Below are 50,729 nucleotides of genomic sequence, written 5' to 3' on the forward strand. Positions count from 1 at the left end.
ACGGCCCTGGCGGATCGCCGCCGGCCTCTGCCTCGGCGCGGCGATGGGCGTCAAGTGGTCCGGGCTGGCGTTCGCGGTCGCCTTCGCCGCCATGTCGCTGCTGTGGGACTTCGGCGCGCGCAGGGCCGTCGGGCTGCGCCACCCCTACCTGGGGGCGCTGTCCAAGGACGTGCCCAACGGGCTCGTCTCCTTCGCCGCCGTGCCGTTCGTCGCCTACATGGCCACCTGGACCGGCTGGTTCGCCACCGCGACCGGCTACGGCCGCAACTGGGACCAGGCCACCTCCTCGGGCCCCTTCTACTTCGTGATCGACTCCGCGCGCTCGTGGGTGCAGTACCAGTGGCAGGTCTTCACCTTCCACAACGGCCTGGAGACCTCGCACCCCTACATGTCCGAGCCGTGGTCCTGGCCGCTGCTGCTGCGCCCCGTCGCCTTCCACTACCAGGGGCGGCAGAACGTCTGCGGCGGAGCCAAGGACTGCTCCGAGGCGGTGCTGGGAGTCGGCACGCCGGTGATCTGGTTCGGCGCGCTGGCCGCTCTGGTGGCCCTGATCGCCTGGTACGTCTCCAGCCGCGACTGGCGGGCCGGCGCGGTGCTGCTCGCCTACGCGATGGGCTGGCTGCCCTGGTTCTACTTCGCCTTCGCCCAGAACCGCACCATGTTCCTGTTCTACGCGATCCCCATGGTGCCGTTCATGGTGCTGGCCATCACGCTGTGCGCCGGATGGCTGATCGGCCCCGCGGGCAAGACCGACGACGGCCGGCTTCCTCTGCGGCGAACCATCGGCGCCGCCGTGGTCGGCGCCTACGCGTTGCTGGCCCTGATCAACTTCTGGTGGCTGCATCCTGTACTGTCGGCCGAACTGATCCCCTACGCCGAGTGGAAGGCCAGGATGCTGTTCGACAAACGCTGGATCTGACCCGGTCACAGTCCGCCAAATAGTGGTTTCGTAGGGTAGTCACTGTGCAAGACCCAATACGCACCGGATTCGGTCATCGTCAGGCCTGGGGTCCATACGGCAAACTTCGAGGCATGAGTGCACCAGACGTCACCGCGCTTCTCGCCGAGTTGGAGCGGTCCCAGCCGGACCTCGCCGACGACGCCAGAACCGCCGTCGAATGGCTGACCGGCGGCGAGCCGCTGGAAACGGTGACCCAGCTCGATGTCTGCGAGTTCCTCTGGTACACGCTGCCGCTCAAGGTGGGCGGTGACCACGAGCGGCTCGCCCGCTCGCTCGGACGCCTGCTGGAGATCGGCGGCCTCCAACGCTACGCCGCTCTCTGCTCGTCGCAGACCACGACGCAGATCCTGCGCACCTACGCCCGTGAGGGCGAGGAGGCAGGCACCGGCGCCTACCAGGAGGCGCTGCAAGCCACGGGCGTGCTCCCCCCTGACGTGCCCGAGCTGCAGTGGAGCATGATCATGGGCCCCGAGGAGCTCGGCGCCCACGTCGCCTGCTCCGCGGCGCTGGAGCTGGCGATCGTCGCCGGCGAGAGCGTCGACCGCGTCGCGCTGACCCGGCGCTGGCTCACCGAGCCCCGCACCGACCTCGGCGGCGACAGCTGGCTGCACCGCGTGCACGGCGAGCGGCTCAACCGCTGGGTGCTCGGCCGCGGCCCGGCCAGGCGCGAGCTCGCCCAGCCTTTCGAGGTGCGGCTGTACGCGCCCGTCACCTCGCAGCCGCTGCCCGCCCTCCACAGGCTGCTCTCCCTGGCCGCCGCCGAAGGCAACCTGCCCCTGCGACTCGCCCCGTCGCCGGAGGCGCTCAGACTGCGCGAGCTGGCCGAGCGGGAGCTCGGCGCGCTCAGCCGGGACGGCGCCCGCCTGGCCATCACCGACCGCGGCAAGGCCCTGCTCGACTCGCCCGACGCCATGTGGGAGGCGGTCACCAGGCTGCTGCTGGCCAGGGGCGAGCACGAGTTCGAGGTGTCGGCACGCGAGGCCGCGCTCATGCTGCTCGCCGACGGCGTCCTGATCTCACCCGCCCAGCTGCGCGAGCGCGTCGCGGAGGTGGTCGGCGGGGAGGGCTGGCATCCGGCGACGGGCCTGGATGACGTGTCCACCCCGATCACGTCGCTGGTCGGCCAGCTCACCGCGCTGGAGCTCGCCTTCGGCGACGAGCTGGCGATCCGCCTGACGCGCGCCGGGCAGTTCGCCGCCCTGGCCGCGCTGCGGGCGCACGCGCTCCGGCCCAGAAAGTACGTCAACTCCACCTGACCCCGGCTACCCGGACTCCGTCGGCGGCGAAGGTCCTCAAGGAGCCTCGCCGGTGCGCAGGAAGCCGGGTGCGGTGTCTCCCCAGGCCGGCGCGTCCAGCTCGTTGAGCGCCGTGACGAGCCGCTTCTCCTCGTAGACGAAGTGCGACTCGAGCAGGGCGGCCAGGCCGTCCAGCTCGGCGCGCACGGCGCGCGCGTCCACCTGCGGCGACAGACCGCTGAGGAGCTCTTCGAGCCGGGTCATGATGTCGGCCACCATCTGGTGGTCGCGCTCCAGCTCGTCGAGCACGGGCCGCAGCTCCGGGAGGCGTTCGGCCAGTGCGGGGAAGGCGGTGCCGTCCTCGCCGGAGTGGTGCCTGCGGACCGCGGAGCAGAACGTCAGGCAGTGGGCTCGCAGCTCGCGCGGCCGCTCGCCGGCGCCGTCGAGGTAGGAGTCGACGTCTTCGCGCAGCCGGGCGAGCTCCTCGCGGAGCCAGATGTGGACTTCGGTCAGTTGGTGGCCGTACGCGGTGTGGCGTCCGTCGATGGTTTCCATGGTCGTCCCATCGTTCCACCCGTGCACCGTCGTGGGAGCGACGAAGGCAGGGGGTGCGCGACGACGTTCGGCCGATCCCCGGAAGGGCGCCGGTTCCTACGGTCGATCCGTGGCAGGAGTCTCCCGCCACGGATTCCAGGAGGACCGACCGTGTCACGTTCACGCCCACCCGGACGTCGAGCTCGTCCGCTAGGGCACCAGCCGGACCAGCGAGTCGCGCAGCCGGGTCCGCTCGCTGCTCATGAACCTGTGCAGGCTCCGCGAGCCGAACGCGACCCGCTGGGCGCTGCGGCGTCGCTCGGCGTCGTAGACGCGCAGGCCGGACGGCACGTCGTGCGCGGCCATCGCGCGCCCGAGCGCCTCGGCGTCGAGGATGGCCGTGCACGCGCCCTGCCCCAGGTTGGGCGTCATGGCGTGTGCCGCGTCACCGACCAGCGCCACCTTCCCGCCGACGAACGACCGCAGGGCGGGGAACAGGTGCCGCATCTCGTAGCGGATCCAGGTGTCGGGGTCGGTCTCGGTGAGGATGCGCGGGATCGGGTCGTGCCAGCCCGCGAAGTGGCCGCTCAGCTCCTCGGCGGTGGTGGCCTCCGGCACGGTGGCGTACCAGTTGGTGTGTCCGGGCTCGACCGGGGTCATCCCGAAGAACCGCCCCTTGCCCCAGGTCTCGCCGTAGACGCCGGTCTCGAACCCGGCGATGCCGATCCAGGCGACGGTCCCGACGTGGGCCGGGCGGCTGCGGTCGCCGAAGCAGGCCGACCGCACGGCGCTGTTGATGCCGTCGGCGCCGACCACCAGGTCGTGGCCGTCCAGCAACGCGCGCACGTCGGTGACCTGCTCGCCGAGCAGCAGCGGCACGTCCCCGAGCGCCGCCAGCAGTGCGTCGAGCAGGTGGGGCCGGGAAATGAGCAGCTCGGGCCGCCCCGCCTTCCGCTCGATCCGCTCCAGCGGCAGGCTCGCCATCACCTTCCCGCCGGGGGTGCGGATCCGCGCGCTCCTGTACGGCACGGCGCGGCGGCGCAGGGCGTCTCCGGCTCCCAGCCGGTCGAGCGCGGCCTGGGCCGTCGGGTGGATCCCGAACGCGGTGCCGTACCTCCCCAGGCCGGCGCGCCGGTCGAGCACGGACACCGTCCAGCCGGCGCGGCGCAGTCCGATGGCCGTCGCCAGCCCGCCGACTCCCGCTCCCACGACCACCGCGGTTCTCGTCATGACATCCTCCTCGATTCACCACAACTGTGGTACCACGATTGTGGTAGCTTTGGCAAAAGGGGAGGTTCAGATGAATCCGGAACGGCGCGACCGGCTGCGTGACGCGGCCATCGAGGTGCTGGCGAGCGCGGGCGGGCGCGGCCTGACGCACCGCGCCGTCGACGCGGCGGCGGAGGTGCCGGCCGGCACCGCGAAGAACTACTTCCCGACCAGGGAGGCACTGCTGGGCGCGGCGGCCGAGCGCTGCCTGGAGCTTTATCAGCGGACCCGGGCGGCCGCGGCGGAGCGGGCACCCACCGACCGCGAGGGCCTGGCGGTGGTGCTCCGCGCCCTGCTGGGCGACGTCGCGGGGGCAGGCCGCTCCCGCCTGCTGGCCTACCTGGAGTTGCAGGCGGAAGCCGCGCGCAGGCCGTGGCTGGCCGCCGTCCTCGACCCCATCGCTGCCGCCGACTTCGCCGGTTTCGAGGCCGCGCAGCGGGCCGCCGGCCTGCCCGTGACGCCGCAGCGGGCGGCCACCGTCACCCTGGCCATGCACGCCGCCATCCCGCACCTGCTGGCAGGAGGACCGGACACCCTGGCCGCGGCCGGCCTGGACGACCTCGACCGGTTCGTCCGGGGGGTCCTGGAGGCGACATATCCGGAGAAGGAGTCCCTAGGCTGAGCGGCATGCCGACGGTCCTCGCCTTCCACGCCCACCCCGACCACGAGGTTTTCATGACGGGCGGCACGCTCGCCCGCGCCGCCGCCGAGGGACACCGGGTGGTGATCGTGGTCGCCTGCGACGGCATGGACGCCGCGGAGGGCGAGACTTACCGCATGAAGGAGCTGCGTGCCAGCGCCACCCAGCTCGGCGCGCACCGCGTCGAGCATCTCGGCTACGCCGACAGCGGCCACGGCGCGGAGCTCTACCCGGACCCGCCCGGCCGGGTGCGGTTCGTCAGGGCGGACACGGACGAGGCCGCCGCGAAGCTCGCCGCGATCCTGCGCGAGGAGCGGGTGGACGTGCTCCTCAGCTACGACGCCAACGGCGGCTACGGCCACCGCGACCACGTCAAGGTGCACCACGTCGGCAGGCGCGCCGCCGAGCTGGCCGGCGTCGGGCGGGTGCTGGAGGCGACGATCCCGCGCGAGCTCGTGGCGCGCCTGACGGTGCCGGCGCGCCTGGTGGGACTCCGCTACGACCTGCGGGCGCTCGCGGCCGCCTACACACCGCGAGCTCGCGCGCACCGGATCAGGACGGGCGGCGATGCTCCACGACCTGGTCCCCGCGACCGGGAAACACCATGACCAGGATGTGCTGCGGAGTCCACGCCTCCCAGTCGGGCTCGCGGTAGTGCACCCGGATGCGGTAGTGGCCCTTGCCACGGAAGGCCAGGTTGGGCAGCCCTTCCCCGGCCATGGGATCCATGAGCACGATCGACCCCGCCGGGCTCTCGTAGCCGACCTCGACCACGCGGTCCCACCCCTTCACCTCGACGGGCGGCCTGCGGCGATAGGTCTCGGCCGTGAGGCAGTTCGCGTAGTCGGAGTGACTGAGCATCATGAAGTGCCCGGGCAGGGTGGCGACCAGCCCATGGTGCTGCGCCTTGTCGAGCAGGCCGTCCTGGAAGGGGTCGGTGTCGTCGTCGGGCGCCGCCTCGAAGGACTCGATCACGCCGTAGTCGGTGTACATCCGATCGCGTACGACGCGCAGCGGCTTGATCCGCGGCCGGTGCCGTGCCTCATCACAGGCCTTCTGCTCGGCCGCCACATCCGCCTGATACGCCGCCTCCTCCGCCTCCCGCTCCTGCCGCACGACGGCCGCTGCCGGGGGACAGATGGCGGCGATGCGGTAGGCCGGGATGTCCGGGTGCGGGAAGGCGGCGCACATCCTGCGGCCGTAGGCGAGGGCCAGGTGGTCGCCGACCATGGTGAACATCCGGTCCCGGCGCATCCCGCAGAGGAAGGCCCGCTCGCCCGTGGCGACCTCCGCCCCTTGCGGGAACTCACACGCCTCGGTGCCGGTGGGGCCGGGCGAGAAGTCACCGGCAGGCAGGAACGACAGCAGCCCCAGCCCCGCCACACTCGCCAGCCCGCGCCGGAACCACCGCGACAGCAGCACCCGCCGCACCCGATACTTCGGAATCCGCACCGCGGCCAGCACGCAGAACGCGGCCACGGTGGGCATGACGTCCGGGCCCAGGAAGAACCGGAGTCCTTCCACGCCGCCCCACTGCTCCAGGCAGCTCCGGTCCAGGGCCAGGTCCACGCCGAACGCCACCAGGTCGAGGCCGTACAGCAGCAGCAGCGCGCCCGCCAGGACCCGCGAGACCACCCGCCCGGCGCGCGGCCGCCCCAGCCGCGCCGACGACCAGTGGGCCGCGAAGGCCAGCACCACCGCGGGCACACCGGCGTACCAGAGCACGGGCAGCCACTCGACCGCCGCCCACAGCCGCTGGGAGACCTCGTCGCTCACCTCGCGGCCCGGACACCACCCGTAGGAGGCGTAGCCGAAGACGAAGGACTCCGGCAGGGACAGCTGATAGCCGACCCCTGCCCCCGAGACCACCAGGGCGGTGATCCACCATAATCGTGATCTTCTATTCACGACCCCATAACGTACTGGGAGACGGCGGCGATCACCCTCGGGAATCCGCCGTCGACCGCAGCCGGGCCAGCCGCAGGCCGGCCCAGAGCAGCAGGGCGGCGACCCCCACCAGGAGATACTCGATCACCGGGATGCGCACGACCTCGTCCAGGCTCCCCCATCCGCGGACCCCGTACACCACCAGGACCGCCCCCACGTAGCAGGCGGCCAGCGACCAGCGCGCCCGTGCGCCCAGTCCCAGGCCGTGCATCTGGGTGAGGACGAACACGCCCAGGAACCCGAACAGGAACATCGGCCAGACTCCGCCGGGCCCGCTGTTCATGACGGCGACGAGGGTGCCGTGCACCGCCACCAGGAGCTCCAGGGTGAGCGTCCACCACCTGTTCGTGTGCGCGCGGGTGAGGAACAGGCTGCCCTGCAGCAGGAGCAGGAACATGTAGAAGAACCCGATCAGGTGCCCGCTGCTGGTCTCCATCGGGTGATACCAGAACGTGTAGACGGCGGCCCAGCTGAACAGATAGCCGTGATACCGCCGGGCGAAGTCCACCACCTCGCCCGGGATGGGGGCCGGCCGGCCGGCGAACAGGCCCCGCCGCCGGTTCTCCATGAGGAGCACCACGATCAGCAGGAGCACGACCGATCCCTGCGAGCTGAAGATCGACACGTCCTGCGCCAGCCCGTCGTAGAACACCTGGGTCTGCGCCTGGTGCAGGAGGATGAACGCGAAGTTCACCGCGAGCGCCACGAGGTTCACCCGGTGCAGCCCGGAGGTGTAGCGGCGGACCCTCGTCTGGGCGTAGTAGATCACGCCCCAGAGCGCGAGCTGGTGGCCCGCGTAGCCCAGCCAGGCTGACAGTCTGGTCCAGACGGTGGGCTCGGGCAGCTTCCAGTAGTACCAGGAGGCGCCCTGATCAGGCAGCAGCGTGATGCCCTGCAGCCGCTGACCTGCCAGCCAGACGAGCCCGGTCAGCACGGCGCTGGCGGCCACGCCCCAGACGAGCGTCGCGTTGGCACTCCACCGATTGTTCAGCATGCTGAACATTATGCGGGGCTACGGCCATCCGGGTCACAATGAGGCGGTGGTGATGGACGACGACATCGGCTCCTGGCCGACGGGGCGCTTGCTGTCGGTGGCGGCCCGGGTGGTGGAGGGGCGCTTCCACGCGTTCCTCGAGACGCGCGGCCTGACGCACGCCGGCCTGATCGCCCTGCACCACCTGGCGGGCGGTCCCCGCTCGCAGCGGGAGATCGCCGTGCTGTGCCGGGTGACGGACCAGACGATCAGCAGGACCGTCGACCATCTGCGCCAGGCGGGATACGTCGAGCGCCGCACCGACGAGCGCGACCGCCGGCGGCTGCTGGTGCGCATCACCGAAGCGGGCGAACGGGTCCTCGCGGACGCCCGCCATGCCGAGCGCGCCTCCGACCGGTTGCTCGGGGCGCTGGACGACTACGACTGGTTCAGGGGCCAGCTCGTCAAGCTGATCACCGCCGCTTCCTGAACGGCGCCGCCGCGAACCTGACCAGCGCCTTGCGCCTGGTGAGCCAGCGCACCTGGGCGCCGTTGCGCGCCCGGGCGAGCGCCTGCCTCGCCAGCCACGGGGTGACGGTCTCGACCCGATCGGCCAGGATCGCGAACACCTTGCCGGCCCTGGCCAGCTCCTCTTCGCCGTAGTCGTGGACCAGCAGGTCGGTGAAGACCATCCCCGGGCTGAGCAGGCCCACGGAGACCCCGGCGGGCACCTCGCGGGCCAGGGCCCTGGTCACGTAGGTGAGCGCCCGCTTGCTCGCCCCGTACATCGCCAGGCCGGGCACGACGCGCCCGTCGCTGCCGAGCCCTTCCATGTTCCACACGTGCCCGCCGCCCTCCTGCCCGGCCATCCCCTCGATGGCGACGGCGCTGCCGTTGACCGCTCCCAGGAGGTTGACCTGCAGCACCCGTGCCGCGTCGGCGGCGGGCAGCTCCCACACCGGCCGGCGCGCGTGCGAGATCCCGGCGTTGTTGATCCAGACGTCCACCCGCCCGAACCGGGCGACGGCCGCGTCCCACAGCCCCCGCATCTGTTCGCGGTCGGCCACGTCCGCCACGACCGCGCAGATCCGCTCGCCGTCGAGCCCGCCGGCGGCCTCGGCCACCGATTCGGCCCGGCTGCCGCAGAAGGCCACCTGGTGCCCCAGCCGCAGGAACTCCCGGACCAGCCCGTGCCCGATCCCCCGCGTGCCCCCCGTCACCACGATGACCATCCGGCACTCCTCAGCTGACGACCTTCGACCGGGGCTGCCACGCCGGCACCCCGCTGCGAGAGGCCAACGTACTCCCAGCGGCCCACAGCGCGATGCCGATGTACAGCACCTGCTCCGGGATCCGCAGCCACAGCGGCGTGGCCGTCTCCCCGTTGAAGGGGGCGGCGGAGACGGCGGCGTAGATGTTGGCGGGAAGCAGCAGCACGAACAGCACGGCCAGGCTGATCCCCGCCGCCCGCCGCGTCCGGGCCAGGACCAGCCCGGCGGCGCCGAGCAGCTCCAGCACGCCGGACGCGTACACCACGAAGCTCGGGAACGGCACGAACGGCGGCACCATGCGCACCATGTCCTCGTGGTTGGGCATGAAGGTGACTCCGGCGGGGACGAAGTGCGCGCTGGCGGTGACCACGAGCATGGCGGCCAGCGCGTGCGCGGCACTGACCCGCCAGGTGGCGAACCGGCGGACGCCGAGCACACCCAGCAACCGGAAAACCAGCAGGGCGACCGCGAGGGTGCCGATGACGACGAACATGACTCTCCTTTGGATAGCGACACTATCTAGTATTTAGATAGTAACCCTATCCAAGGCGATCTGGGGTCACATTCCCGCGAGCCTGACGGTGACCTCGGGTCCGAGCAGGGACCAGCTCCGGCCGTCACCCCAGACCGACGACGAGTCCGTGAACGGCCGCAGCAACGCGACGAGCTCGGCGTCACCCCGGCCGTTGAGCTCGTCCGAAGCTATCTTCCGCGCCACTCCGGCAAGGAAGTCGGCGACCTGCACCCGGGGATCGAACCGCGAGTCCACCAGCTGAAAGCCGGACAGCCGCCCGCGCGGCGGACCGTCGGGAGCCGACGGGGCGAACGTCTCCTTGAGCCGCGCGATCCGCTCCTCCGTCAGCGTGTTGGTCTCGTCGTGCACGATCGAGACCGCCTTCCCGCCCGCTCCCCAGTGGACGACGGCCTGCGCGATCGCGGGGATGAGGGGATCCAGCCCCGGGCCGTCGAAGAGCTGCGCCAGGAAACTCCCGGCGCGCTCCCTGCCCTGCCCGAGCAGCCCCATGATCTCGCCCACCCGCCCGTCGGGAGGAAAGTCCTCCACCAGTTGGAAGAACGAGTCGGCGGACGTCCTGCCCCGCATCAGGTCGTTGAACGCCTCCAGGAACGCCGTCCACCGTTGGGGCCCGTACGTACGTGGACCCTCGCGATGCAGGGTGAGGGCCATCGCCTGCCGTTCGGCGGCGGTCGCCTGAGCAAGCAGGTCGACGGCCTTGACGACGGCGTAGAAGGTCTTGTCGATCAGATATACGCGGGCGTTTCCCAGAATCGGCCCCGACGGCCCGAGCAGCCACTCCAGAACCGCCCGATGCTTGCCCCTGAGCAGATGATTCGCTTTGTATTCGGTCGCGGGAGAGCGAATCCTATTGCGCGTCTCGCGGATGCACTCCGCCGCCGATTCGGCGCTCAACCGCACGCTGGCGTGGGCGAAGACATCGGTATTGCCACCGATGAGCTTCTCCCCCTCCGAACCCGACTCGTCGCAGGCGATCTCGAGGAGTCGACCGGTGGGGGGAAATTCCGCTGGCACGAGGCTATTACCTGTCATCCCCTGGTGAATTTCGGCTCGCGGCCGAGTTTAGCAACCACACCCATATCGGGGATAACGCTTTTCAGGCCGTGAGCCCGAGCGACCTGATCAGGTCGGTCAGCTCGTCACGGTAGAGGGCGGCGGGGTCGTGCGCGAGCGTGCGCAGGTGGCCGTAGATCTCCAGGGCCACCAGCCCGTGCATGCGCCCCCACACACGCAGCGCCAGGGCGACGGCGGCCGGCGGCAGCCCGGGAAACTCCTGCTGGGTCTGGGCGGCCAGGCCGGGATCGAAATCGGACCAGGCGTAACCCCGGCCGTCCGGCTGCAGGCTCCCCGCCCGCGGCCAGGCCGCCGCGACGAGGCCGGTGAGCCCGGCACAGGCGCGGTGCTCGGCCTCCTGCGCGGGGCCGCCCTCCGGGGGCTGATAGCCGGGCACCGGATCGCCGTAGATCAGCCGGAAGCCCTCGGGATTGGCCAGCGCCCACTCGCGCACGGCCTGGGCCCAGGCCAGGATCCGCCCGCCCGGATCGCCGTCCGGCACGGCGTCGCGCGCGGCCTCCGCCGCGTCCACGAGCGAGGTGTAGACGTCCTCGATGAGCGTGGTGATCAGGTCGTCGCGGGTGGCGTAGTAGCTGTAGATCGCGCCCGCGGTCATCCCCATCTCGCGGGCGATGGCACGCAGCGAGATCGCGTCAGGACCGCCGCCGGCCATGAGCGCGAGCGCGATGCTCTTGATCTCCTGCGCGGTCTGCGCCCTCAGCCGCTCCCGCCTGCTCACCGCCACGCTGTTCACGGTTGACATCGTACAGCGTTGGATTACTCTTTGCCGTACATCTTCTACACGGCGTTCAGGAATTGAACGCCAATCAAGACAGGCGGCATGATGGACATCGGGATCTTCGGCGCCTCCGGCACGATCGGCCGGCGCATCGTCACCGAGGCGGCAGAGCGCGGACACCGGGTGACCGCGTTCACCCGCGACGCCTCGCGCGTCCCGGCGGACCCGGGTGACGTGACGTGGGCCGTGGCCGACGTGCTCGACGCCGGCAGCGCAGCGGCGGCCATCGGCGGGCTCGACGTGGTGGTCAACGCCATCAACGCCGGCGACGGCATCGCCGGCGCGATCGCGAACGCCGACGTCCTGCCGGCCGCAGCGCGAGCCCTGCTCACCGCCCTCGAACAGCACCCCGCCACCCGGCTCATCGTGGTCGGCGGAGCGGGCAGCCTGGAGGTGCGGCCAGGATTGCAGGTGGTCGACTCGGAAGGGTTCGCCGAGGGGTTGCCGGAGTCGCTCGGCGTCCCGGCGGAGTATGTGAAGGTCGTGCTCGCACACAGGGAGGCGCTGCACCTCTACCGGCTGTCCAACCGCAACTGGACCTATCTCAGCCCCTCGTCCGGCCTGGTCCCCCCGGGAGAACGCACCGGCCGCTTCCGGATCGGCGGCGACCGGCTGCTCGACGCCGCCGGCGACATCTCCGCCGAGGACCTGGCCGTGGCGATCATCGACGAGGCCGAGCTCCCGCGCCACCTCCAGCGCCGCTTCACCGTCGGCTACTGACCCTGAAGCGGCCCTTGTACGATGTCGTGCGGAGGAAAAGTGGCCACCCAGCGCGAATCCAGGACCGAGCCCCGCATCCCGCTGAGCCGGGAGCGAGTGCTCCGGGCCGCGGTCAAAATCGCCGACGAGCACGGCGTCGGGTCGCTCACGATGCGCCGCATCGCCGAGGAGCTCGGAGCCGAGGCGATGTCGCTCTACTACCACGTGGGCAACAAGGAAGAGGTCCTGGACGGCATCGTCGACGTCATCGCCGGCGAGATCAACGACGTCGTCGACCGGATCGACCTGCCCTCCAAGGGCGCCGACTGGAAGAAGGCCGTGCGTCACCGGATCCTGTCCGCTCGCGAGGTCCTGCTTCGTCACCCCTGGGCGCCCGGCCTCTTCGAGACCCGCGTCACCACGAGCCCGGAGGTGGTGCGCTACTTCAACGCCCTGCTCGGGCTGATGCGGGACGGCGGCTTCTCCTACGACCTGGGCCACCACGCGCTGCACGCCCTGGGGAGCCGGGCCATCGGTTTCACCCAGGAACTGTTCGATCCGGGCGAGGGAGCCGGCGACGCGTCGCCGGACCTGCTCGAGAGCATGGCGGAGCAACTCCCCCACCTCGTCGGCATGATGCTGGAAGTCGCCCACGACGACCCCGACTCCACGCTGGGGTGGTGCGACGACCAGACCGAGTTCGAGTTCGGGCTCGACATCATCCTCGACGGTCTCGACAGGATGCGCGACCCCGCCTGACCAGGCATTGATAAACCCCCTCTTGACTCTCTTACGGCGTAAGACTACCTTACGCCGTAAGAGAGTCTTACGCCGTAAGACTGAGGGGAGCCTGTGATGAAGGCGTTCGTCCTACGTTCGTACGGATCATCCGACCGCTTGACGCTCACGGAGATCGAGCGGCCCGTGCCCGCCGACGACGAGGTGCTCGTCCGAGTGCGCGCCACCTCCGTCCAGCCCTACGACTGGCACCACATGCGCGGCCAGCCCTACGTCGCCCGGCTGATGCCCGGCGGCCCGGGGTTACGCCGGCCGAAGTTCGCCATTCTGGGCGCCGACCTGGCGGGACAGGTCGAGGCGGTCGGCAAGGACGTGACCGGGTTCGGCCCCGGCGACGAAGTGTTCGCGATGTCCAAGCAGGGCGGCTTCGCCGAGTACGGCTGCGTCCGGGCGGCCGAGCTGGCGCCGAAGCCGAAGAACCTGACGTTCGAGCAGGCGGCGGCCGTGCCGCTGGCCGCCAACACCGCCCTGATCGCCCTGCGCGACCAGGGCCGGATCCGGCCGGGAAAGAAGGTCCTCGTCAACGGCGCCTCCGGAGGGGTCGGCACGTTCGCCGTGCAGCTCGCCAAGGCGTTCGGCGCCGAGGTCACCGGCGTCTGCAGCACCCGGAATGTGGACCTGGTCCGATCGATCGGCGCGGACGAGGTCATCGACTACACCAAAGAGGATTTCCTGCTCACCGGACAGCGCTACGACATCCTCCTGGACATCGCGGGCAGCCGGTCGGGATCGGCCTGCCGCCGCGCGCTGACCCCCAAAGGCGCCTACGTCGTCGTCGGCGGACAGGCAGGCCGATGGTTCGAACCCGTCGGTCACACGTTCGCGGCGCTCGCCCTGTCACCGTTCGTGTCCCAGACGATGTCCCTGGCGGACGTGGTCGGCTGCAAGCAGAACAGACAGAATCTGCTCACGCTGACGGAGTTCATCGAGGACGGCAAGATCACCCCGGTCATCGACCGGACCTACCCCTTCGACGAGATCCCGGAGGCCGTCGCCTACCAGGAGGCGGGTCACGCCCCGGGCAAGGTCGTCGTCACGGTCTCGTCCGGCACGCACCAGTAGCCCGCCGCCCCCGCGCCGGCTACGGCGAGCCGGTGACCGGCGGGCGATGAGTTCCGGCGCCTGCCGGAGTCCTACCCTTGTCGCCGCGCGGCATCTCCGCGAGCCCGCTCGCCGACCCCGAGCAGGACTCCACCCCCGAACTGCGGGCCGACGACGTCGCCCTCCGCGGACTGCTGCTGTTCGCGCGGGCACGCGGCGTCACCTGCGTGAAAGGCGACACAGACCACGACAACATCGCGTCCCAGCACGTCATGATCGCAGCGGGCATGCGGCCGGCCGGACAAGACGAACGCGTCAGGTACTTCGAGATCGCCTGGACCGACACGACGGCGAACACTGACGCACGCTCCTAGAGCCTGTACGGAGTTGAGATCAGAGGGATCGCTTGCGGCATGGCCAGCGGTCCTGATAGGCCATCGAACATGGCACGGGGAGACCTCACCGACGAGGAATGGTCCTTGATCGAGCCTCACTTACCGCTGGGTGAACGGGGCCCGATCCCGGATCTGCGAAGGCTGTTCAACGCGATGATGTGGCGGTTTCGTACCGGCAGCCCGTGGCGGGACCTGCCGACCGAGTACGGGCCCTGGTCCACCGCCTACGACCGGTTCCGCTCCTGGGCACTGAACGGTGTGTTAGAGCAGCTGATGCAGGCGATGATCGCCGAGGCCGCAGCCCGGGGGCAGGCCGACCTCGACCTGGTCAGCGTCGACTCCACCACCGCCCGCGCCCACCATCATGCCGCCGGGATGGTCTTGGACGATGAGTTGAGCGCAGCGCTGGAAGAAGCCGTCGGCCGGGAAAGGGGGCTGGGTCAAAGGGGCAAACGCCCGCGAGGGCGATCCCGGCGACGCAGGGGCCGGGGACAGCGACGACTGCGACGACAGGGACGAAGAGGGGAACGAACGGAGGCGGCTACGACGCCGGCACCGGTTCAGGCTGAAGGCCGCCGGCCTGGGGCGCTCGCGGGGCGGGTTGACTAGCAAGGTGCATCTGTCGGCCGACCGTCGATGTCGTCCGCTGTCCTTCGTTCTCACCCCTGGTCAGGCCGGTGACAGCCCGCAGTTCCGCGCCGTGCTGGAGCGCATCAAGATCCGCCTGCCGATCGGTCGTCCGCGCACCCGGCCGGGCGCGGTGGCCGCCGACAGGGCATACTCCTCCCGCGGCAACCGCGCCTACCTGCGCCGACGCCGGATTAAGGCGGTCATCCCGGAGAAGGCCGACCAGGCGGCCAACCGCAAGAAGCGCGCCTCTGGCGGGGGCCGGCCGGTCACGCATGATGCCGATCTCTACAAGCAGCGCAACACGGCAGAACGCTGCATCAACCGGATGAAGGAGTGGCGTGGGCTGGCCTTCCGGTACGACAAGACCCCCGACAGTTATCTGCCGGCCTGCACCTACGCGGAGCCGTCTTATGGATCCGAAGCCTCCGGCCGGCCTAGAGATCTTCCGTATAGGCTCTAGAAGGGATTCGAGACATCTTCTGACAGAGAGGAAGCGGCATTCACTTGACGCGTCCAGCCAGCCAGAAGAGCGCGAGGGCGACCAGTTCGACGCCGGCCGACACGGCGGGCAGCCAGCCGCTCCCGTGCCCGTCGAGTACGAGTCCGCCGGCCGCGCCGCCGGCCGACACCCCGACGTAGACCGCGCTGCTGTTGAGCGCGAGCGCCTGCGGCCCCGCCGGGCCGGCCAGGGCGAGCAGCCGGGTCTGCGCAGGCGGCGGGATCCACCAGGACACGGCCGCCCAGAACACCAGCAGCGGCAGCAGCGCCAGCAACGGGACCGGACGCAGGAACCAACAGGCGCTGAAGACGGCCATCGCCGCCGCGAACCCCACGACCCCGATGATCAACGCTCGGTCGGATCCCCACCGGTCGGCGGCCCGCCCGCCGAACTGGCCGCCCGCGAACCCGGCGAGGCCGGCCAGCACGAACACCCATCCGAGCTCGACGGACCCCACCCCGGCCAGGTCGCGCAGGAGCGGCGCCAGGTAGGTCAGCACCATCATGCTGCCCAGCACGATCGCCACGATCCCCAGCAGCCCCAGCAGCACCCGAGGGCCGGCCAGCGGGGCCAGCCGGTCCCGGATGGGCATGGCGGGCGCGGGCGGCGTCTCCGGCAGCGTCCTCCTGATCGCCACCAGCGCGACCAGCCCCAGCGCCCCGCCGAGCCCGAACGTGGCCTGCCAGCCGAACGCGCCGCCCACCCAGGTGCCGATGGGCACGCCGAGTGCGAGCGATCCGGTCAGCCCGCCCATCACCAGCGTCAGGTAGCGCCCCTGCCGCCCTTCGGGGGCCAGGGTGGTCGCGATGGCGTACGCGGCGGGCACGACGGCCGCCGCCGCCACGGCTGCCAGCACCCGCAGGCCCATGAGCAGCGCGTACGAGGACGTGAACGCCGCAACCCAGTTCGCAACGACGAACAGCGCCAGCGCCCCGGTGAGCAGCCCGCGCCGGGGCCAGGTGGCGGTCACCACGGAGGCCACGGGCGCCGCCAGTGCGAACGCGATCGAGAAGACGGTGACGAACTGCCCGCCTGCGGCCTCGCTGACGCCGAGGTCCGCTGAAATCGCGGGCAGCACTCCAGCGATTATGTAGTCGTCCGTGGCGAAGGCGAACGTGGTGAACGCCAGGGCGAGCAGCCACGTGGGCAGCCGCTGCCGTACGGCGACAGGCATGGGTATCCCCTTGATTAAGGTAACGAGTGTTTCCCAGATAGGGTAACAGTCGTCACCTCAATGGCGTCAAAGGAAATTGCGATGGCCAAGACCGCCGACCCGCAACGCCGCGCGGAGTTGCTCGACCAGATCGTCGACTACCTGGCCGGGCACGGCCTCTCGACGTTGTCGATGCGCCCGCTGGCCCAGCACCTGGGCAAGTCCACGCGAGTGCTGACCCATCACTTCGCCGACAAGGAGGCCCTGCTCTCGGCGACCATGGAACGCCTGGACGAGCGGCACCGGGCCTGGCTTCATTCGCTGCCGGGCTGGTCGGGCTCCGACAGCGTCGGGACGATCATCCGGCGGACCTGGGACTGGCAGACGCGGGAGGAGAACCTGCCGGTCGCCCGCCTGATCCACGAGATCGAAGGCCTGGCCGCGGCGGGCAAGCTGGCCGGTCACGTGCCCCGACTGCTGGCGGACCGGTCAGACTTCGTGGCGGGGCTTTTGCGCGAGCGGGGCATGCCCGAGGCCGACGCGTTGCGGGTCTCCACGCTGGCCAACTCGGCGTACACGGGACTGCAGATCGACTTCCTCACGACGGGCGACCGTGAGCGTGTGGAGGCCGCCCTGGAACAGCTCTGCGCCCTGGTGGACGACTGGGTCGATTCCGCGTGAACCACAGAACGACGCCCCACCGAGATCGCCCTTGAGGGTAAGTCGCCAGAGTCTGCATGGGCCTAGAGATCCGAACTCCGTACAGGCTCTAGCCGCGGGCGCGGATGCCTGCGGCTGCCACGGCGACGTGACCGCGTACTGGCCGGTCAGTCGAAGAAGGCCGTCGCGTCGAGGTCGTGCAGGCGGTCGGGGTCGGACAGCACGTCGATGGCGACGATCTTCCCATCCGTGACGGTGAAGGCCATGACGGACAGCGGCCGGCCGTGTGCGGCGACGACCACTCCGGCGGCGCCGTTGATCAGCACGGGCCGTGCGTACGGCGAGAGCCGCCCGAAGGTGACCGCCTGCTCGGCCACGGTCCGGGCGCCGTTGATCACGACCGTGTGGCGGGCCCGCGCGACGCCGCCGTCGGAGCGCAGCACCACGTCTGGGTGGAGCACGGCGACGAGCGCGTCGAAGTCGCCGTCGCGAGCGGCGGCGAAGAACGCGTCGACGACCCTGCGCTGGCGTGAGAGATCGGGGTCGGGTGCGGGGGCCTGCCCCCGCACCCGACGGCGGGCGCGACTCGCGAGCTGCCTCGCCGCCGCCGGCGACCGCTCGATCATCGGGGCGATCTCTTCGAACGGCACGGCGAACATGTCGTGCAGGACGAACGCGAGCCGCTCGGCCGGCGTCAGCGTCTCGAGCACCACCAGCAGCGCCAGCCCGACCGAGTCGGCCAGCAGTGCCTCGTGCTCCGGGTCTCCGTCCTCGGGGCTGATGATCGGGTCGGGCACGCGCACGTCGAAGGGGTCCTCGCGCCGGTGTTCACGCGAGCGCAGCACGTTCAGGCACACGCGTGCCACCACCGTGGTCAGCCACGCTCCGAGGTTGTCCACACCGCTGGTGTCGGCGCGGTTGAGGCGCAGCCAGGCGTCCTGCACGGCGTCGTCGGCCTCGCTCACCGAGCCGAGCATCCGGTAGGCAACGGCTCGCAGGCGCGTCCGATGTTCCTCGAAACGGTCTGTCAGCCATTCGCGCTCGTCCACCGGGTCGTGTTCCTTCCTCGCGGGGCGCTCTGTACGAGTAGACCCGCGGAACCCGCCTGGTGTGACATGCGGCATCGTCGACGACCCTCGGGCAGCCGTCACCGGGCGCCGAGCTGGGACTTCGCCACTTCTCCGATCAGAGAACCTCCCAGTCGAGCTCACCGCCGACCTCTCTGGGCTTCCAGTAGCCGATGGAGCCGCCGCTTTCCATGGCGTCGGCGGTGGCCTTCAACAGGGCGTGGTACGAGCGGATCCGCTCGTCCCCGGGCGTGAAGCTCATACTGCCCTCGTGATCGGTGCCGCCGACGTCACGCCTCACCGAGTCGATCACGAGGTGGTTGCCGCTTCCGTCGGAGCCGAAGGGCACCATTCGCCCGTCCCACCATTCCGTTCGCGGATCGGGGGGCGCCTGGTCGTCACCGTCGATGCCGCACAGCTTCCGCCACGTGTCACGGATCTCCCTGACGCTCAGGTTGGCGTTGCCCAGAAAACCGAAACCCCAGGCGTCCTGCGCCATGACGGCCCCGTCGTGCCGCAGCAGTGACGCCCGCAGGTCGTCGGGGAACCGCAGCCCCATCTGCGCCTCCGCCACCGCGATGGTCGCGGCGCTTCCGGGCTTGCCGAGCGTGCGATGGCTCCTGGGCGCGTTGGTCTTCAGCCACGCCTCGATCCGCCGCCACTGCCGGTCCACCGCCCGGGTCACCTTCGCGTCGAGCTTGCGCACCCGCGGCTCGGCCCGGCCGGGCCGGCAGTCGGCGTCGGGACGCGACTCTCCGGCCGGGACCGGCTCCTGCGGCTCCCCGTCTCCGGTGGGCTCGGGGAAGTGCACGGCGTCCGGAACGGTGACCTGCTCGGTCTCGCCGACCAGGCAGGAGACACCGTCCTGCGTGCACGGGCCGTCCTGGAACGCGTACGGATGCCAGGCCATCTCCCAGTGGTGTTCCTCCACTGCCGTTTCCTTGGAGAAGACAGCGGACTCCAAGACCTGGGTGCCGCCCGCCAGCAGGACGAGCGCGAGCCCGGCCATGCCCCAGCGGGCCAGGCGGCGGCGGGTGGCCGCATCCAGCGGCTCCCTCGGCTCGCCGCGTTCGAAGAACCTGGTGAACGCGGGCCGGTCGAAGAAGGGGGGCTCGGTGGCGTAGCGCTGGAGATCCTCAGCGGTGGGGGTGCCGAGGATCGGAGCCGGAGGCCACTGCGGCACGGGGACGGCCTTGGGTGACGCCGCGTCGGAAGCCGCCTCGCCCCGCTGAACCGGAGGCCCGGCCGGGCGCCGGCGCGAACGCACGATCACGACGATCGTCACTGCAGCGATGGCAGCCGAAAGCGCGAGCCATACCCCACGAGAAGTGATCAATCGCCGCACGTCCGGCAGAGTACCCGGAATTGGTCTGCCCGGAGATCGAAAGCCCTCGAAGAGCCAAGGCCCGCCCGATCGGCCGGACGGGCCTTGTGGTCTCTGATGGGTCGATCACGGATGAGGCCAGGTCAGGTGCCGTCGATCAGGCGGATGGCGATCGCCGGGCTGAACGGGCCGGCGGGCGTGCTCGGGGCGATGCCGCAGGGGCCGTCGGAGTCGCCGGGGATCTTCACCCACAGCAGCATCTCGGTGCCGTTGTCACCGCCGAGCTGGGCGGTCGTGCCGAGCTTGCGGCCGGCCGGGTTGCACCACTCGCCGTTGGAGCCGTTGCCGTTGCGGCTGGTGTCGATCACCCACTTCGCGCCACCGCCGAGCGAGGCGTTGACCGAGGAGGCGTAGGTGGCCGACTGGCCGGTCGGATAGTAGTTGGAGACGTTCACCGCGAAGCCGCGGATGTTGCCGACTCCCGCGTTCCGCAGCCGCGTCGCCATCGTGCCGGCGGCGACCCAGCCGGCGTTCCCGGCGTCGTCCATGCAGGCGAAGTCGCCGAGGGAGTCGGGCTCGATGACGACGACCGCCGGGCGGTCGCCGATGCCGGAGGCGAGCTCGGAGATCCACGTCCTGTACTCCGCCTCGCTCCCGGCCCCGCCGCCGGAGTGCCCGCCGCAGGCGTCACGGCCGGGGATGTTGTACGCCACCAGGACGGGGAGTTTGTCGGCGGAGTCCGCGGCGGCGACGTACCAGGAAGCGGCCGCGCCGACGTCGCCGCCCCGAGGCGTCGCACGAGAGCGTGTACGACCTGCCTTATCACAGAGATAGCCAGATTTCGTGACAACTTACGGAAAACTCCTCATGCGGCGCGTGCCCGCAGCAGCAGCCCGCCGCCCAGGAGTGCCGCGGTGGCCCATGCGGCCAGCACGCCCAGGCCGGCCCATGGGCTGAGGGGCAGGCCGGACAGCTGGGTGGTCGCCTGGATGGCGAGCCCGGCGTTCATCGGAGAGATCTGCCACAGGAACCTGGCGAGGTCCGCGTCGGGAGTCATGAGGATGACGGCCGGGAAGAGATAGAGCAGACCGAGCACGACCCCGACGGCGGTCGCGGAGTCCCGCACGGCGGCGGCGATGCCCAGGCTGAGCAGGGCGATCAGCGCGAGGTAGAGCACCGAGCCGGCGGCGGCGCGCAGCATCGGCCCGCCGGTGAGGGCCAGCGTCTCGGGGGTGAAGCCGTTGTCCAGCAGGATGCGCCGCCCGGCCAGCGCGGAGCCGAGCACGGCGACGCCCCCCGCGGCCAGCGTCAGCCCGGTGAGGACGACGGCCTTGGCGGCCAGAACGGTGATCCGTCCGGGCATCGCCGTCAGGGTGGTGCGGATCATGCCGGTGCCGAACTCACCGCTGATCGCCAGCACGGCCAGGACGGCGACGACGGCCTGGCCCGCCTGGACGCCGAAGAGGCTGATCCTGGCGGGGTCGTAGCCGCAGCCGGCCGATGCGCACGACACGAGGGCGGCTGCCGCGACGCTCACCGCGACGGTCAGCGCGACGAGGGCGAGCAAGAGCCCGCCCGTGCCCGGCAGCGTGCGCAGCTTCGTCCATTCCGCGTGCAGATACGGTTTCACGCGTCCCTCCGGCGCAACTGGAGAACGGCCAGGCCCAGGGCGAGCGCGGCGTATCCGGCCAGCACGGCGAAGCCCGCCCACGGCGCCAGCGGGTGGTAACCGGCGACCGGCGCGTAGTGGCCGAGCACGTGGGCGTACTCGGGAATGCTCTGCTGGATCGCGAATCCGGCGGCCGGGGTGACGCGCAGCAGCCATTGCGCCGCGGTCTCGGGCAGGACGGAGGTCGTCGCGAGGACGTACGGGACCACGATCATCGCGACGGCGGTGATGACCGCCCAGACGCCGCGCCGGAACAGGGCTCCGAGGGCGACGGCGAGCACCGCGGCGAGGGCGAGCAGCGCCGCCGTGCCGGCGATGACACGCACCTCGGTGAGCCAGGACACCGGAAGGACGTGATTGCCGTTGGCGCGCAGGATCCGGACACCGAACGTGACCGTGGGCACGCTGGCGGCGAGTCCGGCGACGAAGGTGACCGCGGCGATCGTGAGGGCCTTGGCCGTCAGCATCCACCCGCGGCTCGGTGAGGCGATCAGAGTGGTGCGGATGAGCCCACGCCGGTATTCAGCGGTGACGAACATGACCGCCACCACGATCAGCACGACCAATCCGACCAACACACCCGTGAGAGTGCGCTCGATGCTCTGACCGTCGGTGGACGGCGCGATGTCGCCGACCCCGGTGACGCTGAACGTGCCGCCGGACTCGTTGGCGCGCCCCGGGTGGTGGAAGGTCCCGTCGGGCCCTTTCGTCACACCTATGTCGTCGTTGCGCCAGGGGCCGCCGGACGTCTCGCCTTCCAGGCCGACGCGGTCGAAGACGGCTGTGGCCTCGGTGAAGCGCACGGCCGCGATGGACCCGCCGAGATCTGCCCGCGTCACCGTCAGATCTCCCGGCGAAGCGGCGAACAGCCCGATCTCCACCGTCGCCGGCAGCCCGGAAAGGTGAGCGGTGCCGACCTTGGCCCAGTTCGTGCCGTCGGCGGACTCGTACCCGGTGAGGGTGTCACCGGAGCGGGTCAGCCGCAGCCAGCGCGGGAAGTCCTTCGACACGCCGCCCGGCCGACCGGCCGCATCGTGGGTGAAGTCGTGCTGCATCCGCACGCCGTGCGCGCCGGTGACCATCACCGCCGCGTAGGCCGACCCCTGCTTCGTGCTCTGCTTGACCATGACGCCGGCCTTCGCCCACGGCACGAGCCCCGCGACGACGTTCCGGACCCCGGGGGTGACGTCGGGCTTGCGGATCTGGCCGGTCATGGAGGTGATCCGGGCGGTGATGGCCCCGTTCCCGGCCAGCGACCGGTGCACGAAGTAGAGCCTGTCCTCCACGGCTTCGCCGCCCGGCCCCACGGGAATCGCGGGACAGGCGGTCTCGACGGGACCGGCACTGCACGAGGTATGGCTGCCTGAGGCGGACGACAGGCCGAGCAGCACGATGACCAGCGCTCCCGCCACCATGGCGATCACCCAGCCGCGTACCGTCCTGAACTTGGTCCACTCGGCACGCAGCAGCCGGGCCCGGCTCATCGCGCCGCCCCGCGGAATTCGACCGCGTCCCTGGTGATGTCGAGGTACGCCTCCTCCAGCGTCGCGCGGTGGGCCGCCACTTCGGAGAACGGCACCGCGGCGGCGCTGAGCAGGGCCACGACGCGCTCGGCCGGCAGCCCCGAGACGATGAGCGTGTCGCGCTCGGTGACGGTGACGGCGGCGCCGGCGGGGGTCAGCACCGACGTCGCGCGCTCCCGTGCCGTCGTGTGCAGCGTCACCCGGTCGCCCGAGGCGGCGGCGAGCATGGCCGCCACGCTGGTGTCGGCGATCACCCTGCCGCGGCCGACCACCACGAGATGGTCGGCGACGTCCTGCAGCTCGCTCATGAGATGGCTGGAGACCAGCACGGCGCGTCCTTCGGCGGCCAGCGAGCGCAGGAAGCCGCGGATCCACACGATGCCCTCCGGGTCGAGCCCGTTGACCGGCTCGTCCAGCATGAGCACCGCGGGGTCGCCGAGCAGCGCCGCGGCGATCCCCAGCCGCTGACGCATGCCGAGCGAGAAGCCGCCCGCCTTCCGGCGGGCCACCGACGACAGCCCGACCTGCTCGATCACCTCGTCCACCCGCCCGGCGCCCAGGCCCTGGGAGTGGGCCAGCCACAGCAGATGGTTGCGCGCGCTGCGGCTCGGCTGCAGCGCGGCCGCGTCCAGCAGCGCGCCGACGTGGCACAGAGGGGTGCGCAGACTGGTGTACGACCGCCCGCCGACGAGCGCATGACCCTCGTCGGCCGCGTCCAGGCCGAGGATCACCCGCATGGTGGTGGACTTCCCCGAGCCGTTGGGCCCGACGAACCCGGTGACCCGTCCCGGCTCGACGGTGAAGGACATGCCGTCCAGCGCCAGGGTCCGGCCGAACCGCTTGCGCAGTCCGGACACTTCGATGGTTGCTTGCATGCGTCCGGTTGTACGGACACGGCTCTAACACGGGCCGAACGGAGGCTGTCACATCGCTGTTAGGTCCGGCACGGCATCCTGGAGGCCAGTAGGGACCGGGGAGAGGAACCATGAGGATGCCGCGACGCCGTGCGCCATCGATCCGCACCGTACGGTGGCGCTTCACCGTCCTGTACGGCGGCATGCTCCTCGCGTCCGCGGTCGGGCTGCTGATCATCACCAACCTCATCGGCATGAGCGGGACACGGGTCACCGAGAGCGTGCCTCTGGGGAACCCGCCGAACCCGCCGATGCGGCCGCAGGTCGCTCAGGAGCTCATCGCCGGGCTCCGTGCCCAGCTGGTGGAGGCGCAGGCGGCCCAGTCACGCCAGTTCCTCATCGGCTCCGCGGTCGCGCTCGCCATCGTGGCCGTGCTCTCCCCCCTCCTGGGCCGCGTCATGGCGGGACGGGTGCTGCGCCCGCTGCGGACGATCACCGTGGCGACCCGCCGGATCTCCGCCGACAACCTGCACGAGCGACTGGCCGTGCCGGGCCCCGCCGACGAGGTGAAGGACCTCGCCGACACCATCGACGACCTGCTGGAACGCCTGGCGGGCTCCTTCGCCGCGCAGCGCCGGTTCATCGCCGACGCCTCCCACGAGCTGCGCACCCCGCTGGCGACCATGCGCGCCTCCCTGGACGTGGCCATCGCCAAACCGGACCCCGTGCCGGCGCAGACCGTCGCCCTGGCCGACCGGCTCCGCACCGAGCTCGACCAGATCGACCGGCTCCTGGAGGGCTTCCTTGCGCTCGCCCGTGCCCAGCACGGCGCCCTGGTCGACCGGCGGACGGTCTCGCTCGGCCGGCTGGCGTCGGCCGCCCTGGACGCCAGAGCCGCCGACATCGCCGGCAAGCACCTCACCGTCCACGACGGCGACCTCCGCGACGACGCCCGGACGCGGGGAAGCGGGACATTGCTCTCCCGGATGGTCGACAACGTGATCGACAACGCGATCGTCCACAACCACGACCGCGGCTGGATCCGGATCACCGCCACGGCCGACGCCGAGACGGCGCTGCTCGTCGTGGAGACCGGCGGGGGTGTTCTCGACCAGGCGAAGGTCGCGCGGCTGGGCCGGCCGTTCCAACGGCTCGGCGCGGACCGGACCGGCTCCGACACCGGCTCCGGGCTGGGACTGTCGATCGTCGCCGCCATCGCCACCGCCCACGGCGGCAGCCTGGACCTGGATGCCCGGCCGGAGGGCGGCCTCCGGGTCGCCGTCTCGCTTCCCCTGGCGGCCTCTCAGGAGAGGATGCCGGTGTGAGGGTGCTGGTGGTGGAGGACGCGCGCTCCCTGGCCGCCGTCCTGGCCGAAGGCCTGCGCGACCAGGGCATGGCCGTGGACGTGGCGCACGACGGCCTGGAGGCCGCGGCCAAGCTCGACCTCAATCCGTACGACGTGGTCGTGCTCGACCGAGACGTGCCGGGAATCCACGGCGACACCCTCTGCCGGATGATCACCGAACGCGACCACCGGGTGATGGTCCTGATGCTGACCGCGGCCGGCACGCCCGGCGACCGGGTCAGCGGCCTGGCCCTGGGCGCCGACGACTACCTCGCCAAGCCCTTCCACTTCCCCGAGCTCATCCTGCGCATCCACGCCCTGGCCCGCAGGCAGCCCGCCGCCCGCCCGCGCACCCTGCGCGCGGCAGGCATCGAACTCGACCCCGTACGCCGCGTCGCCACCCGCGACAACCGTCACCTCAACCTGTCGGTCAAGGAATTCGCCCTCCTCGAAGCCCTCCTGCGTGCCACCCCCGCCTTCCTCAGCACGGAGGACCTCCTCGAACAGGTCTGGGACGAGTACGCCGACCCTCTCACCAACACGGTCACCGTCACCATCAGCCGGCTACGCCGCAAGCTCGGCGCCCCCGACATCATCACCACCACCCCCGGCATCGGCTACCGCATCACCGGCTAGCCTCAGCCGAGAGCGTCGAGCAGCTCACGCTCGCGCCGGGCGCTGAGGCCCGCGCGTCTTGCCCGGTCCAGCCCCTGCTCGCGCTCCCAGAGCAGCGTGTCGGTCAGCAGCTCCGCCCGGGGCCGGTGACGGAGCCCCGCGCCGCGCGCCGCACCCCCGTTGCGGGCCGACCAGCCCTCCCAGCCCGGCTCGACCAGCCACATCGGCAGCGACTCGGCCCCCATGTACTCGGCCACGCCGTTGGCGAGCAGCCATGCCGAGTCGGCGGTGACCACCGGACCGGTGTGCCCGCCGACGGCGCGGGACAGCTCGATCCACTCCCCGAGCGGCACGGCCGGACCGACAGCGTCGTAGGTGCCGACGCCCCCGGTCTCCGCGGTGTCGAGCAGCCAGGCGCTGAGGTCCCGCACGTCGACTGCCTGGGTCGACCTGGCCGGCGCATCGGGAACCAGCATCGGCCCCTGCGGATCACGTGCGGCACGGGCCACCCAGTAGCCGGAACGTCCACTGTCATCGCCCGGACCGCCGATGAGACCGGCGCGCGCGATGAGGAGGCGGTCCCCCACGACAGCCGTCGAAGCCTGCTCGCAGGCGACCTTCGCCTCGCCGTACAGCTCGTGGTCGACCTCGCTCCTGTCGGTCGGAGCGAGCAGGGCCGCGGACTCGTCCGCGTCCGGGGTGGCATGGGAGGCGTAGGCGTTGACGGAGGAGACATAGGTCCAGTGCCCGGCCCTGCCGCCCAGCGCGTCGAGCGCCTCACGAACGAAGCCCGGCTGCCACGACACCTCGACGACCGCGTCCCAGTCGCGGTCGAGCAGTGGTGCGTACGCCGAAGGATCGCGCCGGTCGGCGGCCACCAGCGTCGCTCCGTCCGCGACCTCTCCACTCTCGCCGCGAGCGAGGCACGTCACCCGGTGACCGCGCTCAAGCGCCTGCCGCGACACCTCCCGGCCCACCCATGCCGTCCCGCCCAGAACCAAGATCTCCATGCCGACACCCAAGCACCCGCGTACCACGGGCGCCCAGACGGATTCACTCACAGCGGAGCCCATTCGCTGACAGCGGACCCGATGCCTACGCCGTCCGCCGACGGGCCCGTAGTCCCGCGATCAGCAGCACCACGGCGCTCCCGTAACCGAACACCGGCAGCAGCCGCCACAGCAGCCACGGAAGCCTTCCCTCCCAGCCCGCGCAGCCGACAACCATGACGTACGAGAGCGCGATGAACACCCAGTCAAGCGCGACCGCCATCGCAGATAGCGCCGGCTCACACGGGACCCCCCGCATCAGGGCGACGCCCAGCCGCGTGCCGAGGCGACGGATTCGCCTGTGACCGATGCGCCCGCTGCGGAGAGTATGAGGCCCGATCTGCGACTTGAGCAAGATCTTGACCGTCTGTGGATCACATGAGATATTCCGATCGATCTTGGTGTGCCTGGCGACCGCGTCCGGCACCTACGCCTCTCCCTCGCAGCGCAAAGCCCGCGCCCGGGCTCCACTCGGCATGCCCTTCTCCCCCCTCGCGGAAGGCAACGAAATGCAAGTGCGTGCACCCAACGGACAGAGTCTCACCGTCGACACCCCACAGCCCTTCATCGGCGGCTGGGCCTATCTCATCTGGGCGCACGGCCCCACCGGCGGCATCCGCTTCCAGGTCACCCCGGCCGGGTCCGCCGAGCTCGTCGCCAAGCAGCTGGGCGACTGGCCCCGCTACACCGTGCGTGAGGCGCAGTGGAACGGCGGCCGGATGCTGTCGCTCGAGGACCCGGAGAACGGCGGGACCAACATGGTGTGGGTGGGACCGCACAACGAGGTCGCCACCTTCTTCAACGGCACGGGTGTCCCGTTCGAAAACTTCATGGACATCTTGGCCAAGTTCGACATTCGGGACACGCCGGAGGGGCTGACCATGTTGCCCCGGGCGGGATCGAACCTGACGCTCGGCAACCTGCTTGCGGTCAACACCATCGACCAGGTCTGCAACGTCCAGGTCAAGCCGATCGCGGACGCCTCGGAGGCGATCCCGCGCTCCACCGGCAAGCGCGTGCGCGGCGGCTCGATGTGGCGCGTCGACGAGCGGAACGAGGCCGGCGCCGTGCAGACCCGCTCGGCCTTCATGGTCAACGACACCGCCGCGACCACCGTCGTCGCCGCCCGCCCGGACGACGCGCGCTTCATCAGCGTCGTGGAGTCCATCTCATGCAGGCTGAGCTAGCGCGATGAGGGCGTTCCTTGACTCGCTGGCGGTTCTGTCCTTCCTGGGGACGGTGCTGCTGCTCTTCGCCTTCGCTTCACTGCTGAACATGGTCCGCGAGCTGCAGGGCAAGCTGCTCACCGCGCAGGCGGCCGCACCGGCGGCACCGGCCGTCAGGACGGTGGCCAGGTTCGGTTCCGACGACGGCCTGCCCACCTTCGTCCTGGTCGTGTCCGAGCACTGCCCCAACTGCCGGGAGCGTGCCCAGCACCTCTCCGCCGTGGCCGAAGCCGGTCTGCCCTGGCACGCCGTGCTGCTGGCCTCCGCCGACCGTTGCGCCGAATGGGCGGCGGACAGCCACGTCCTGCCCGTCATCGACGCCGCCCTGGTCGGCACCCTCGCCGTCGGCGCGACCCCGTCGCTGATCAGGTACTCCGCCGACGGTACGGAGGAATGGCGCCGGGTCGTCGGTTCCGACGACGACCTCGACGCCTACCTCGCCGTCAGCCCCTCAGAGAGGTCAAACGCATGACAGTCGATGTGGACCGCTACTGGGCCGAGGTGCCCTCCGTGGAAGACGAGCCGGACAGCGGCGAGCGCCGCCGCCCGACGTGGACGGCTCCCTCCCGCCGAACCGTCTTCAAGACCATGGGCGTGCTGGGTGGCGCCCTGGCCCTGAACGTGCTGTCCGCCCTGCCCGGCAGGAACAACAGCGCCCACGCGGTCGTGGGCAACGAATACACCAACTGCGCCGGCTATGACAGCTCCACCGGTTACAACAACAACACCAAGATCTGCATCGGCGCCCCTTACTCCAGGAGCTACTGCGGCGGCGACGGCTGGTTCCTGCGTTCCTCCGGCACCTGCTACAACAGCTACGCGATCAAGGCGTGCGGCGCCGGCAGCCTGACCGACCGGAACGCCTGGCGCTGGACGCACAGCGGCACCCGTTACCGCTGCGCCGACGGACACGTCGCCACCTGCGGCGGTACCACCTTCTACATCTGCTCCTGGTCCAACCCCTGATCACCCGATGAGCGACTCTTTCGCCGCCACCCGGGTCGCGCTCGGCATCATGCTGAGCACGGCCCTGGTGGTGGCCGCCCACCATCTGTGGACCCCGTCGTTCACCCTGCTGGCCTGGACGCTGATGGGGGTGACCGCCGGGTTCTCGCTGTCCGGCTCCGTTTGAAGCCTCAACTCAGCGGACCTGCTGACCTCGTCGGTCTGGCGAGGCAAGTTGCCGGTGTTCAGCATCGGACTCATGCTCGGCGCGCTCCTGGCCGGGCTCATCACGGGGGCGCTCGGCGGACTGGCCTCGATCATCCCTGAAGTGGCGCGTCTGTGGACGCTCGCCTCGATCACCGCCGTCATCATGGTCTTCGAACTGGCTGGGCGGCCGCTGTCGCTGCCACAGAACCGCCGGCTCGTGCCGCAGGACGTCATCCCTCGCGCCGGCTTCTCCGGGCCGCTGCAGTTCGGCTTCGAGATGGGCACGGGTGTACGGACCTTCACCCCGACCGCGCTGCCGCAGCTGCTCGTCCTGGTCATCGTGCTGGCCGGAGGACTCGGCCCCGGCCTGCTGGCTGGGCTGGGCTTCGGCGTGGGCCGGACGCTCATGCCTCTCTCCCGCGCGCTCAGTGGCGCCCCGCGCCAGTGGGACACGAAGTTGCTGGCCTCGACGGCATGGGTGGGACGCCTGTGCGCCACCGGGTTCCTGCTGTCGCTTGCGCTCCTTTGGACATAGATGACCGTCTTCGACATGCTGCCCGCCAGCTTCGCCCTCGCGGGCGCCGTGCTGCTGGTGGTCGCCGCGGTGCGCCGCGGCGACCTGACCTCGGTGATCAGGGCACACGATCTGCTTCCCGCCTACCTGGTACGGCTCGCGCCGCTGGCCGCCCCCGCCGAGGGTTTGGCAGGCGCCGCCGTGCTGGCCGGTTGGCTGGCCGGAGAAGCCCGGCTGCTGCGGTTCGCCGCCGCGGCCGTGGCGCTCTGGTATCTGGCGCTGGCCGCCTATCTGGCTGTGCTGCTGCGGCGCAGGGGCGGGGTGCCGTGCGGATGCCTGGACGAGACCAGTCCGGCCTCGGCCGCGAAGGTCGGCCGTGCCGTACTGCTGGCTCTGGCGACGGCACCGCTCGTCGCAGGCTGGCCGCCCGTACCTGCCGAGCCGGGCGCCCGGCTGCTCGCCTGCGGGCTGGGCGCCTTCGTGGCGGGGGTCCTGATCACCGCCGGGAAGGTGGCCGATCTTCGGGGAACCTCCGCGGCCGGCGGGCGGTAATCAGGATGACGGGCGCCCCGGAGGACCAGACATGAACCGCACGATCGTGACGCTCATGGCGCTGCTCTACGCCGCCTGTGGCACAGCGGCGCCGGAGCGGGCCGGCCCCGCCTCGCTCCTCCTGGAGCCGGGCCAGCTGAACGACGGCCGCACGTGGACGGTCGCGGCCACCGGGCACGGAACCTGGCGCGACCTGGACGCGGGCCTGGTGCCCTGCGGAAAGCGGGTCATCGCGCCGATGGAGGCCGCGACCCGGTGGCGCTCCTTCACGGCGACAGATGGGACCACGACGACGCAGGTCGTGGTGAGCGGGGTGGACGCCATGGAGGCGTTCAAGTTCTTCTATGCGGAATGCGGCGCCATCGGCAGCGTCGACTCGGTGCCCGGGCCCAAGAACGTCGCACGCCACGACGGCGAGGTGGAGGTGGCCACGATGTCGAAGGACAGGTTCGTCGTGCTCGGCGGCACCGCCTCCCACACGCAGCTCCAACTGTTCGCGGAGACCGCCCGCACCCACCTGGACGCAATCGGTCGCCCGCATCACTGAGACGGTGGCGACGGTGGCGACGGTGGTGCGCTGGGGGCGCACACGGTCGCGACGAAGCTCTCCAGGATGCGCGCGGACACCGGGTGCGCGACGTTCTGAAGGGCGCCCAGGGCCGCCCGATGGGCGTCACGGCAGGCGGTCACGGCCAGGTCCAGGGCCGCCGATCGGGCGCCGGGGGCACCGGCGAGGAGGTCGCCGGTGATCTCCGGCAGCATGTCGGGGATGGCCGAGAGCCGCCCGGTGAGCATGGCGGGCAGTGTGACGTCCAGCCGGGTCCGCTCGCCGCGCACCGCCAGGACCTCTTCGGCGTGCAGGAAGGCATGTCCGCTGTGGTTGCCGAAGTCCCGCAGCGCGCGGACGGTCTCGGGTGATGCTCCGCCGAGCTGCGCCCCGATGCGGGAGGGGAACTCCATCAACGCGGCGAACACCTCCCCGGCCCGCGACCGCCCGGCCGGGTCGATCCTGGTGGCCCGGAGCGCGGCGAGCTCGCCCAGCCAGTCCGCGAAAGACCACGACACCTCCGGAGCCGAGGCCGCCACCAGCCGTGATGCCTGCGCGAGGAGGAAGTCACCGGCCAGCACGGTGCTGGCGACGGCCCAGTCCACCCTCCTGCCCGGCGCCGCACGCGGGGGCATCGGGCCGAGGAAGGCCAGCGCCCCGAGAGTGGCGAGCTCGATCGCGGCGGCGAGGGTGGCGAAGGCGGGGTCGGGCGGCCTTCCGCCGGCCAGCAGGGCGGCGAAGAACGGCGCGGCGGGGCGCAGCCGCTGGTGCGGGGAGTGCTCTCCGGCGATCAGCAGGCGAGCGATGAACGGCCACTCCCTGCGGACGGTGTTGACGGCGACCTCGTCGCAGGCGAGCAGGAACGGTCCGAGGAGCGCCACGTCAGGGGCGGGCAGCGGCATCAGGTCGGCGGCCGTCAGCCCGGAGAACCCGTCCGGCGTCAGCACGGCCCGCCGGACCTTGGCCGAGACGGGCCGCTCGTCGTCGGCCGTGGCCACGAGGACCCGCCAGGCCAGATGGTAGCGGCGGGCGGCGTGCGTCACCGTCTCGAAGTATCCGACGAACGTCGCGGACAACCGGCGCGTGTACGCTCGGCCGGCCGCGTCCGGGTCGTCCGGATGGGCGGCGATGGCGCGGGCGGCCAGCAAGGCGCTCTGCACGGCGTAGCTGAGCCCTTCGCCGGTGAAGGGGTTGACCAGTCCGGCCGCGTCGCCGACCAGGAGCCGCCCGTCGAGGACGCTGTGCTCGGGGGCGAAACCGCTGTTGAGGACTCCGGTGACCGGCGGACCGGCGGGGGCGGCCCCGGCGAAGCGCTCATCCCCCTCGGCGAGGACGGCCCGGGCGGTTTCGAGGAGTTCGTCGGGGTCGGCGGCGCCGAGCCTGGAGGCGCCGATCGTGCAGGTGCCCTCCCGGGCTCCCGGCACCGCCCACACGCACGTCGGCCGCTCGGCCGGGTCGATGGTGCGCGGCGCGGGCAGGGCCAGCACGATCGACGCGGTCAGGTTCACCCCGCTGTACGGTTGCGCGCACAGCAGGCCGGCGGCGTGTGGCGTTCCGTCTGAAGGAGCCCCGGTCGCGACCACGAGGTGGCGTGCCGAAACGGTGGTGTCGCCGGTGGAGGCTTGCCAGGCGCCTTCCCGCCGTTCCGGATCCGTTACCGTGCCCGGCAGCCAGGTCGCTCCGGCCGCGATGGCGATCCGGCGGAGTCCGTCGACCAGGCGGCGCCGGTCGCACGCGGCGTTCACGGCCTCGGGCAGCACATGTCCGCCGCCCTGCCCCAACCGCAGCTCGACGGTGTCGACGACGCGGGCGGCGACCTCCTCCAGCGCGCCGAGGGATGCCAGGCCGCGCATGGCCGCGCCGCTGAGCACGACTTCGTAGTCCACCTCCCCGGCCTCCTCTCCGGCGAGCACGACGCGCAGGCCGTGCCGGGCCAGCTCGGCGGCGGTGATCGCGCCGGCCGGTCCCGCGCCGACGATCAGCACGTCGGCTGCGAGCGCAGTCACGAGCGGGCCGGAAGAAGCGAGGCGGCGAGCGCGGCCAAGTGGTCGCGGGGCCCGCCGGCGGGCAGCTCGTCCAGGGCGGCGAGCGCCTGGTCGTGCCAGTCGGCGGCCAGCCGCGCCGCGGCCTCCAGCCCGCCACGGGCCTCGACGAGGGAGTAGACCTCAGGCATGTCGCGGGTGCCGAACGACGGCGACAGCAGCAGCGTGGCGAGTTCTCCGCCGCTGTCGGCTCGCAGCGCGTACAGGGTGGGGGCGCCGAACAGGCCCAGCGCGTGATCGGTGCCGACCGGCTTGCCCGAGTGGTTCGGGCGCAGGTCCAGGCAGTCGTCGAGGATCTGGAACGTGACGCCGAGCGCCGCGCCGAACCGGACGAGCGCGTCCGCCACCCCCGGGTCGGACCGGACCTCCGCGGCGCCGAGCAGGCAGCAGAGCCGGAACAGCTCGGCGGTCTTGCTCTGCACGAGCTCCAGATAGGCGGGCATGGGGAAGGCGGTGTCGAAGGCACGCTCGACGTCGAGCAGCTCTCCGTAGGCGAGCCTGGCGACGGCCGTGCTCACGGCCCCGGCGACGCCCTCTCCGAGGTCGGCGGCCTCCGTGCCCACCAGCGCGAAGCAGGCCAGCCCGGCGAGCATGGCCTGTTCGGTGCCGACGGCCGTGTGCGCGGCCGGCGCTCCCCGGCGGGTCTCCGCCTCGTCGATGACGTCGTCATGCAGGAGCGAGGCCAGGTGGATCAGCTCCACCAGGGCGCCCAGGCGTACCAGCCGGCCGGGGTCGGCCGTACCGAAGCCCGCGCCGGCGGCCAGCAGCCGCGGCCGGACGAACTTGCCCGGCCCGGCGACGAGCGTGCGCACCGGAGCCCGGACCGGCTCCGGCAGGCCATCGGCCAGCCGGAGGAGCCGGTCGGTCACCTGGGAGGTGAGATCGGGCACCGCACCGGGTGGTACGGGATCACTGACAGTGGTCGTCATCGCGGTAGTTCGATGGGGCCGTTCGTCTCGATGGTGGGCACCTTGGCGATCTCGTCGTAGACGAGCCGGTACAGGTCGTGGCCGTTCATGTAGTCCAGGACCTGTCGGCGGTTCATGCCCAGGGTGGGCAGCAGCGCGTTCTGAAGGAGGGTGTAGGCGAGCTGGGCCTCCGGCGGCGTCAGCACCGACTGGGCCAGGCCGTAGATGACGAAGGCCGCGTCGTCGAGGTTCTCCTGCGTGACGACGGCGGTCGAGTTCGGGTCGGCCAGGACCGTGGCCATGAAGTCGTGGTACTTCTCGTAGTACTGCGAGGCGTAGGAGAGCTCCGACCCCGAGGCATGCTTTCCCTCCAGGCGGTCGATCACCGACTGCTGGTTGATGTAGGGGATGCGGATCAGGAGCCTGCCGAGCAGGCTCTGGGCGAGGAAGTTGTCCCGGAGGTCGTCCGCGAGGTCGTTGTCCCCGGTCAGCGGCAGGCCGTAATAACTCCCGACGCTCCCGAGGAGCGGACACGAACTCTGATTCTCGGGCTCGACCAGCGTGTCGCCGTCGCCGCCGTGGAACACCGCCGACCCCGAGTCGCCGGCGAGGCCGAAGCGATCGGTGAGGGCGAGATCGGAGTAGAGGACCATCCCGAGGGGGGTCAAGATGACCGACTCGACGCCGATGGCGGTGATCATGCTGGAGGTGTAGCCCGAGGTCCTGCCCACCTTCTCGATGTTCATGAACGGCTCGGGGGTCTTCACCGCCTCAGGAGGAGCGGCCACCACCCTGCCGTCCGGGGCGGAAACGGCGGGCACCACGTTGAGAGCGGTGAGCGCGAGGTCCATCCTGGTGATCACGCCGGTCCCGTGGTCGTCACCGCCGGTGAAGATGCCGACGGCCGGGTGCTTGACCCCCAGCGGTGGCATGCGGTCGAGAGCGGGCTGCAGGGACAGGTTCATCTGGTCGACGAGCTGGGCGATGGCGGCGTCGATCTTCGTCCCGGCCGTGGTGATGGGAACCCAGCGCTTCAGCGTGGCGATGGTGTCCTTCGCCACCGTCCCGCCGTCGGCGATCCCCGGCTGGATGATCTTCTCGCCTTTGACGCCCTTCCCCATGCGGGCCATCACGTGGTTGTTGGACAGCAGACACACCGTGCCGTCCGTCTTGTCGAGGACGAACAGCCCGAGCGTCCCCGCGGCATCGCCGTCCAGGGGGTTGGAGATGCTGCAGCCCGGCCGGGGCGGCCGCATGCGTCCCTTGACCCCTTCCACGACCGCCGACGTCACCTCCCGCGCGGGATCGGTGACGCGGTCCATGCGGAACGGGCCGGCCTCGATCACGTCGATCTCGCAGAGGCTCCCGTCCACCTCGACGGTTCTCGGCAGCAGGCGGCGGTTGGACACGAGCGCCTCTGGGCGCTTCTTGGCGACCAGGACCACGACCACGGGCTCATCGGTCCACTGCCCGTCGCGGCGGCGGAAGCCGATGCCGGCCCCGGTGACGTTGGGATCGGCGCCGAAACTGTCGAGGATCTTCCGCTTGCCCCGGTGCAGCCGGACCTCGGTGTCCTGGTTGAACTTCATCGTGTCTCCAAGGGCCGCAGGGCGCTGGGCTGCATGCCGCGGTCGTGCAGGTGAGCCAGTCCGCCGATCCACACGGTCGCGGGGCTGTCGGAGGCGGGGTCGAGGTGGCGGGAGACGGTGGCCGCGCCCAGGGCGGCCACCGCGATCAGGGCCTGCCGCTCAGCGGGCGCCGCGGTGGCGGCGGCCCGGCCGATGCCCGCGAGCAGCGCCGGACGTGGCACGGCCAGGAGTCCCTGGGAGATCAGCAGGTCCGCCCCGGTGCGAACCGTCGCCAGCCGGGCCGGTTGCAGCCTGACCTCGGCGTTCCGCAGCCGGGAGGCGGTGACACGGCTGCCCGCCGTGCCGCGCTCGCCGAAGCTCGGGACCTCGATCGGGTAACTCGCTCCGGCCTTGGCCACCTGCAGCACCATCTCCCGCTGCTGGGGCGACAGCGCCTCGGCGGCGGCGGCGGACGCGGGCAGGGCCATGCCGATGATCAGGGTGGAGCCTGCCGCGCCCGACGCGCGGAGCATGGCCCGCCGTGTCACAGGGGCCGGTCGAGGGGGTTGGTCGCGCATCAGCCGCTGTCTCTTTCCTGGCGGTACGTGGAACGAAGGCGTCGTGCCTTGATCATCGGGAAGGTATCGTGATCGCAATTTTTGATCAAGAGATATCAACAACCGACTTGTGCCGAATTTTCACGACAGTGTCACGTAACGACGAGGTGGACATACGTGGTCGCGAACTCAGCCGAATGCGGCACGTCGCAGGGGACGACGGTCACCATGAACGTCTGGGGCAGCGGCTCCAGGCAGTCGCCCGGCCGTAACTCGGTGGCGTGGAGCCGTTGCGCGCCAGGAGGGTCGCTCTGCTGAGGCGGCGCCTGCGAGGCAGCCGCGGGTGCCGGCTCGGCGGGCGCGGACGACACCGGCGGGACAGGCTCACCCGCGCAGCCGGCGAGCGGGACGAGCAAGCAGAACACCACCAGGGATGTACGGAGCATGACACCCGAGGGTGGCACCTCTGGATCACCTCGGGGTCGCGGACCGGTCTCCAAGGGTGATGATCAGAACACGCGGTTTCCGCGCGCCCGCTCGGTCACAGGCGAGCCGGTCGGCGTCATGGGCGTGGGTGGTCGATCGCCGGGTCCGCGAACCGTACGTGGACATCGGGGAACGAGCCGTCGCCGAACAGGACGCGCGCCGCCAGAGCACGACCGGCACGACCGCGCAGCATGGTCACCGCCGCCTCCGCCGCGGCGGGAGATCGGATGCCGGCGAAAACGCGGCGCAGCAGCAGCCGGCCCCGGAACCGGGTCCGCAGCGCGCCCCCGTCGTACCGGCTCAAGATGCGCTGGTCGCCGGTACGCAGGTACCCGGCGGCGACCGCCGCGGCCAGTTCGGACATGCGTAGGCAGGGGTCCAACCCGCCGGCCGTCAGCGGCGACACCGCGCCTGCCGCGTCTCCGACGAGCAGTCCGGCGGGGCACGCCAACCGTCGCAGCACGCCGCCGACCGGGATCGGACCACCCCGACGCTCGACCGGACCGGCCGGCGCCGCGCGGCCGGGCGCGTCCGCGGCGAACGCGTCCAGCAGGTGGCGGATGCCGGTGCGCATCGCCTCCGGATATCCCGCGACGCCGACATGCGCATGCCGGCCGTCGTCGATGACCCACCCCAGGTACCCCGGAGCGATCCGGGGGTCCAGCACGCAGTGGAACGCCGGAGTGACTGCGCCCCACGCGACCGGGTGGACGAGCTCGGCACCGACCAGGAAGCGCCGGTTGACGTCGAGGCCGAGATCCCGGGCCACCCGGGAGCGGGCGCCGTCCGCGCCGACGATGAACCGGGCCGTCACCGGCTCCGCCCCGGCGAACCGCACCAGCCCCCTCGACGCGTCGACGTACCGTACGCCCAAGAGAACCCGTGCCCCTGACGACTCCGCCGCGCGGCGCGCGTGCTCATAGACGGCCGCCATGTCGGCCACGCGGTACTCGTCACGGTCACTGGTGAGCCGGATCGGCGCCCGCCGCGACGGCGGATACAGCAGCACGTCCCGGACGCCGGGCCCGAGCAGGTGGTCCGGCAGGTCGAAGTCGTCGAGGGTACGCCGTACGAAGATCCCCGTCGTACGGATGCCCGTCGACAGCGACCTGCGGCGGTCGACCACCAACACCTTCAGTCCCTGGCGCGCGAGCAGGTCGGCTGTACGCAGGCCGGCCAGGCCCGCACCCACGACCAGTACATCCACGGTCCGCATACCCTGCGACGGTAGGTGCGGTACCGCACCCATGCGAGCGTTTGCACGCTACCCGCCCAGTATCTCCACACCGTCGCCACACTCGGCCTTCCGCTGGGGAAGACCGTCACGGCGGCTGCATCCGTCCGGCGCGGCTAGGCGTGCGGCGGAGCGTCGTTCCTGGCCCGCGAACTGAAGGGTACCGGGATCACCTCCAACACCGTCGCCCCCGGCGCCATCCTGGTCGACGCCGTCCAGCGACTCGTCACCGACCTCGCGCCCGCCCGCGGCTGGGGCGAGACATGGGACGAGATCGAACGCAACGCGATCGAGGACCTGGCGCCCAACGACGTCGGCCGGTTCGGCCGGGCCGAGGAGATCGCCGCCGTCAGTGCACCTGGCCGGCTGCGGCTATGCGGCAAGCAGGCCGAGGAGATGGGCGGTGGCGGTGAGCAGGGCGGCCAGGGCGGTGATGACGGCCGCGATCGTCTTCGGGGCGACATCGGAGAGTCGCCGGATCGCGTAATAGGTGAGCCAGAGAACGGCGAGGATGGCGGCGGCGGCGCTCAGAAGGGGCAGCTGGGATGGCATGTGGTCCCCCTTTCGTATGAGGGGAGGAGTCCCCTTTGGCTGCTTCGAAAAGCTATATCGACCCTGCTCGCAGTCGTGTCGTATGGTGATTGCTCGACTACCGAGTGTCGATGTTGGCACTCTACTGCCCGAATGCGGAGACAGCCCTTCATCACGCCACGCAACATGCGAGAAATTCTCTAGAGTCGCCTTCGATTACTTAAGCGAGCGGTGGGTCCGCACCGGGCCGTGCACGCCCACCTTGAAATGACGGGCCGCTTCGCGGTGGGAGGCTCGGAAAACGTCAACGAGAAGGGACATGGCGATGGGCGACAGACACCCTGCCCTCGTACGGCTGGACGTGCTCGTGGGTCGCTGGACGGTGCGACCGAAGGTTCCCGGCGTCGGCAGCGCGTGGACGGAGTTCGCCTGGCAGGACGACGGCGCGTTCCTTCGGCAGGTCTCCGATATCGATGCGATGCCGGCCACTGCGCCGCAGGGGTGGCAGGAGAACGCGCCGTTCCCCACCGTGGCTCTGATCGGGCTGGACGACGCCGCCGAGGAGTTCACGGTGCTGTACGCCGACGCCCGCGGAGTGCATCGGGCATACCGCATGACCTTCGCGGATGGCGAGTGGAGGATGTGGCGGGACGCACCCGGGTTCAACCAGCGCTTCACCGGCACGCTGAGCCCGGACGGCGACACCGTGGAAAGTCGATGGGAGATGTCGGGGGACGGCGTGACCTGGAACCTCGACTTCGAGCTCACATACTCCCGCGTCCAGGACTCCTAGCGGGGCGAGCAGGTCACGTCACGCGCCACGATCGCCGGGCCGGGAGCCGTCCTCCAGCGCCTCGACCGCGTCGCGCAGACCCCGCAGGCCGATCTCCTCGCGCTCGACGTCCGTCGGATCGAACAGCCACTCGGTGACCGGAAGTTCGGCGACCTCTTCCGGGTGACTCGCCTCGGCCACGGTCAGTTCGACCTCGACCTCGGTCCTGAGCTCGTACAGGAATTCGTTCTCAACGTTGGGAGAGCTCATCTTTCCTCCATGCGTTACTCGGTGAATGTCCGGCACTCCGGCTGACCGCGTGGATCAGCCGCACAGCGATCTGGCCGGAGGCGAACAGGCGGGTGAAGCACTCACCCCGGTGAGCGGCCGGCCAGGCCGGAGCGGGATGTCGTCGCGGTTGTTGCCGTCCTGGACGACCCGCTCCGGCTCGCCTTCACCTTTCGTGCCCTGAGAGCGATGGAGCCCGGGACGGGGAGCCGCTACTTTCCGGCGGCGTCCTGGCTCTGCCAGTCGCGGTAGCGGATCTTGCCGAGGGTCGCGCCGTTCTCCGGCACCAGCGACCGCTCGAGCACCTCGGCTCCGAAGTAGGTCGCGTGCGGGTCGGTGACCACCTCTCGCGGGTCGCCCCAGGAGGCCAGCGCGTCGCGGAAGAACTCGTCCATCCTGGACTGCTCGGGCCCTGCCACCTCGACTCTGCCGTTCAACGGCGTCCCTACCGCGACCCGGCCGACCGCCTGTGCGACGTCGTCGCCGGCCATGGGCTGGAAGAGCACGGGCGCCATCCGCACCTTGTCGCCGTCCGTGGCGTCGTCGGCGATTCTCCGGACGAACTCGAAGAACTGGGTGGCGTGCACGAGCGAGAACGGGATCGACGATTCCTCGATCAGCTTCTCCTGGGCGATCTTCGCCCGGAAGTAGGCGTTCCCGGGCGGCCGCTCCGTTCCCACCACCGACAGCGCGACGTGGTGGCCGACGCCGGCCGCAGCCTCCGCGGCGAGCAGGTTGCGGGTGGAGGTCTCGAAGAACTCCATCACGGCGGCCTCCTCGAAGGAGGGGGAGTTCGACACGTCGATCACCACTTGCGCGCCTTCCATCACCTCGGCCAGCCCCTCGCCGGTGAGGGTGTTGACGCCGGTGTTCGGCGACGCCGCCACCGCCTCGTGACCGTGCTCACCGAGCTTCGTCACGAGCTTCGAGCCGATCAGGCCAGTTCCGCCGATTACTACGATCTTCATGACAAACCCTTTCCGTCCGCCGTGGCACCCATGTGCCAACGGGTCGCCAGCTAAGACCGGGCAGCCCCCGGGCTTGTGACAGCTGCCGCGAAATTTCTTTTCAGGCCGCGGACGAAGCCGTCGACAACGATCACGATTCCTTCTCTGAACGTACCCACTGGCCTGTGGCAATAATGAATCGCCTGCAGGCAGTCGACTTCACCGGCGCGCAGATCCGCGGCGCGCTGTTCGACCGGAGCCGCCTGAGCGGCGTCGAGCTGGTCGACGTCGAGATCAGCGGCGAGCTGCGGAACGTCGTCGTGAACGGCGTCGACATCGCACCGCTCGTCGAGGCCGAACTGAACCGTCGCATGCCCGAGCGGGCCAGGATGCGCCCCGCGACGCCGACGGGTTCCGTGAGGCGTGGGCGATCCTGGAGCGTCTGTGGGAGGGCACCATCGCGCGTGCGAGGACATTCCCCGAAACGGCACTCCACCGCAACGTCGACGACGAGTGGTCCTTCATCCAGACCCTGCGGCACCTCAACTTCGCCTGCGCCGCCTGGGTGGGCCGGATGATCCTCGGGAACAGCTCGCCGTGGCACCCGACGGACCTGCCGTGGGCTGATGGTCCGCGACGTCATGGACTCACTCACCGACGAGCAACTCGCCTCCGAGGTGACGCAGACCGAACCCGGCTGGCCCCAGCTGGAGAGCTTCCCCTTCAGGGAATGTCTCCGCATCGTCCTCAACGAGGAATGGGAGCACCGGCTCTATGCCGAACGCGACCTGACCTCACTGGAAAAGGAGCCGCACCGGCATGAGACTCGCGAGCGAGTGGCAGCCGGGAACGCATCGGCCTTGCTGCCGGCCTGTCATCTTTCCGGATGGGACAGGGCGGCCAGCTCGGTCCGCGAGGTGACGCCCAACTTGGGGAAGGCCTTGTAGAGGTGCTGGCCCACGGTCCGCGGGCTGAGGAAGAGCCGCGCGGCGATCTGCCTGTTGGTCAGCCCCTGCGCGGCCAACTGCACGATCTGGCCCTCCTGCGGGGTGAGGGCGGCCAGCGGGTTGCGCTCGCCGGAGCGCGGGGTGGCCCATCCGGCGGCGTCGAGTTCGGCTCTGGCCCGCGCCGACCACGGGTGGGCACCGAGGCGGTCGAAGGTCTGCCACGCCGAGGTGAGTGGCGGGCGGGCGTCGACGCGGCGGCGGGCGCGGCGCAGCCATTCGCCATAGAGCAGCTGGGTGCGCGCCTGCTCGAAGGGGCTCGTGTGCAGTGCGAGCGCGGCGGTGAAGTGTCTGTCGGCCGGCTCGATGAGGGCGCGGCAGCGGTGGGCGAGCGCGTGGGCCCACAGCTGGTCCAGGATGGCGGCCCATTCGATGAACCTGGCCAGCGGCTCGGTGGCCCGGCTCGGCGTGCCGCAGCGCACGGCCGCCTCCACCAGGTCGGGGACGACGCGCATGGCGGAGATCTGGTTGCGGGCCCTGCCGTACAGGAGGTCTTCGAAGGCGAGCACCGCCGACTCGGCGCGGCCGAGCCCGAGATCCAGCAGCGCCCGCGCGTCGCCGAAGCCCTGGCAGGCGCCCTCGTCGCCCTCGATCGCGCCCAGGTGGGCCAGGAGCGCGCCGGCCTGCGTCGCCCACTGGGGCTGGGCGGTGTCGCGCGCGATCCGCACCGCCTCTCCGGCGTGGGCGCGGACATCGGCGTGCCAGCCGAGCGCGAGCTGAATGCTCGCGAGATACGTCAGCGCCTGTGGCAGCAGGCCCACCCGGCTCTCCACGCGGACCGCGGCGGCGGCCCTGGTGGCCAGGTCGTGGGTGTGGCGGTCGGGCTCGGCCAGGCCCAGCGCGCCGACCAGGAGGAGGCCGCGCCGGTCGAGCCCGGCCAGCTCGCGGGCGGCGGCCACGACCTCGGGCAGCGGCGGCAGCCCTTCGGGGGGCCGTCGTAACGCGAGCGCGGCGAACCACCGGCACAGCAGATAGACGGGTGTCGCCGGGTCGCCTTCCCGCAGCCGCAGGCCGGCGAGCTGCCGCGCGGTCCGCGCGGCCATGTCCCGGTCGCCGTCGAGCCAGATGAGCGAGGAGGCGTCGAGCAGCAGCCAGGCCGCAGCCTGCGGATCCTCCTCCGCGATGTGGTCCACTCCCATGGACAGCAGCGCGTGGGCGCTCGGCAGCAGCCCCATCCCGTAGTCCGAGCAGGCCCGCACGCGGATGAGCCGGGAAGTCAGCGTCGGGTCGGTGTTCGGGCCGCCGGCGTGCTCGGCGATGGCACGCGCGTGATCGAAGCACCCGCCGTACTCGGCCGCCTCGGCGGCCAGCGTGAGCCGCCTGGCGCGGTCCTCCGGCTCGACGCTGAGTTCGGCGGCCCGCTGGTAGGCGACCGCGGCGGCCGCTCCGCCGCCGCGCTCGGCCGCGCGCCGCGCCGAGCTCTCCAGCTCGTCGGCGAGCTTCTCGTCGGGTGCGGTCGCGGCGGCCGCCTGGTGCCAGGCCCGCCGGTCAGCGTCACGCGGATCGTGCAGGGCCCTGGCCAGGGCGGCGTGTACGGCCAGCCGTACCTCTTTCCCGGCGGCTCCTTGAACGGCTGCCCGCACGAGCGGATGGCGGAAGTCGAGGCGTTGACCCTCGACGGCGACCAGCCCGCTCTCCCTGATCGTCTCCAGGTCGTCGGCCGAGGCGCCCAGCTCGCGCCCGGCGGCCAGCACGGTGTCGAGCTCACCGGTGCCGTCGATCGCGGCGACGGTCAGCAGCGTCCTGGCGGAGGTGGGCAGCGCGTTGGCCCGATGCTCGAAGGCCTCCTGCAGCCGCCCGGTCAGCGGGTGCAGGCCGAGGGACTTGGGCAGCTCGATGAGGGCCAGCGGGTTGCCGTCGGCTTCGGCGAGCACACGGTGGCGCAGCCCGACCGGCAGCTCGCCCGCGGTGGCGTCGAGCAGCTTGGCGGCGTCGGCGGGCAGCAGGCCGCCGAGCCGGTACTCGGGCAGTCCCGGCGCGGGGAAGCCCGGGTCGCGGGCGGCGAAGAGGAGGGCGACACCGTCAGCGTCCAGCCGCCTGGCGGCGATGAGCAGCGCGTCGGCGGAGGCGTGGTCGAGCCAGTGGGCGTCGTCGACCAGGCAGAGCAGGCAGCCCTCCTCGGCCAGCTCCGACAGCAGGGACAGCACGCCGAGGCCGACGAGGAAGCGGTCTCCCGCGGCAGGCCCGAGACCGAAGGCACCGCGCAGCGCGTCCGCCTGCGGCTGCGGCAGGTGCGACAGCCGGTCGAGGACGGGGTGCAGCAGCAGGTGCAGGCCGGCAAAGGGCAGCTCCGCCTCCGACTCCACCCCGGCGCCGCGCAGCACGCGCATCCCGTCCGCGGCCGAAGCGGCGTAGTCGAGGAGCGAGGACTTGCCGATGCCGGGATCGCCGCGCAGCACCAGCACGCTACTGGCGCCCTCGCGGGCCTCGGCCAGCAGCTGGTGCACGGTGGCCTGCTCGCCGTCGCGCCCCCACAGCACAGGTCGCAGGCTATTACCTATGAGATGACTCATGCGCCCTCTCCCAACAACGCCCTAGTTTCGCACGCATGACACCTTTCCAGATAGAGATCCCACAGGAAGCCCTGGATGACCTGCGCGAACGCCTGCTCCGCACCCGCTGGTCGACCGAGCTGCCCGGCGCCGGATGGGAGCGCGGCGTGCCGGTCGACTACCTCAGGGGGCTGGCCGACTACTGGGCCAACGACTTTGACTGGCGCAAGGCGGAGGCCGAGCTCAACCAGTGGCCGCAGTACAGGACCGAGATCGACGGCCAGACCCTGCACTTCCGGCACATCCGCGCCGAACGTGAGGACGCGCTGCCGCTGCTGCTCATGCACGACAACCCGGGCGGCGTCATCGGCCTGCTGGACGTGCTCACGCCCCTGTCCCGCCACTTCCACGTCGTGGCCCCGACCATGCCCGGCTTCGGCTTCTCCACGCCGCTGGCCAGTGTCGGCTGGACCGTCCCACGCACCGCCGCGCTGTTCGACGGGCTGATGTCCCGCCTCGGATACGAGCGGTACGGCGCGCACGGTGGCGGCGGCGGCGCCAACCTGTCCATGGAGCTCGGCCGCCAGGTTCCCCAGCGCCTCGCCGGCATCCACGTCAACGCCTACGTCACGATCCCATCCGGTGAGCTGCCCGAGCTGGACAAGGACGAGCAGCGGCGGCTGGGCCTCATGCAGAGGTTCATGCAGGACGGAATGGGCTTCAACATCATCATGACCACCCGCCCCCAGACCATCTCGCACGGCCTGCACGACTCCCCCGTAGGCCAGGCCGCCTGGATTGTGGAGAAGTTCAAGGAATGGACGGACGGCGACGCCGAGCTGCCCGAGGACGCCTTCTCCCTCGACCGCATCCTGACCGAGGTCAGCGCCCAGTGGTTCACCGGCACCCAGGGCTCGATCTCGCAGAGCTACCGCGACGTCTCCGAGGACCCGAAGGCGTGGGGGCCGAAGCCCAAGGTCACGGTCCCGGCCGCCTTCGCGGTGGCGGCCGGTGACGTGACGGTGCGCAGCTTGGCCGAGCAGGAGGCGAACGTCGCCCGCTGGACGGAGTTCGACCGTGGCGGGGCCTACCTGGCGCTGGAACAGCCCGAACTACTCATCTCCGACGTGCGCGAGTTCTTCGGCGGCCTTCGCTGAACAAGGACCTGCGCTGGACCGAGTTCGGCCGCGGCGGCGCCTCCCTCGCCCTCGGACTGCTTGACCTCCTCGTCGAAGACGTCCGCGCGTTCTTCCGCTGATCCGCACCATTTCTGGGAGAACTCTCCATGGCCGTGCCCCCCGGCTCATCCTCGGCCCCGCCCGGCACCGGTCAGACTCCTGTCCCCCGGAAGTGGCTCGGATTGGCCGCTGTGCTGGCCGCCATGATCATGAACTTGCTCGACTCGACCGTGATCAGCGTGGCCGCACCCGCGATCCGCGCCGACCTGGCCGGCACGTACGCCGAGCTGCAGTGGAGCGCCGCCGCCTACACCTTGGCCATGGCGGTCGGCCTGCTGACCGGAGGGCGGCTGGGCGACATGTTCGGTCGCCGACGCATGGCGCTGATCGGGGTGGCGGGATTCGCCGCCGCCTCGCTCGCCTGCGCGCTGGCGTGGTCGCCGCAAGTCCTGATCGCCGCCCGCATCGTGCAGGGACTGTTCGCCGCGGTGATGATCCCGCAGAGCTTCGGGCTGATCCGCGACCTGTTCCCACCCCAGCAGGCCGGCCAGGCGTTCGCCGCACTCGGCCCGGTGATCGGGTTGTCCACGATCCTCGGGCCGGTCGTCGCCGGCCTGCTCATCGACGCAGACCTGTTCGGGACGGGTTGGCGCATGATTTTCGGCATCAACCTGCCCTTGGCCGCCTTCGCCCTGATCGCGGGTGGGCGGGCGCTGCCGACCCGCCCGGCCACGGCCCGCCGGTCACGTCTGGACCTGCCCGGCGTGGTGCTTGGTGGCGCCGCGATGTTCATGCTCGTCTTCCCGCTGATGCAGGGCCGCGAACTGGGCTGGCCGACCTGGTCCGTGGCCATGCTGGCGGGCGCGACACCAGTGCTCGCGATCTTCGCCTGGTACCAGATCCGACGTACGCACGCCGGCCACACCCCGCTGGTCGATCTGGCGGTGTTCGCCAAGCGGTCCTACACCTCCGGCGTCGTCTTCGTCATCGTGTTCTTCGGCGCGATCGCCGGCATCACCCTGGCCATCGGTCTGTTCCTGCAACTCGGCCTGGGCTTCACCCCGCTCGGCGCCAGCCTGGCCATGTCCTCGTGGGCCATCGGGTCCTTCGCCGGCTCCCTTGTGGGCAGCACCCTCACGCCCAGGCTCGGCCGCCGGATCCTGCACGTGGGGCTCGTCGTGATGGCCGCCGGCCTGGCCGGGGTTCTCGTGGCGCTCTCGCTCGCCGGGATCGGCTTGGGTGGCTGGGATCTGGCCGTGCCGCTGCTGGCCTTCGGCGCCGGCATGGGCATGATCTTCGCCCTGCTGTTCGAGATCATCCTGGGCGACATCGACGACCATCAGGTGGGATCCGCCTCCGGAATCCTGGAGTCCCTTCAGCAACTCGGCGCTTCCCTCGGTGTCGCGATCATCGCCACGACCTTCTTCGGCGTGATCGGCGCGGCGGCCCTGCACAACTTCGACACCGCCGCCGCACCGCGCCTCCGCGCCGAACTGACGACCGCAGGCGTCCCCGCCACCACACGGGAGCAGATCGTCACCAGTCTGCGCACCTGCGTGCACGACACCGAGAACGCCACAACTCCCGACGCCGTCCCCGCGAGTTGCCGCACCGCCGACCGCCCAGCCACCCCCGCGATCACCAAGGCGATCGCAGCGGCCGCGGTCGACACCCACAAACGCGACTCCCTGGCCGCCGCCCGCACCGCCACCCAGCTCGCTCTCGCCCTCACCGCCCTGGCCTTCGCGATCGGCTTCTTCCTCCCGGCAAGGCCTCGCCGGCATTCCGTACCCACGACGACGACAGGAGCGAGTCATGGGAAATAACCTCTGGCGCGTCCCTTCCGGATCGAGATCCCGCAGGCGGGCCCCGCCATGAGCTGCACGATCGGCCGGCTCAGCCGAAACTCAGTGAGATGCGCTGAGTATGGCGTGGGCCGCGCGGACCAACTCGGCGTTGGTCGTTGCCGGCGTTCCGTCGGGCAGCTCCAGCACGTCCTCCAGTCCGATGCGCGCGTCGAGCCCGAGCTCGGCCGCCAAGCCGAATACGGGCCACGCCGCTCCATCCTCGGCGTGCAGCAGGATCGGCGCCCGCAGCGCGTCACCGAGTTCACCCAGCAGCAGACGCGCGGCAGCCAATGCCGTGCGCGGAGCGGTGTCGGTCACCTCCGCGAGCACCCGCAGCACGCAGTCCACGAGCGGCGAGGCCAGGAACCTGCTCGCCGCCCGCGTCCCCGAGAAGATGCCGGCCTCGATTCCCACACCACGCTCCAGCAAAGCCTCGGCCACAGCCTCCGCCCCCTCCTCGTGCCAGTTGACCGAGGCGTGGTCGGGCAGTACGGGCCAGGAACGAATGAGCTTGACGCGCCGGCGGGGATCCGGCATCGCCCACGCGCCCGTGGTGACCCCGACCGGTACGCCGGGAACGGCCTCGCGTACTGCGGTGACCGCGGCGGCCACACAGTCCGGATCCAGGGTGTCGGCACCCTCGGGGGTCTTCGGGTGGAGGTGGACGTCTGTCGCACCCGCCGCGACGGCCTCCCTGACCGCCGCGGCCAGTTCGGCTGGCGAGATCGGCACGCTTGGACACGCACTCTGGTCGCGGGCGCCGTTGGGACAAACTTGCAACATGGAGGCATGATGCCAGGCGGGTCGCCTTTATCGCTGCTGGCGAGGCCGGCGCCGCTGAACTGGTGAAGGGGACGGCGGACGAGCAAGGCCCGCCAAATCGTTCGCATCAGCCACCGGACCACAGATAGCTTGTCCGCTGTGCGGGACGAGGTCTACCACTACAACGAGAAACGCTGGGAAGCCCTTGTGGGGGCGGACGCGTTGTTCACCCGTCCCATGCTCGACCTGGACGCCGAGAAGGCTCGGGCTTATCTGGGCCTCGACAGGCTGGGCATCCCCGGCGACCTGGCGGGCCGAAAGGTGCTCTGCCTGGCGGGAGGAGGCGGGCAGCAGTCCGCGGCCTTCGCTCTGCTCGGAGCCGACGTGACGGTTCTCGACATCTCCTCCGGGCAGCTGGAGCGGGACCGCTTGGCCGCTGAGCACTACGGCGTCGGCGTCCGCACCATCCAAGGAGACATGCGGGACCTGTCGGCCCTCGACGACTCCTCGTTCGATCTGGTCTGGCATCCATACTCGCTGACCTTCGTCCCGGACTCCCGGATCGTTTTCCGCGAGGTCGCGCGAGTCGTCGAACGAGGCGGCTACTACTACCTGATGTGCGCCAACCCGTTCTTCTCCGGGCTCACCCACGACTCGTGGAACGGGGAGGGCTACACGCTGAAGCAGCCCTACACCGACGAGGCCGCGACCAGCTATCCCGACCAGGACTGGGTCTACGACCGGGAGTCGGCCGGCCACCGCATCCGCGAACCCAGGGAATACAGGCAGACACTCAGCCGGATCGTCAACAGCCTGATTCAGGAAGGCTTCCTGCTGAAGCTCCTATCTGAAGTCCGAAGCGACTACCCCGGTGCGGAACCGGGCAGTTGGGGACACTTCACGGCGGTGGCCCCGCCGTGGCTGGAATTCGTCTGGCAGTACCACCCGTCATCCTCGGAAAGGTGAGGGCGCCCAGGGGCACGGGTGACCGCGCACCACTCGACCGGAGATCAAGCGACCACCGCCGCAACGCTGCGATCAGGACCCGGGCGCAGGCACCTGATCCGCTCGACGTCCAGCGCCGACAGATCCAAAGGCCCTTAGCATCCGAGCTCGTAAGCCTTGATCGCCACTCACAGCAATATGCCAAGCGAACTAGCCTTGTTCTGCCGGGAGCGCAATATACGCCGAGACAAAGACAACGATCCAGCGTTACCGCCCACAGGTGAATCCCATCTGGCACTCTCACAAGGACGAGGAAACGTCGTCCTGAGAACAATGCGAAGCCGCGGCACTGATGGTGGCGGTAGCAGTTAGTCCGAGCACTGTCTTTATTCCTGCCTCACTCAGGGCCAAGCCAGGCCGCAGATCATCTCCAACACACCCGGGTCGGGCCAGCCGACGAGGTCGAGTACGCCGATGACGGTGAAACCGCCGTACCCCAGCACCCCCGCGCCCCGCGTGTACTGCCGGTCGCCTCCCAGCACCCGCATGAACAGCAGCACGACCACCCACATCACCGCAGAGTCGATCACCGTCGCAGTTGCCCAGGTCAACGACGCGGTGACGTGGAGCAGCCACGTCGTAGCCGTCGCGACGTAGAGCGCCAAGCGCAACCGCCGCGTGCTCCGGTCCTGCTGGGGCGGCGGCCCCGCCGGCGGCCCGCGCAGGATCTGCCAGATCCCCCATGTCCAGGACAGCCCGGCCAGGACCAGGAGGAGCAGATTCTGCCCTGTCGCCGCAACGCCTTCGGTCACGGTCGCGAACAGCGTCAGCCACCACAACGGGCCGAGGTCGCCAGAGATCAGGGCGACGAGGGCGGCGACCGTCAGCGCGGCGCCGTACAGACCGGTCACGAGCAGGGCGGGAAGGACTGAACGGTGACGACGTAACACGGGACGCTTCCTGGGGTTCGGAGGGGACGGGAGCGAACGCCTCACCCTACAATCGATCATGAGGAGTGACGCCAGGCGGAGGGCGCGCGTCCGCGGGCGCGTCCGATACTGGCGTAGTGCTTCCGGTCCGCGTGGCGATCAGGTCATCATGGCCTTCCGTTAAGTTCATGAACATGAGCACTCCCACACCTGGCTTGGCGGCCTGCCTGACTCAAGGGGGCCGACCGGCCTTTGTCGTGAACGTTGAGGTCTTCTTGGAGCGGGATGGCCGCTGGCTGCTCATCCAGCGCGGTAGCGGGGAAACTCATGCTGCTGGTGTGCTCGCCGGCGTCGGCGGAAAGGTCGAGACCGACGGTGCTGGAGTCGACGTCCTGGAGGAGACTGCGCGCCGGGAGGTGGCAGAGGAGATCGGCGTCGACATGACCGGAGTCGAACTCGCCTACGTGGAGAGCGGGTTCTTCGTGACCGACGATGGCGACCCGGTGATCAATGTGGTGTTCCGGGGGCGGATGCCTGCTCACGCCGAGCCCGTGGCCGCCTTGCCGCACGAGGTGGCCGGGTTCGCCTGGTTCACGGCCGCTGAGGCCGAGACAGACGCTAACTGTCCGCCCTGGATCGCACGCAGTCTGCGGCGTGCGGCGCACTGAAAGTTTCCCCAGCCTGTCGAGCCCGCAGGTCGCTGCCCCTTCAGCGTTCGCGGCTCGCTGGCAGGTCCTGCTTCGTACCCGGTACCTGGCGACAGGCCGGGCCGCCCGGGAAGGCGCAGGATGCCCCGCTAGCCTGGGCCTGGGGGCATGTGTGGGAGAAGCCATGCTTTGGCGAGGAACTTCGGCGGGGTTGCGGTCGTCATGTCCAACATGAGGGATGAGGCGCAGAACGATCGGTTCCGGCATCTGCCGGAGCGGCCAGACCCGGCAACGTGGCGGTCCGGTGTGGATGAGGGGCCGTTGCCGCAGGTAATTGCCGAGCCAGCGGAGGTGGGGGACACCGGCCTGCGCTGGGTGGCGCCCGAGCTCGAAGCGGCACGGCAGATCAGCGACGCGATTGTACGGCGTCGCGGTTCTCGGGACTGAACGGAACATGTGGACAGCTCCCCCGCAGAGTCCAACCCTGCTCGTCGGCAGCCTCGATGGGTGTAGCTCGTCCTCAGTGAGTGTCTGAACTGGTCTTTTGTGGTCGTGACTGTTTGTCGGGGGACCGCATTCTACCCAATCCAGGTTGAGTGGCTGGTCGTCGCGTGCGGTTCCCGTGATAATCGGGCATACCACAGGTCGATCAAGAGGGCTCGCGATGGCGCCGGGTTTGCGATGGGTCGTCGCATCCACCACGGTGGCGGTACTGATGATCACACAGGCGCGACCGACGCTGGGCGCTGCAGACACGGCCACCACGAAGAAAGTCTTCGCCCGCTACGTGGTGGATAGCTCCCCGATAGGAACGCACCCCGATGAAGGCCCCGTCGGCCCCTGGCGGCTGCGACTGCGAGGCGGCCAGCTGATTCGCCTGACAGACGCGATGTTCTCCGCCCCACCCTCTTGGCCCATCCTCACGCCGCATGGAAGCCAGGTGGCCTACTACCGTAAGCCCGAGCCGTCCGAACTCCACGCCTACGTGGTGATCAGCCTCACCCCAGGCGTCCGAACCGAGGAGGCTCGGGCGCTGCGCTGGGATCACGTTGTGACGTGGGTT

54 protein-coding genes and 2 pseudogenes are annotated in these 50,729 nt (G+C 70.8%); 27 read left to right on the forward strand and 29 right to left on the reverse strand.

The genetic code is table 11. The annotated features are described in order from the left end of the window. On the forward strand, window positions 1–919 hold a 919-nt coding region (locus V5E28_RS44835; RefSeq protein ID WP_442945980.1), incomplete at its 5' end, for a dolichyl-phosphate-mannose--protein mannosyltransferase. Window positions 920–1,032: 113 nt separating this feature from the next. Next, the gene (locus V5E28_RS44840) at window positions 1,033–2,217 is read left to right on the forward strand and encodes a hypothetical protein (protein WP_336216307.1); all 1,185 of its coding nucleotides are present in this window, start codon (window positions 1,033–1,035) and stop codon (window positions 2,215–2,217) included. Window positions 2,218–2,253: 36 nt separating this feature from the next. Here the strand turns inward: V5E28_RS44840 and V5E28_RS44845 are convergent, their stop codons facing one another. Further along, the gene (locus V5E28_RS44845; protein WP_336216308.1) at window positions 2,254–2,751 is read right to left on the reverse strand and encodes a hemerythrin domain-containing protein; all 498 of its coding nucleotides are present in this window, start codon (window positions 2,749–2,751) and stop codon (window positions 2,254–2,256) included. 189 nt (window positions 2,752–2,940) lie between these two features. Beyond that, window positions 2,941–3,960: an FAD-dependent oxidoreductase gene (locus tag V5E28_RS44850; RefSeq protein WP_336216310.1), complete on the reverse strand. Its 1,020-nt coding sequence runs from the start codon at window positions 3,958–3,960 to the stop codon at window positions 2,941–2,943. 70 nt (window positions 3,961–4,030) lie between these two features. Here V5E28_RS44850 and V5E28_RS44855 point away from each other — a divergent pair, with 70 nt between their 5' ends. Continuing rightward, window positions 4,031–4,621, forward strand: coding sequence for a TetR/AcrR family transcriptional regulator (locus V5E28_RS44855; RefSeq protein WP_336216311.1), 591 nt, complete (start codon window positions 4,031–4,033; stop codon window positions 4,619–4,621). A gap of 5 nt (window positions 4,622–4,626) precedes the next feature. After that, window positions 4,627–5,247: a PIG-L deacetylase family protein gene (locus V5E28_RS44860; protein WP_336216312.1), complete on the forward strand. Its 621-nt coding sequence runs from the start codon at window positions 4,627–4,629 to the stop codon at window positions 5,245–5,247. Here V5E28_RS44860 and V5E28_RS44865 read toward each other — a convergent pair. Together V5E28_RS44865 and V5E28_RS44870 are read right to left on the reverse strand one after the other, a co-directional pair. Further along, a complete protein-coding gene (locus V5E28_RS44865; RefSeq protein ID WP_336216314.1) occupies window positions 5,192–6,547 on the reverse strand; it encodes a hypothetical protein in 1,356 nt (451 codons plus the stop codon). The two genes, V5E28_RS44860 and V5E28_RS44865, sit on opposite strands and share 56 nt — an antisense overlap. A gap of 31 nt (window positions 6,548–6,578) precedes the next feature. After that, the gene (locus V5E28_RS44870; protein ID WP_336216315.1) at window positions 6,579–7,580 is read right to left on the reverse strand and encodes a hypothetical protein; all 1,002 of its coding nucleotides are present in this window, start codon (window positions 7,578–7,580) and stop codon (window positions 6,579–6,581) included. Here V5E28_RS44870 and V5E28_RS44875 point away from each other — a divergent pair. Further along, on the forward strand, window positions 7,579–8,049 hold the full coding sequence (locus V5E28_RS44875; protein WP_336216316.1) for a MarR family winged helix-turn-helix transcriptional regulator: 471 nt from the start codon (window positions 7,579–7,581) through the stop codon (window positions 8,047–8,049). The two genes, V5E28_RS44870 and V5E28_RS44875, sit on opposite strands and share 2 nt — an antisense overlap. On the opposite strand, the gene V5E28_RS44880 is transcribed toward V5E28_RS44875, so the two are convergent. The 4 genes from V5E28_RS44880 to V5E28_RS44895 all read right to left on the reverse strand — a co-directional run bounded on the left by V5E28_RS44880 (window position 8,033) and on the right by V5E28_RS44895 (window position 11,172). Next, window positions 8,033–8,791 carry an SDR family NAD(P)-dependent oxidoreductase gene (locus V5E28_RS44880; protein WP_336216317.1) on the reverse strand — a complete coding sequence of 253 codons (759 nt, stop codon included), beginning with the start codon at window positions 8,789–8,791 and terminating at the stop codon, window positions 8,033–8,035. The two genes, V5E28_RS44875 and V5E28_RS44880, sit on opposite strands and share 17 nt — an antisense overlap. A 10-nt stretch (window positions 8,792–8,801) precedes the next feature. After that, on the reverse strand, window positions 8,802–9,323 hold the full coding sequence (locus tag V5E28_RS44885; protein WP_336216318.1) for a DoxX family protein: 522 nt from the start codon (window positions 9,321–9,323) through the stop codon (window positions 8,802–8,804). Between the two features lie 66 nt (window positions 9,324–9,389). Continuing rightward, window positions 9,390–10,379, reverse strand: coding sequence for a DUF3800 domain-containing protein (locus tag V5E28_RS44890; RefSeq protein ID WP_336216319.1), 990 nt, complete (start codon window positions 10,377–10,379; stop codon window positions 9,390–9,392). An 82-nt stretch (window positions 10,380–10,461) separates the two neighbouring features. Continuing rightward, window positions 10,462–11,172 (reverse strand): TetR/AcrR family transcriptional regulator, encoded by a 711-nt coding sequence (locus tag V5E28_RS44895; RefSeq protein ID WP_336216320.1) that lies wholly within the window; start codon window positions 11,170–11,172, stop codon window positions 10,462–10,464. An 87-nt stretch (window positions 11,173–11,259) separates the two neighbouring features. Between V5E28_RS44895 and V5E28_RS44900 the strand changes: the two genes are divergently transcribed. From V5E28_RS44900 to V5E28_RS44920, 5 genes and pseudogenes are all read left to right on the forward strand, one after another. Next, a complete protein-coding gene (locus V5E28_RS44900) occupies window positions 11,260–11,937 on the forward strand; it encodes an NAD(P)-dependent oxidoreductase (protein WP_336216321.1) in 678 nt (225 codons plus the stop codon). A 39-nt stretch (window positions 11,938–11,976) separates the two neighbouring features. Then, window positions 11,977–12,675, forward strand: coding sequence for a TetR/AcrR family transcriptional regulator (locus tag V5E28_RS44905; RefSeq protein WP_336216322.1), 699 nt, complete (start codon window positions 11,977–11,979; stop codon window positions 12,673–12,675). 138 nt (window positions 12,676–12,813) lie between these two features. Continuing rightward, window positions 12,814–13,776, forward strand: coding sequence for an NAD(P)-dependent alcohol dehydrogenase (locus V5E28_RS44910; RefSeq protein ID WP_336216323.1), 963 nt, complete (start codon window positions 12,814–12,816; stop codon window positions 13,774–13,776). Between the two features lie 77 nt (window positions 13,777–13,853). Beyond that, complete coding sequence (locus V5E28_RS44915; RefSeq protein WP_336216324.1) at window positions 13,854–14,129, forward strand: GNAT family protein; 276 nt, start codon at window positions 13,854–13,856, stop codon at window positions 14,127–14,129. A 69-nt stretch (window positions 14,130–14,198) separates the two neighbouring features. Then, window positions 14,199–15,218 (forward strand): annotated as a pseudogene (locus tag V5E28_RS44920) (IS5 family transposase). Window positions 15,219–15,280: 62 nt separating this feature from the next. On the opposite strand, the gene V5E28_RS44925 reads toward V5E28_RS44920, so the two are convergent. Next, a complete protein-coding gene (locus tag V5E28_RS44925; RefSeq protein WP_336216325.1) occupies window positions 15,281–16,453 on the reverse strand; it encodes an MFS transporter in 1,173 nt (390 codons plus the stop codon). An 81-nt stretch (window positions 16,454–16,534) separates the two neighbouring features. Here V5E28_RS44925 and V5E28_RS44930 point away from each other — a divergent pair, with 81 nt between their 5' ends. Further along, on the forward strand, window positions 16,535–17,113 hold the full coding sequence (locus tag V5E28_RS44930; RefSeq protein WP_336216326.1) for a TetR/AcrR family transcriptional regulator: 579 nt from the start codon (window positions 16,535–16,537) through the stop codon (window positions 17,111–17,113). Between the two features lie 146 nt (window positions 17,114–17,259). On the opposite strand, the gene sigJ is transcribed toward V5E28_RS44930, so the two are convergent. The 6 genes and pseudogenes from sigJ to V5E28_RS44960 all read right to left on the reverse strand — a co-directional run bounded on the left by sigJ (window position 17,260) and on the right by V5E28_RS44960 (window position 23,550). Beyond that, entirely contained in the window at window positions 17,260–18,141 is an 882-nt protein-coding gene (gene sigJ / locus V5E28_RS44935) for an RNA polymerase sigma factor SigJ (RefSeq protein ID WP_336216327.1), read from the reverse strand. A 136-nt stretch (window positions 18,142–18,277) separates the two neighbouring features. Then, entirely contained in the window at window positions 18,278–19,444 is a 1,167-nt protein-coding gene (locus V5E28_RS44940) for an SMI1/KNR4 family protein (RefSeq protein WP_336216328.1), read from the reverse strand. Window positions 19,445–19,626: 182 nt separating this feature from the next. Beyond that, a pseudogene (locus V5E28_RS44945) lies at window positions 19,627–20,226 on the reverse strand (glycoside hydrolase family 6 protein); the annotation flags it as partial. Window positions 20,227–20,348: 122 nt separating this feature from the next. After that, window positions 20,349–21,113: an ABC transporter permease gene (locus tag V5E28_RS44950; protein ID WP_336216330.1), complete on the reverse strand. Its 765-nt coding sequence runs from the start codon at window positions 21,111–21,113 to the stop codon at window positions 20,349–20,351. Further along, window positions 21,110–22,636: an ABC transporter permease subunit gene (locus tag V5E28_RS44955; protein WP_336216331.1), complete on the reverse strand. Its 1,527-nt coding sequence runs from the start codon at window positions 22,634–22,636 to the stop codon at window positions 21,110–21,112. Before V5E28_RS44955 ends, V5E28_RS44950 begins: the two co-directional genes overlap by 4 nt. Continuing rightward, window positions 22,633–23,550 (reverse strand): ATP-binding cassette domain-containing protein, encoded by a 918-nt coding sequence (locus tag V5E28_RS44960; RefSeq protein WP_336216332.1) that lies wholly within the window; start codon window positions 23,548–23,550, stop codon window positions 22,633–22,635. Before V5E28_RS44960 ends, V5E28_RS44955 begins: the two co-directional genes overlap by 4 nt. A 110-nt stretch (window positions 23,551–23,660) precedes the next feature. Between V5E28_RS44960 and V5E28_RS44965 the strand changes: the two genes are divergently transcribed. Together V5E28_RS44965 and V5E28_RS44970 are read left to right on the forward strand one after the other, a co-directional pair. Next, window positions 23,661–24,854 carry a sensor histidine kinase gene (locus V5E28_RS44965; protein WP_336216333.1) on the forward strand — a complete coding sequence of 398 codons (1,194 nt, stop codon included), beginning with the start codon at window positions 23,661–23,663 and terminating at the stop codon, window positions 24,852–24,854. After that, window positions 24,851–25,510: a response regulator transcription factor gene (locus V5E28_RS44970; RefSeq protein ID WP_336216336.1), complete on the forward strand. Its 660-nt coding sequence runs from the start codon at window positions 24,851–24,853 to the stop codon at window positions 25,508–25,510. Before V5E28_RS44965 ends, V5E28_RS44970 begins: the two co-directional genes overlap by 4 nt. Window positions 25,511–25,512: 2 nt before the next feature. On the opposite strand, the gene V5E28_RS44975 is transcribed toward V5E28_RS44970, so the two are convergent. Together V5E28_RS44975 and V5E28_RS44980 are read right to left on the reverse strand one after the other, a co-directional pair. Further along, complete coding sequence (locus V5E28_RS44975; protein ID WP_336216338.1) at window positions 25,513–26,499, reverse strand: NAD-dependent epimerase/dehydratase family protein; 987 nt, start codon at window positions 26,497–26,499, stop codon at window positions 25,513–25,515. Window positions 26,500–26,584: 85 nt separating this feature from the next. Further along, a complete protein-coding gene (locus V5E28_RS44980) occupies window positions 26,585–26,761 on the reverse strand; it encodes a hypothetical protein (RefSeq protein ID WP_336216339.1) in 177 nt (58 codons plus the stop codon). 292 nt (window positions 26,762–27,053) lie between these two features. Here V5E28_RS44980 and V5E28_RS44985 point away from each other — a divergent pair, with 292 nt between their 5' ends. The 7 genes from V5E28_RS44985 (at window position 27,054) to V5E28_RS45015 (ending at window position 30,529) form a co-directional block, all read left to right on the forward strand. Further along, window positions 27,054–27,725, forward strand: coding sequence for a hypothetical protein (locus V5E28_RS44985; protein ID WP_336216341.1), 672 nt, complete (start codon window positions 27,054–27,056; stop codon window positions 27,723–27,725). A gap of 4 nt (window positions 27,726–27,729) precedes the next feature. Further along, window positions 27,730–28,236, forward strand: coding sequence for a hypothetical protein (locus tag V5E28_RS44990; protein WP_336216343.1), 507 nt, complete (start codon window positions 27,730–27,732; stop codon window positions 28,234–28,236). Beyond that, complete coding sequence (locus tag V5E28_RS44995; RefSeq protein WP_336216344.1) at window positions 28,233–28,730, forward strand: hypothetical protein; 498 nt, start codon at window positions 28,233–28,235, stop codon at window positions 28,728–28,730. Before V5E28_RS44990 ends, V5E28_RS44995 begins: the two co-directional genes overlap by 4 nt. Before the next feature lie 7 nt (window positions 28,731–28,737). Then, complete coding sequence (locus V5E28_RS45000; protein ID WP_336216345.1) at window positions 28,738–28,896, forward strand: hypothetical protein; 159 nt, start codon at window positions 28,738–28,740, stop codon at window positions 28,894–28,896. A gap of 72 nt (window positions 28,897–28,968) precedes the next feature. Next, on the forward strand, window positions 28,969–29,451 hold the full coding sequence (locus V5E28_RS45005; protein WP_336216347.1) for a hypothetical protein: 483 nt from the start codon (window positions 28,969–28,971) through the stop codon (window positions 29,449–29,451). Then, window positions 29,452–29,982, forward strand: a complete 531-nt coding sequence (locus tag V5E28_RS45010) for a MauE/DoxX family redox-associated membrane protein (RefSeq protein ID WP_336216348.1) — start codon at window positions 29,452–29,454, stop codon at window positions 29,980–29,982. A 31-nt stretch (window positions 29,983–30,013) separates the two neighbouring features. Continuing rightward, window positions 30,014–30,529 carry a hypothetical protein gene (locus V5E28_RS45015; protein WP_336216350.1) on the forward strand — a complete coding sequence of 172 codons (516 nt, stop codon included), beginning with the start codon at window positions 30,014–30,016 and terminating at the stop codon, window positions 30,527–30,529. On the opposite strand, the gene V5E28_RS45020 is transcribed toward V5E28_RS45015, so the two are convergent. The 7 genes from V5E28_RS45020 to V5E28_RS45050 form a co-directional block, all read right to left on the reverse strand. Continuing rightward, entirely contained in the window at window positions 30,523–32,535 is a 2,013-nt protein-coding gene (locus V5E28_RS45020) for an FAD-dependent oxidoreductase (RefSeq protein ID WP_336216351.1), read from the reverse strand. The two genes, V5E28_RS45015 and V5E28_RS45020, sit on opposite strands and share 7 nt — an antisense overlap. Further along, entirely contained in the window at window positions 32,532–33,500 is a 969-nt protein-coding gene (locus V5E28_RS45025) for a polyprenyl synthetase family protein (RefSeq protein WP_336216352.1), read from the reverse strand. The genes V5E28_RS45020 and V5E28_RS45025 overlap by 4 nt, the downstream gene beginning before the upstream one ends. Beyond that, complete coding sequence (locus tag V5E28_RS45030) at window positions 33,497–35,068, reverse strand: hypothetical protein (protein WP_336216354.1); 1,572 nt, start codon at window positions 35,066–35,068, stop codon at window positions 33,497–33,499. The genes V5E28_RS45025 and V5E28_RS45030 overlap by 4 nt, the downstream gene beginning before the upstream one ends. Next, window positions 35,065–35,580: a hypothetical protein gene (locus tag V5E28_RS45035; protein WP_336216355.1), complete on the reverse strand. Its 516-nt coding sequence runs from the start codon at window positions 35,578–35,580 to the stop codon at window positions 35,065–35,067. Before V5E28_RS45035 ends, V5E28_RS45030 begins: the two co-directional genes overlap by 4 nt. 176 nt (window positions 35,581–35,756) lie before the next feature. Next, on the reverse strand, window positions 35,757–36,050 hold the full coding sequence (locus V5E28_RS45040; protein ID WP_336216356.1) for a hypothetical protein: 294 nt from the start codon (window positions 36,048–36,050) through the stop codon (window positions 35,757–35,759). A gap of 116 nt (window positions 36,051–36,166) precedes the next feature. Then, on the reverse strand, window positions 36,167–37,306 hold the full coding sequence (locus V5E28_RS45045; RefSeq protein ID WP_336216357.1) for an NAD(P)/FAD-dependent oxidoreductase: 1,140 nt from the start codon (window positions 37,304–37,306) through the stop codon (window positions 36,167–36,169). 390 nt (window positions 37,307–37,696) lie between these two features. After that, a complete protein-coding gene (locus V5E28_RS45050) occupies window positions 37,697–37,876 on the reverse strand; it encodes a hypothetical protein (protein ID WP_336216359.1) in 180 nt (59 codons plus the stop codon). Window positions 37,877–38,180: 304 nt separating this feature from the next. Here V5E28_RS45050 and V5E28_RS45055 point away from each other — a divergent pair, with 304 nt between their 5' ends. After that, window positions 38,181–38,648: a hypothetical protein gene (locus V5E28_RS45055; protein ID WP_336216360.1), complete on the forward strand. Its 468-nt coding sequence runs from the start codon at window positions 38,181–38,183 to the stop codon at window positions 38,646–38,648. Between the two features lie 18 nt (window positions 38,649–38,666). Here V5E28_RS45055 and V5E28_RS45060 read toward each other — a convergent pair whose 3' ends face one another. After that, window positions 38,667–38,897, reverse strand: coding sequence for a hypothetical protein (locus V5E28_RS45060; protein ID WP_336216361.1), 231 nt, complete (start codon window positions 38,895–38,897; stop codon window positions 38,667–38,669). A gap of 230 nt (window positions 38,898–39,127) precedes the next feature. Continuing rightward, the gene (locus V5E28_RS45065; RefSeq protein ID WP_336216363.1) at window positions 39,128–39,883 is read right to left on the reverse strand and encodes an SDR family oxidoreductase; all 756 of its coding nucleotides are present in this window, start codon (window positions 39,881–39,883) and stop codon (window positions 39,128–39,130) included. A 436-nt stretch (window positions 39,884–40,319) separates the two neighbouring features. On the opposite strand from V5E28_RS45065, the gene V5E28_RS49885 reads away from it, so the two are divergent. Next, a complete protein-coding gene (locus V5E28_RS49885) occupies window positions 40,320–40,685 on the forward strand; it encodes a DinB family protein (protein WP_442945981.1) in 366 nt (121 codons plus the stop codon). 51 nt (window positions 40,686–40,736) lie between these two features. Here the strand turns inward: V5E28_RS49885 and V5E28_RS45070 are convergent, their stop codons facing one another. Then, complete coding sequence (locus V5E28_RS45070) at window positions 40,737–43,379, reverse strand: helix-turn-helix transcriptional regulator (protein ID WP_336216364.1); 2,643 nt, start codon at window positions 43,377–43,379, stop codon at window positions 40,737–40,739. Between the two features lie 35 nt (window positions 43,380–43,414). Between V5E28_RS45070 and V5E28_RS45075 the strand changes: the two genes are divergently transcribed. After that, window positions 43,415–44,515, forward strand: coding sequence for an epoxide hydrolase family protein (locus V5E28_RS45075; protein WP_336216365.1), 1,101 nt, complete (start codon window positions 43,415–43,417; stop codon window positions 44,513–44,515). 224 nt (window positions 44,516–44,739) lie between these two features. Then, window positions 44,740–46,362, forward strand: a complete 1,623-nt coding sequence (locus V5E28_RS45080; RefSeq protein WP_336216366.1) for an MFS transporter — start codon at window positions 44,740–44,742, stop codon at window positions 46,360–46,362. Window positions 46,363–46,443: 81 nt separating this feature from the next. Here the strand turns inward: V5E28_RS45080 and V5E28_RS45085 are convergent, their stop codons facing one another. Beyond that, window positions 46,444–47,166: a 3-keto-5-aminohexanoate cleavage protein gene (locus tag V5E28_RS45085; protein WP_336216367.1), complete on the reverse strand. Its 723-nt coding sequence runs from the start codon at window positions 47,164–47,166 to the stop codon at window positions 46,444–46,446. Window positions 47,167–47,304: 138 nt separating this feature from the next. Between V5E28_RS45085 and V5E28_RS45090 the strand changes: the two genes are divergently transcribed. Continuing rightward, on the forward strand, window positions 47,305–48,111 hold the full coding sequence (locus V5E28_RS45090; RefSeq protein ID WP_336216369.1) for a class I SAM-dependent methyltransferase: 807 nt from the start codon (window positions 47,305–47,307) through the stop codon (window positions 48,109–48,111). Between the two features lie 380 nt (window positions 48,112–48,491). On the opposite strand, the gene V5E28_RS45095 is transcribed toward V5E28_RS45090, so the two are convergent. Beyond that, entirely contained in the window at window positions 48,492–49,040 is a 549-nt protein-coding gene (locus V5E28_RS45095) for a hypothetical protein (protein ID WP_336216370.1), read from the reverse strand. A 173-nt stretch (window positions 49,041–49,213) separates the two neighbouring features. Here V5E28_RS45095 and V5E28_RS45100 point away from each other — a divergent pair, with 173 nt between their 5' ends. Both V5E28_RS45100 and V5E28_RS45105 read left to right on the forward strand, forming a co-directional pair. Beyond that, on the forward strand, window positions 49,214–49,687 hold the full coding sequence (locus V5E28_RS45100) for an NUDIX domain-containing protein (RefSeq protein ID WP_336216372.1): 474 nt from the start codon (window positions 49,214–49,216) through the stop codon (window positions 49,685–49,687). A gap of 168 nt (window positions 49,688–49,855) precedes the next feature. Further along, complete coding sequence (locus tag V5E28_RS45105; RefSeq protein ID WP_336216374.1) at window positions 49,856–50,113, forward strand: hypothetical protein; 258 nt, start codon at window positions 49,856–49,858, stop codon at window positions 50,111–50,113. Window positions 50,114–50,729: the final 616 nt, after the last annotated feature.

Origin of the sequence: Nonomuraea sp. LPB2021202275-12-8, assembly GCF_037044575.1 — a bacterium.
Lineage (GTDB): Bacteria > Actinomycetota > Actinomycetes > Streptosporangiales > Streptosporangiaceae > Nonomuraea.

Coding starts and splice junctions, on each gene's coding strand:
- V5E28_RS44840 (WP_336216307.1), top strand. CDS start 1,033: ATGAGTGCACCAGACGTCACCGCGCTTCTCGCCGAGTTGGAGCGGTCC.
- V5E28_RS44845 (WP_336216308.1), bottom strand. CDS start 2,751: ATGGAAACCATCGACGGACGCCACACCGCGTACGGCCACCAACTGACC.
- V5E28_RS44850 (WP_336216310.1), bottom strand. CDS start 3,960: ATGACGAGAACCGCGGTGGTCGTGGGAGCGGGAGTCGGCGGGCTGGCG.
- V5E28_RS44855 (WP_336216311.1), top strand. CDS start 4,031: ATGAATCCGGAACGGCGCGACCGGCTGCGTGACGCGGCCATCGAGGTG.
- V5E28_RS44860 (WP_336216312.1), top strand. CDS start 4,627: ATGCCGACGGTCCTCGCCTTCCACGCCCACCCCGACCACGAGGTTTTC.
- V5E28_RS44875 (WP_336216316.1), top strand. CDS start 7,579: ATGCTGAACATTATGCGGGGCTACGGCCATCCGGGTCACAATGAGGCG.
- V5E28_RS44870 (WP_336216315.1), bottom strand. CDS start 7,580: ATGCTGAACAATCGGTGGAGTGCCAACGCGACGCTCGTCTGGGGCGTG.
- V5E28_RS44880 (WP_336216317.1), bottom strand. CDS start 8,791: ATGGTCATCGTGGTGACGGGGGGCACGCGGGGGATCGGGCACGGGCTG.
- V5E28_RS44885 (WP_336216318.1), bottom strand. CDS start 9,323: ATGTTCGTCGTCATCGGCACCCTCGCGGTCGCCCTGCTGGTTTTCCGG.
- V5E28_RS44900 (WP_336216321.1), top strand. CDS start 11,260: ATGATGGACATCGGGATCTTCGGCGCCTCCGGCACGATCGGCCGGCGC.
- V5E28_RS44925 (WP_336216325.1), bottom strand. CDS start 16,453: ATGCCTGTCGCCGTACGGCAGCGGCTGCCCACGTGGCTGCTCGCCCTG.
- V5E28_RS44930 (WP_336216326.1), top strand. CDS start 16,535: ATGGCCAAGACCGCCGACCCGCAACGCCGCGCGGAGTTGCTCGACCAG.
- V5E28_RS44955 (WP_336216331.1), bottom strand. CDS start 22,636: ATGAGCCGGGCCCGGCTGCTGCGTGCCGAGTGGACCAAGTTCAGGACG.
- V5E28_RS44960 (WP_336216332.1), bottom strand. CDS start 23,550: ATGCAAGCAACCATCGAAGTGTCCGGACTGCGCAAGCGGTTCGGCCGG.
- V5E28_RS44965 (WP_336216333.1), top strand. CDS start 23,661: ATGAGGATGCCGCGACGCCGTGCGCCATCGATCCGCACCGTACGGTGG.
- V5E28_RS44975 (WP_336216338.1), bottom strand. CDS start 26,499: ATGGAGATCTTGGTTCTGGGCGGGACGGCATGGGTGGGCCGGGAGGTG.
- V5E28_RS44980 (WP_336216339.1), bottom strand. CDS start 26,761: ATGGCGGTCGCGCTTGACTGGGTGTTCATCGCGCTCTCGTACGTCATG.
- V5E28_RS44990 (WP_336216343.1), top strand. CDS start 27,730: ATGAGGGCGTTCCTTGACTCGCTGGCGGTTCTGTCCTTCCTGGGGACG.
- V5E28_RS44995 (WP_336216344.1), top strand. CDS start 28,233: ATGACAGTCGATGTGGACCGCTACTGGGCCGAGGTGCCCTCCGTGGAA.
- V5E28_RS45000 (WP_336216345.1), top strand. CDS start 28,738: ATGAGCGACTCTTTCGCCGCCACCCGGGTCGCGCTCGGCATCATGCTG.
- V5E28_RS45005 (WP_336216347.1), top strand. CDS start 28,969: ATGCTCGGCGCGCTCCTGGCCGGGCTCATCACGGGGGCGCTCGGCGGA.
- V5E28_RS45010 (WP_336216348.1), top strand. CDS start 29,452: ATGACCGTCTTCGACATGCTGCCCGCCAGCTTCGCCCTCGCGGGCGCC.
- V5E28_RS45015 (WP_336216350.1), top strand. CDS start 30,014: ATGAACCGCACGATCGTGACGCTCATGGCGCTGCTCTACGCCGCCTGT.
- V5E28_RS45025 (WP_336216352.1), bottom strand. CDS start 33,500: ATGACGACCACTGTCAGTGATCCCGTACCACCCGGTGCGGTGCCCGAT.
- V5E28_RS45030 (WP_336216354.1), bottom strand. CDS start 35,068: ATGAAGTTCAACCAGGACACCGAGGTCCGGCTGCACCGGGGCAAGCGG.
- V5E28_RS45035 (WP_336216355.1), bottom strand. CDS start 35,580: ATGCTCCGCGCGTCGGGCGCGGCAGGCTCCACCCTGATCATCGGCATG.
- V5E28_RS45040 (WP_336216356.1), bottom strand. CDS start 36,050: ATGCTCCGTACATCCCTGGTGGTGTTCTGCTTGCTCGTCCCGCTCGCC.
- V5E28_RS45045 (WP_336216357.1), bottom strand. CDS start 37,306: ATGCGGACCGTGGATGTACTGGTCGTGGGTGCGGGCCTGGCCGGCCTG.
- V5E28_RS45050 (WP_336216359.1), bottom strand. CDS start 37,876: ATGCCATCCCAGCTGCCCCTTCTGAGCGCCGCCGCCGCCATCCTCGCC.
- V5E28_RS45055 (WP_336216360.1), top strand. CDS start 38,181: ATGGGCGACAGACACCCTGCCCTCGTACGGCTGGACGTGCTCGTGGGT.
- V5E28_RS45060 (WP_336216361.1), bottom strand. CDS start 38,897: ATGAGCTCTCCCAACGTTGAGAACGAATTCCTGTACGAGCTCAGGACC.
- V5E28_RS45065 (WP_336216363.1), bottom strand. CDS start 39,883: ATGAAGATCGTAGTAATCGGCGGAACTGGCCTGATCGGCTCGAAGCTC.
- V5E28_RS45070 (WP_336216364.1), bottom strand. CDS start 43,379: ATGAGTCATCTCATAGGTAATAGCCTGCGACCTGTGCTGTGGGGGCGC.
- V5E28_RS45075 (WP_336216365.1), top strand. CDS start 43,415: ATGACACCTTTCCAGATAGAGATCCCACAGGAAGCCCTGGATGACCTG.
- V5E28_RS45080 (WP_336216366.1), top strand. CDS start 44,740: ATGATCATGAACTTGCTCGACTCGACCGTGATCAGCGTGGCCGCACCC.
- V5E28_RS45085 (WP_336216367.1), bottom strand. CDS start 47,166: ATGTTGCAAGTTTGTCCCAACGGCGCCCGCGACCAGAGTGCGTGTCCA.
- V5E28_RS45100 (WP_336216372.1), top strand. CDS start 49,214: ATGAGCACTCCCACACCTGGCTTGGCGGCCTGCCTGACTCAAGGGGGC.